The sequence below is a fragment of the Bacillus sp. GW821-FHT11D08 genome, assembly GCF_058808515.1.
This window is the reverse complement of sequence record NZ_JBXARS010000011.1, coordinates 1-55,089: the sequence shown is the minus strand read 5'-3', so window position 1 is coordinate 55,089 and position 55,089 is coordinate 1. Positions and strand designations below refer to the sequence as shown.

The window sequence follows — 55,089 nt, the reverse complement described above, 5'->3', positions numbered from 1 at the left end:
GCACATCGCTGTGCGATTTATTTAAAACTTTGAATTAACAGGTACGTTTTGTCTTGTTTAGTTTTCAAAGATCATTTTGTCTTTCGTTCAAGCGACTTTATTATTATATCTTATCAATCTCTTGAAGTCAACAACTTTTTAAATTTCTTTTTTCGTCAGCGCCTTGTTTAGCGGCAACGAATAATAATATACCACCTCACAAATAATAGTGCAATAGTTTTTTAAAAGAAAATCAAAAAAGTTTTACGAGCGGCTTGTTTCTAAAAAAGCGCCGTACTGCGATAAGCAGAAACGGCGCCTTCCCTTTTATTAGCGTTGTCTCATTTGAGGGAATAATAAAACGTCTCTGATAGACGGAGCATTTGTTAACAGCATGACAAGGCGGTCGATACCGATACCCAATCCCCCGGTCGGCGGCATGCCGTATTCAAGAGCTTCAACGAAGTCTTCATCCATCATATGCGCTTCATCGTTTCCTTCTTCTCTTTCTTTTAACTGCGCTTCAAAGCGTTCCCTCTGGTCAATAGGGTCATTCAGCTCCGTAAACGCATTAGCGTGCTCACGGCCGACGATAAACAGTTCAAAACGGTCTGTAAAGCGAGGGTCCTCCGGATTTTTCTTAGCAAGAGGAGAAATCTCTACAGGGTGGCCGTAAATAAATGTAGGCTGAATGAGTGTTTCTTCAATTTTTTGTTCGAAGAATTCATTGATGATATGACCCACCGTCATTGAGTTTGTGATCTCGACACCATGCTCTTTTGCATGACCGCGCGCTTCTTCAACAGTCATCTCATTCCAGAAATCTACACCTGTCGCTTCTTTGACCGCATCTACCATGTGGAGTCGTTTCCACTCAGGTTTCAAATCAATCTGCTCTTCGCCGTACTGGATTGTGGTGCTTCCAAGCACTTCCTGCGCAATATGTGCTACGAGGTTTTCCGTAAGACTCATAATATCTTTATAATCGGCGTACGCTTCATACAGCTCGATCATCGTGAATTCAGGGTTGTGGCGTGTAGAAACACCTTCGTTACGGAACACGCGGCCGATTTCGTAGACTTTTTCCAATCCGCCGACAATCAGGCGTTTCAGGTGCAGTTCAATCGCAATACGCATATAAAGAGGCATGTCGAGTGCGTTATGGTGCGTGATGAACGGGCGTGCAGACGCTCCTCCCGGTATGCTGTGCATCGTAGGTGTTTCAACTTCTAAGTATCCATGGTCATCTAAGTATCTTCTCATCGCTTGGATGATTTTGCTGCGTGTGATAAACGTTTGTTTGCTGTCAGGGTTTACGATGAGATCGAGATAGCGCTGGCGGTAACGCTGTTCAACGTCTTTTAACCCATGATATTTATCAGGAAGAGGACGCAGTGCTTTTGTCAGCAGTTCGAAAGATGTCGCTTTGACAGAAAGCTCGCCTACGTTTGTTTTGAAAACTTTCCCCGTGATGCCGATAACGTCTCCGAGGTCTGAAGATTTAAAGATTTCATATTGTTCTTCGCCGACACTGTCTTTTCTTACGTAAATTTGAATTTGACCTTCTAAGTCCTGCAGATGCGCAAAGCCGGCTTTCCCTTTTCCGCGCTTTGTCATCATACGGCCTGCAATGGTCACTTCGACCGCTTTTTCTTCCAGTTCTTCTTTAGAAAGCTCCTGGTAGGCGTCAATGATCTGTTGAGATTGATGCGTTCTCTCGAAACGTTCGCCGAAAGGGTCAATGCCGTTTTCTCTCAGCTGGTTCATTTTATCTCGTCTGACTTGCAGCTGGTCGTTCAATTCCTCATGATTTTGCTCTTCTTGACTCATTGGTATCACTCCGTTACATTTTGATTTCACGAAAAAGCAGAAAAACTGCCAGCGGTAAGCTGGCAGTGAGCAGCAATAGAGGGTGTATATTAACCTACTTTTGCATCTTGAAGCTCTTTTGCCTCTGCTTCGGCGGTAAATGCATCTAAAAGCTGCACAACTTCTTCACGCGTCTCACATTGGTTAATTTCGTTGCGTACATTCGCATTGCCTCTGACACCTTTCAGATACCAGGCAGCGTGTTTTCTCATTTCTCTGACTGCCACATTTTCGCCTTTTAACTTAATCAGGCGGTCTAAGTGCAGTTTGCATACCGACATTTTTTCACGGACTTTCGGTTCGTCTTTTAACTCGCCGGTTTCAAGGTAGTGCACCGTACGGTAAATCATCCACGGGTTGCCGAGTGCGGCCCGGCCGATCATGACGCCGTCAACTCCTGTTTCCTCAAGCATGCGTTTCGCGTCCTGAGGCGTTTTGACATCACCGTTTCCGATGACGGGAATGGAGACGGATTGCTTCACTTCTTTAATGATATCCCAGTTCGCAGTGCCTTCATACATTTGCACTCTTGTGCGGCCGTGCAGGGCAACGGCTTTTCCGCCGGCACGTTCAACGGCTTGGGCATTTTTCACCGCATAAATGTGCTCTTCATCCCAACCCATTCTCATCTTCACTGTAACCGGCTTATCAACAGCATCTACTACTGCGGATACCATTTCATAAATCTTATCGGGATCGAGAAGCCATTTGGCGCCCGCATCACATTTTGTAATCTTGGGTACGGGACATCCCATGTTAATATCAATAATATCAGCAGTCGTGTTTTGATCTACAAACTTCGCCGCTTCCACAAGGGTTTCCTTTTTTCCTCCAAAAATCTGAAGGCTGAGCGGTTTTTCACGTTCATCAATGTAAAGCATCCCCATTGTTCTGGCGTTATTGTAAAGAATCGCTTTGTCACTGACCATTTCAGCGCATACCAATCCGGCTCCGAATTCCTTTACAGTCAATCTGAACGCTGAGTTGCAGACACCGGCCATAGGGGCAAGCACAACCCGGTTTTTCAATTGAATATCACCGATTTTAAACATTTTTCCCCTCCTTTCATTTGTCTATTTTTCAGGCGGGGCCAATTCGTCCGCACTTATATTTAAAACATCTGCCGCATCTTGAATGATGGCATCTGACGGCAATCGGTTTCCGCGTTCAATTTCACCGACAATAGAAACTGATATACCTAATGCTTTTGCAAATCCTTCTTGAGTATAACCTTTCAGCTTTCTGAATGCACGAATTCGCCTACCCCAGATTTCTGCTTCCATACTCTTACACCTTCTTGGTTTGTTTCAGCGCTTATCGTGATATGATCCGCCTGCGAACATATTTCTTTTAACGGCGCAAGGACAAATAAGCGCTCATACATTCTCGGATGCGGAACAATCAGCCGCTCCGTTTCAATATTTTCACGATTATACAGCAAAATGTCAAGGTCTGCCGTCCGCGGTCCCCAGCGAATCTCTCTCGTTCTGCCTAATTCAGCTTCAATGCTCTGCGTTACATCAAGAAGTTCAAAAGGAGATAACGACGTTTTCACTTCAACCGCCATATTAAGAAACTGATCTTGATCCTCATAGCCGACGGGATCTGTTTCATATATGGAGGACACCTTTGACACCGTCACGCCATGATGCCGGGTGAGCATGGCCACTGCCTGGCGCAAATAATGTTCACGGTCGCCCATATTGGAACCGAGGCCGATATATGCCGTATTGTTCATGATTTCTTTCTCGTCATTTCTATGGCTACTGATTTATAATGGCCGGGAATCGGCGGGTCAGGCTTAACAACTTTTACCGTACATTGCTGCACCGGCTCAAATTTCTCAAGGACGGTGTCTGCGATCCGTTCCGCAAGCGTCTCGACCAAATTGACGGGTTCGCCCTCAACGATGCCGCGGCAGACACTGTACAATTCCGCATAGTTAATGGTATAAGAAAGGTCATCCGTTTTTCCCGCTTTGCTCAAATCCAGTTCGGCAGTCAGGTCTACTTTGAAGCGCTGGCCGAGTTTGTTTTCTTCTTCGAACACGCCGTGATATCCGTAAAACTCCATACCTTCCACATATACTTTATCCATAATGTACGCCTCCTTTGTTCAACATAGCATCCATCATCTTCGTCATTCTTGCGATCTCTTTGACATCGTGCACCCTCACAATGTCGCAGCCTTTTTGGACGCCAAGGCATACTGTCGCTCCCGTTCCCTCGGCACGTTCTTCAGGGGGAAGGTCAAGCACACGGCCGATGAACCTTTTTCTCGATGTCGCCAGAAGCAGCGGATAACCTAACCCGCTGAACACCTCCAGCTTGTTCATGACAGCCAGATTGTCCTCATAGTTTTTCGCAAAGCCGATCCCCGGATCCAGAATCATATTTTCATCTGTGACGCCGGCTTCCGCGGCAATTTTTACGCTTTCCATCAAGTCTGCAAGCATATCAGGAATAAGATCGTTGTAGTTTCTTTCCATGCGGTTATGCATTAAGATAATCGGAACCCCGTGTGCGGCGGCTACTGACGCCATGTCAGGATCACCTTTCGCCCCCCAGATGTCATTAAGGATAGAGGCTCCCGCTTTGACCGCTTCGTCTGCCACGGACGCTTTGTACGTATCGATTGAAAGCGGAATGTCCAGCTCGCTTGTGATCCGCTCTATGACAGGGATGACTCGTGACATTTCCTCATCAGCCGACACGAGTGATGCGCCGGGTCTTGTCGATTCACCGCCGATATCTATGATATGCGCCCCTTCTTCAGCCATCTTCGCCGCATGCAGAAGCGCCCTTTCCGTACTGTCGTATTTGCCGCCGTCAGAGAAGGAGTCTGGCGTTACATTTAATATCCCCATAACGAGCGTCTTCTCTTTATAGGAAAGAGTGCCTTTTTTTGTATGAATCAGTTTAGGATGTTCAATTGTTTGCTGCGCCATTTTGTTCCTCCTCCTGTACATTCATTTTGTTTATTTCCTGCTGATACTGCTTACGGAGCAATTGCACCGTTTTTCCGCTCACTCCGGGCAGCGGCACTTCCTCTATTTTAGAAAACGGGATGATTTCAAGCACGGAGTTTGTCAACCATGCTTCATCCGCTTCAAGCATTGATTGAAAACGGAATCGACCTTCGGTGACTTCTGTCCCCTGCCGTTTCAATTCATCAATAACAAACTGTCTCGTTACGCCGTCGAGAATGCCTGTATCCAAGGATGGTGTAAAGACCTTGTCTCCTTTTCGCCAAAACACGTTGGAGACAATGCCTTCCGCGACATCTCCTTCACCGGTCAGGAAAATGCCTTCAAGATTGGGATCATTCCCGATCTCCCGTTTAGCATACATGTTGTTTAAATAGTGATGGGATTTTAACCGAAAAGATCCTTCAGGCGTATTTCTCCGGACAGAGAGAAGCCTGCCTTCTTTTTGAACAGGCAGAGTTTCCGGATTGAGCCGGTTGACGAAACAAAGGACGGTCGGCTTTTCATAAGTCTGCGCGGCAAATCCCTTATCGCTGACGCCTGCCGAGATGTTAAGCCGGACACGTGCGCTGCCGTCCTTGATGTCATTGAGGAGCAACAGTCTTAGAAGCATATCAAGCAGCTCCTGTTTGTTCACCTCATATGCAATCTGCAGATCCCGAAGCGCCCTGTTGAGCCTGGCGACATGCGCATCCGGCAGAAACGGCCGGCCGCTGTAAAGCCTGAACGTCTCGAACGCGCCGATCCCGTACAGATAACCATGGTCAAAAGGAGAAAGCGCCGCTTCTTTCTCCTCTATATATTGACCATTCAAATATATAATCACACCGTCACTTCCTTTTTGCGGTGTGTCTCTATAAAGTTTCTGAGCATCTCTTTGCCGAAGGAGGTCATGATGGATTCCGGATGGAACTGAACACCTTCAACAGGCAGCTCATTATGGCGGATTGCCATAATTTCTCCTTCTTTGGTTTGAGCGGATACCGTAAAACAATCCGGCAGCGTGTCCGCTTTGACAATAAGTGAATGATACCGGGTGGCGACCAGCGGATTTTGCAGGCCTTTAAAAATCGTCTGTCCGTCATGCATAACTTCTGACGTTTTGCCGTGCATGAGCCGCTCCGCTCTGACGACGTCGCCGCCGAATACTTGCGCAATCGACTGATGCCCGAGACATACGCCGAAAATAGGAATACTGCCGGCAAAATGTTTGATGGCTTCGAGGCTGATCCCCGCTTCATCAGGACTGCACGGCCCGGGTGAAATCATTAAGAAGTCCGGACCCAGCTCTTCAATCTGCTCAATCGTAATCTCGTCATTCCGTCTGACGATCAGTTCCTCCCCGAGCTCACCCAAATATTGAACCAAGTTGTACGTAAATGAATCATAATTGTCAATCATTAAAATCATCTCTGCTCACCTCGTCTGATTTTTTGTCTCTTCTTCGCTCAGCTCTAACGCCTTTTTCATCGCAAAAGCTTTTTTGAACGATTCCTTGTATTCATGCTTCGGAACCGAATCAATGACCACTCCTGCTCCGGACTGCATAAAAGCATGTCCGCCGGCTGCATAGATCGTCCGGATCACAATGTTAAACTGCAAATCTCCGTTAAATCCGAACCAGCCTATAGATCCAGTATAAAGCCCCCGTCTTGTCGGCTCAAGCTCTTCTATAATTTCCATCGTTCTCACTTTGGGCGCTCCCGTGATGGTGCCCCCCGGGAACACCGCATGAATAATGTCTGTCGCATCATATCCGTCCTGCAGCTCTCCCTGTACGTTTGACACGATATGCATGACGTGGGAATACTTTTCGATTGCCATAAATTCGTTAACCCGCACGGAGCCGTAGCGCGATACTCGCCCTAAGTCATTGCGCTCAAGATCAACAAGCATGACATGTTCCGCACGTTCTTTTTCGTTGTGAATTAATTCATCAGCCAAAGCCTTGTCTTCAGCATCGTCTTTTCCTCTTGAACGCGTACCCGCGATCGGTCTCGTTTCAAGCTTCCTCCCCTTCTTTGTCACCAATAGCTCCGGCGACCCGCATATCACTTGAAACCCCGGTGTCTCGAGATAGGCCATGTAAGGAGACGGATTGACGTTTCTCAAGTGTTTATACACCTCATACGGATGAACGGATAAGGACTGAGACTGCCTGATGGACAAATTAACCTGGAACACATCGCCGCTCGTGATATATTGTTTAATTTGTTCTACAGCCTGTGAAAATCCTTCCTCAGTGAACGGAGCGGCGTACGATCCGTCCCCATTCCGATTCAGCGGTGAAAAAGGCTCGTCCGCCGTTTGGAGGGAACACCACATGTCCTCTAAGCGGGACAGCTTTTCTTCCGCAAGATCCGCTTCTTCCGCTTCAGTATGGGTAATGAGCCATAACGCCTCTTCCTCATGGTCATAAACGGCCACATCATCAAAAACAAGAAAGTAAATATCAGGTGTTTCCAGATCATCTAACGACAGCATCTTAAAATTCTCAATATATCGGGCGTAGTCGTAACTGATAAAACCAATCGCACCGCCTTGAAAGTCCGGAAACTCAACGTTTGTTTCCGTTCCGAGCGTTCCAAACCATTCATGAAAGGCCCGCAGCGGGTCACCTTCTTTAAACAGTGTTTCCCCCTCATGCTTGATCGTTGTAATTCCGTCTTTCCCTCTGACGGACGCAATCGGATCTAGACCGGCTATACTGAATCTTCCCCCTCTCGCGCTTTCGAGCAGAACATGCCGTTTTCTCGATTTCGAAAGGTTTTCATATCGCTGTAAAAATGCTTGTTTCGTAAAAGGTATTTTTCTTCCTGCCGGTCTGCGTTGTGCCATCATATCAATCCTCTGCTTCGTTTTACTGTAGTTTTATTTTAAAGCAATCACACTGGTGAAAAAAGTGAATTTCACTTCCAACCATAAAATTCGAAACGTTTTTTGGATTTTCGATGCTTCAGGCACAAAAAAAACTCCCGGATACAGCCGGGAGCCGTGTGTATGTCTCTATTCAAACTGATAAAGCGGTGTGCTTAAGTAACGTTCTCCGTTACTAGGGATGATCGCAAGCACTTTCTTGCCTTTCCCCAATTTTTTCGCGATTTCCAGTGCCGCGTAAATGGCCGCTCCGGAAGAAATGCCGCCGAGAATCCCTTCTTCTTTTGCCGTTTTACGGGCATATTCAAATGCATCCTCGTTTTTGACGGTAATGATCTGATCATAGATGTCCGTATTCAATGTTTCAGGGACAAATCCCGCTCCGATACCCTGAATTTTATGCGGGCCCGGTTTTCCGCCGGAAAGAACTGGAGAATCCGCCGGCTCTACCGCATAGATTTTGATGGATGGATATGCTTCTTTCAGCACTTCGCCCGCTCCCGTGATGGTTCCGCCGGTACCGATTCCGGCCACGAACGCATCAAGCTGGTCGTCACCAAACTGTTCTACGATTTCTTTCCCTGTCGTTTGGCGGTGAATTTCCGGGTTTGCCGCATTGTTGAATTGCTGAGGCACAAAGTATCCGTGTTCCTCGGCAAGTTCTTCCGCCTTTTTAATGGCGCCCTTCATTCCTTCTGCGCCGGGAGTCAGCACAAGCTCCGCTCCGTATGCGCGCAGCAGATTGCGTCGCTCCATACTCATCGTATCAGGCATAACGAGAATGGCTCTGAGACCTTTAGCCGCTGCCACCATCGCAAGACCGATTCCTGTATTTCCGCTTGTCGGTTCAATGATTGTGTCGCCGGCTTTTAATTTCCCTTCTTTTTCAGCCGCTTCAATCATCGCCACTCCGATCCGGTCTTTTACGCTGCTGCCCGGATTCATGTATTCAAGCTTCAGATATACATCTGCACTGTTTTCATCCGTCAGGCGATTCAATTTCACAATAGGAGTATTTCCGATTAGTTCAGTAATAGAATTTGCAATACGCACCATGTTGGACACCTCAATTTCCGACTAAATTTATTGGTATTATAAATATAAGTTATCAATTTCAAAATTTTTTGTCAATCATTTAGTTCTTTTTTCCCCGTAGAACCAAGAGACCCCCGCCTCTTTCCACAGCGTTTTGACTGTCGCCTTGTCACCTAATTGATCCATCGCGATCTGGCGTCTGATTTGGCTCTTCACTTCATTGTATGAGAAAGTTCTCGATTTAAGCTTTTCTTTCAGCTGAATGATGGCGTATCCTGAAGAAACTTTAATCGGTTCAGCGGACCATTCATCTTCTTTAAGACTTTTAGCTTCTGTGATATATGCCTGCGGGATATTTTCCTGTTTTTCTGTCACAAAGCCGAGGTCTCCGCCATACTGTGACGTGTATCTGTCCGTGGAACGCTCAGCGGCGACGGCTTCAAAGCTGGAACCGCCTTTCAAATCAGCAAGCACCCTGTCCGCCTCTTCTTTGTTTTTGACGACGATGTGCCGGATTCTGTAGGAATCATCGAAATGGTACAATTCTTTATTTTTATTATAAAATGATTGCATTTCCTTATCCGATATATCGATGTCCTTCGTCAGCAGTTCTTCAAGAAGAATGTTGTAGCGGATCTGGTCTCTCCATTCTTTTTCGGTAATATGGCTGTCTTCATAAAATGAATTATCTACCGCTTTGATTAAAAGAAACTCCCGATCCAATTCGCTGTTTGAAACTGTGAGTTTATTCTTTTTCGCAAGCTCTTCCACTACTTCTGCATTAATCATGTCTTCCAGAGTTGATTTTCCGTACTGGTCTTCCATCTTTTTCATCCAGTCTTGCCGTGTGATATGTTTATCACCGATTGTCGCGATGGATTCTTCAGATGACCCCGCGGCTTGGGATTTTGTTAACTTATACGCCACTGTCACACTGCATACTAACAGCGCCGCTACAATAATCGTCAAAAGTGTTCTCGATTTCAAAATCTACCCCATCCCTTTTATAAAATAGAACAACCCGCTAAAGAGCTAGCGGGTTGTTTCGTCACGAAGCTCTTCCAGTTCTTCTTTTGTAAATAAATATTTCTCATTACAAAAATGGCAAACCGCTTCGGCTTTTCCGTCTTCTTCTATCATATCTTGTATTTCTTTTTTGCCTAGTCCTAAAATGGCCGTTTCGAATCGATCTTTTGAACAAGAACAGTGAAATTTGACCGGCATTGTTTCGAGAACGTCCGGTTTTTGACCTAGAACTTCTTCTAAGATTTCTTCCGGTGTCAGGCCTTTTTGAATCAATTTTGAAATTGGTTCGATTTGAGATAATTGCTTTTCAATTGTTGAAATGGTTTCTTCATCAGTCCCCGGAAGAAGCTGAATGATGAACCCGCCCGCAGCGAGAATGGTGTTATCAGGATTTACTAGAACACCTACCCCGACAGATGAAGGGACTTGTTCAGAAGAAACAAGATAATATGTGAAGTCGTCACCGAGTTCACCCGAGACAATCTCTACTTGTCCCGTAAAATAATCACGTAAGCCCAAATCTTTTACGACACTGAGTGTTCCGTCAGTTCCGACCGCCCGTCTGACATCCAGTTTCCCTTGTTCATTGAGATCAAAATGAACGTGCGGGTTTGATACGTATGCTCTTACCTCACCCTTTGCGTTCGCATCTGCGACAATGGCTCCGATCGGGCCGCCGCCTTCTATTTTGACTGTCAGCTTATCTTCACCCTTAAGCATCGCTCCTAGCATCAGAGAAGCTGTCATCGTCCGGCCGATTGCGGCTGATGCCGTCGGCCACGTGTCATGCCTTCTTTGCGCTTCATTAACCATATCTGTCGTTCTGGCTGCATAAGCCCGCACTTTACCGTCATATGCAATTGCTTTAATTAAATAATCCATCGTTTACCTCCTATACGTGACCCACGCGATTTCGCTCATAAATGATTTCCAACCCTTTCAGAGTGAGAAACGGGTCAACAATATCAATACAGTCTGATTCGTTTGCGATTAATGACGCAAGCCCGCCTGTCGCAATGACTTTCGGTTCCTGTGTTGCCTGCCATTTCATCCGCTTTACAATGCCTTCAACTTGTCCGACATAGCCGAAAAGGATGCCGGACTGCATGGCGCTTACCGTGTTTTTGCCGATGATATTGTCCGGTCGGGCGATTTCAATTCTCGGAAGCTTCGCCGCACGTGAGTACAGCGCTTCCGTTGAAATCGTAATGCCGGGAGCAATCGCGCCGCCCATGTATTGTTTGTTTTCATCAATGTAGCAATACGTCGTCGCCGTTCCGAAATCAACAACAATTAAGGGGCCTCCATACTGCTGGATCGCCGCAACGGCATTGACGATCCTGTCAGCTCCCACTTCTTTCGGATTGTCATACTTTATATTTAAACCTGTTTTCATTCCCGGGCCGACAACTTGCGGCTCGATGTGAAAGTATTTTGTGCACATTCTTTCTAAAGAAAACATAATTGGCGGCACCACGGATGAGATGATAATCCCTTCAATCTGTTCAAACATGAGTCCGGAATGTTCAAATAAGGAGCGGAGCAGCATGCCGAATTCGTCTTCTGTTTTGTGCCTGCTCGTTTCTATGCGCCAATGATATTCTAATTCCCCATCATGATATACACCAATCACGGTGTTGGTGTTCCCCACATCTATAACCAGTAACAACCTCTATCACCACTTTTGAATAGTTTCTAATCATAACATTTTCAACATTCTACAATACCATACACGATCTGCGGCTCTTTTGTAAACAAAACGGAACCAGCAAAAAAACCGCCGGTATATGCCGGCGGTTTTCATATCAGAAAGCGAACTATTCTTTCGGCTCGTCTTTCTTTTCGTCTTCTGTTTTAGACAGGATGTTTACTTTCACATCGTCTTTTTGAAGATGGTCATCTGAGAAATTGCGCTCAGGGAGTTTTCCGTGATCCACGAGATGCTTGATTTGTTCCGCATCTAATGTTTCCACATCAAGCAATGTCTGAGCAATCAATTCAAGCTTATCACGATTTTCAGTCAGGATGGTTTTCGCACGCTCATAACATTCTTTAATGATGCGCTGAATTTCCTGATCGATTTCGTAAGCGATCTGATCACTGTAGTTTTGCTCGTTGTTGAAATCCCGGCCCAGGAATACTTGACCGCCTTGAGATTGACCGAACTGAAGCGGTCCGAGTTTTTCAGACATACCGAACTCTGTCACCATTCTTCTGGCAATGTTCGTTGCCCGCTGGAAGTCATTGTGAGCGCCCGTGCTGACTTCGCCGAAGATAATTTCCTCGGCAACGCGTCCGCCCAGAAGACCGACAATTTTATCGAGAAGTTCAGGTTTTGTCTGGAAGTAACGGTCTTCTCTCGGAAGCATGACCGCGTATCCGCCAGCCTGCCCCCTCGGAACGATCGTTACTTTATGAACCATATCGGCTTCATCCAGCACAAGTCCGATAACGGTGTGACCGCCCTCGTGGTACGCCACGATATTGCGTTCTTTTTTCGAGATGACGCGGCTCTTCTTCGCAGGACCCGCAATGACACGGTCCGTTGCTTCATCAATGTCGCGCATATCAATTTTCTTCTTGTTTTGACGGGCAGCAACGAGTGCCGCTTCGTTAAGAAGGTTTTCTAAATCGGCGCCTGAGAAACCGGGTGTTCTTGAAGCGATTGCTTTTAAGTTCACCGTTTCATCAAGCGGTTTGTTTCTCGCATGCACCTGTAATACGGCTTCACGGCCGATGACATCCGGACGGTCTACCGTAATCTGACGGTCAAAACGTCCCGGACGGAGCAATGCAGGGTCAAGAATGTCCGCGCGGTTTGTCGCAGCGATAATAATGATTCCTTCATTCGCACTGAAACCGTCCATCTCAACAAGCAGCTGGTTCAGCGTCTGTTCGCGTTCATCATGCCCGCCGCCAAGACCTGCGCCGCGCTGACGTCCCACCGCGTCGATCTCATCAATGAAGATCAGACAAGGCGCATTCTTTTTCGCATTTTCGAATAAATCACGCACACGGGAAGCACCGACACCGACAAACATTTCAACGAAGTCAGATCCGCTGATGCTGAAGAAAGGAACGCCCGCTTCACCGGCTGAGGCTCTCGCAAGCAGCGTCTTACCGGTTCCCGGAGGTCCGACCAACAGCACGCCTTTAGGGATTCTGGCGCCAAGCTCGGCGAATTTGCGAGGATCTTTCAGAAACTCAACAACCTCAACAAGCTCCTGCTTCTCCTCATCCGCGCCGGCTACATCTTTAAACTTCACGCGTTTCTTTTCTTCCGTATACAGCTTCGCTTTGCTCTTTCCGAAGTTCATGACACGGCTGCCGCCGCCCTGAGCCTGATTGAGCAGGAAGAAAAACAGAATAAAGATGATGACAAACGGAATGATCGTCGTTAAGAACGTCACCCACCCGCTTGTTTCCTGTGCGGGATCAACTTTTACGTCCGTCTTTTTAATTGCATCAAATATCTGGTCTGCTCCTTTTCCTTCAGGAACATGTGTTAAAAAGTACTGGTCTTTGTCGTATTTTTTCAGCTGTCCTTTTACCTCATAAACACCTCTGACAGGCTGAACCGATACGCTATCAACTTTCCCTTCATCGAGGTTCTTGATAAACGTACTGTACGACATATTTTCTGTCTTCGGGTTTGAAGTCTGGAAGTAACTCACAACCCCGATTACTACTAATAAAATAAGTAAATAAAAAATGGTATTACGGAAGACCCGATTCATTCCTTACCTCCTCCCACAGTAAGCACAACTATGTTCAATAGTACCATAGAAAATCATTCCAATACAACCGATAACCATCTCGGAAGCAGGCAGCCGATCAGCTTTCATAAATCGCCGGTTTTAATACTCCGATGTAAGGCAGATTGCGATAGCGTTCGGCATAATCAAGTCCGTAACCCACAACAAACGCGTCAGGAACTTCAAAGCCTACGAAGTCTGCTTTAATGTCCGCTTTTCTTCCGCTTGGTTTATCCAACAGGGTAACAATCTTAATTGATTTCGCTTTACGATATCGGAAGAGTTCTACGAGATAGCTCAAGGTTAACCCACTGTCGATAATATCTTCAATGATTAAGATGTCCCGGCCTTCTACAGATGTATCCAAATCTTTGATGATTTTGACTTCTCCGGAAGAAACCGTGGAATTTCCGTAGCTTGATACATCCATGAAGTCCATTTCCAAATATGTATCAATATGCTTTATAAGATCAGCCATAAAAGGAAGCGCTCCCTTTAACACACCGATTGCCAACGGAAACGTGTCGCTGTACTCGCTTGTTAATTGTTCTCCAAGCTGTTTTACTTTCTGCTGGATCTCATCTTCTGAGATCAGCACTTTTTCGATATCCTGTTTCATGTTAATGCTTGCCCCCTACACTTTTCATGCTGTCTATATTGTAATACAATGCGGTCACTGTTTGAAATCACAAGATCGTCAAAGATGGATTTTTTCAAGCCAGGCAGCCAGATAATTTCACCGCTCGCATCCGTTACAATCGGCCATTCGTCCCGATCCCGCAGAGGCAGTTTATGATCAATAAATATATCTTTCACCTTTTTCGAGCCATTCATCCCTTTAAGTTTGATCCGGTCGCCGATTTTTCTCGTCCGGATTGTTAAAGGAAATTGCACCTTGTTTCTGCTTGTCATAAAAACAGCATTCCCATTTTTGATATGAGGGTCAGCCTGATCGGCCACCTCTATCATAAAGCCGTTGGGGAGAACAGCAGTCTCGCCTTCCGCTCCTTGCAGCTGCAGCTCAAAGGGAACTTTTTCACATTGCCATTGTTCAAATGTAAACAAACATGTCTGATATGATTTGACCACCTTCAGCCCTTTCGGAAAATCAAGCACTCCCGAGGCGCTTCCATTTTCCGCCCATTCGAGAAACTGCTGTATGTGGCGGGCGGAAAACGACGATGGAACGTTTTCATAAAGATAGTTTAATATTAGTTGAACTCCTCTTCTTTGTAAAGGTATCGGAAGGGCAAGCAATTGAGAGAAATTGACTTCAACCGATGTGTCAGACTTGCTTGTAATAACCTTATTCATTCGTTCTTTCGTTAATGACTGCAGGTATTGTTCGTCTTCTGTCAGTGCTTCACTCACCTTTTGAAACATTTTATGAACGTCAGGTGATTCATGTTTTAAAAAAGGAAGCACGGTCTTTCTGAATCTGTTTCTTGTATAATCGTCTTTTGCATTGCTCTCATCCGTTCTGTAGCTGAGCCCTTCTTGACGGCAGTATTCAAGGATTTCATCCTTTGCCGCATAGAGGAAAGGCCTGATCAGCCAGCCGGATGCAAATTCGCGGACGGGCTGCATTCCCGCAAGCCCTGCCCCGAGCGTACCTTTCGCAAGCCTCATGAGCATTGTCTCAACCTGGTCATCGCCGTGATGAGCCAGCGCCAAAAACTTCGCTTGGTGTTTTGTCATCAGATCTTCGAAAAACTGATATCTGCAATCACGCGCGGCAGCCTGCTTGTTCAGCTTATTCTTCTTTGCGTATGCAGAAACATCAATCTGTACCGTTTCGCAGAGGATATGTTCCGCTTCGCAATATGACTGCACAAACTTCATATCTTCTTCAGATTCAGGACCCCTGAACTGATGGTCGACATGCGCCGCTATGATAACGGAGGAATGCCCGAAGTGCTTATTCAGCATACTGAGAAGCGCCATTGAATCAGGGCCTCCGGAGACCCCGGCAATAATCGTTTCTCCCTCCGCCTGAAGATGATATGTTTTGAAAAAATCTTCCACGCTTTTCACAATGTCCCCCTCACAATGAGCAGGTTTTTTAAAGATATACATATCCTATCACTTTCATTCCCTCCAAGCAAAGAAGAAGCATGAGCGCAGGCGTCCGGCCGGCTTTAGATGAGAAAAAAGACGATGTAAGCGAAATAAAGGGCGAGAACGCTGATTAAAATAAGTGTTGTTTCAAACAAACCATTGTGCTTTGCGGGTTTTTGTTTAGGTTTATACCGCGTTTGAGATACAGTGCCCTGCCGCGGTTTTGATTGCGGCGGCTTAGGCTTGGCGGCGGCTTTCTTTTTGCTCCCGGCACTCTGCCCCGCCGTCAGGATGTCATGCTTCATGGCTTCCGCAGACGGATATTGCCCGTTTAAAGCAGAAAACAGAACCTTCTTATACTTATTCAGAAACGGGTGGCCTTCAATGATAGAACGAAGCTGTTCTTTCGGCTGTCCTGACTTTTTGCACTCTTTCTTCTGGACACAGTGGATCATGATCATTGCGACAGCAAACAGGTCATAGGATGGATCTGCTTTTCTTGTTCCATACCCCCAATAACCCCTGTCGTAAAACTCCGTATACTCTTTAATCGCGCGGCCCTGTTTTGTCGTTCCCCCTACATCAATGCAGCGAATGGCAGCCGGTGGTCCGGTTACAATGAGATTGTCCGGTTTGAGGTCGCCAAAAACCCACCCTTGCTGATGAAGGACTGACAGGCTGGAAAGAAGCTGCACCATCAGCACCGGAATCCACTCCGCTCCCTTACTGCTGATATATTGCGGAAGAAGCGGCCCTTCTATGTACTCCATCACGTAAAAAGAGACATTTTTATTCAGCTGCGGAATAAACGCGTCGTCCGCATCAAAAAAAGAAGGCCCCATCGTTTGCGACCGGGCCTTTGAAAAGGATTTTAAGACATTCACTTCAGAGGTAACAGACATGCTGTCGCTGCTTATTTTCAAAGCGACCTGTCCGCCTGATGCTTCTGCCAGATATACAATACCGTTAGCCCCTTTTCCAAGCTGTTTGAGCAATCTGTAGGATTTGCCGTTCCATTTGCCCTGAATTGCCGTCCCCGGTGCCAGACTACATGCCAAACTCGTTAAAGCGTCGTTCATCATCTGCCAACATGCTCCTTCTTGAGCGGATTCTCTCAAACTGCTGCGTCGCTTCCCGGATTGCGGGGCCCGTAGGGGTGATACCGCCGGTCGACAGCTTCGCAAAGAGTGCAGAAAGGGATTCAAGCTTCGGCGTCCAATTCAGCACAAGCTCAACTTCCTGGCTTTTCCCGGGAAATATACACATTGCAAATTCATTTTGCCCGGCCCGGGAATTTAAACTGATGGAAAGATCGATCAGCGCTTCTTTCACCGTCGGCAGTTTCGGTGCCATACTGGCACTCGTATCAACCAGTACAAGCACTTGCAGATGAACCGTTTCGCCGAGTTCATCAACCACTTCCATCACTTCTCCGCGTTTTTCAGGAGAAAGCTCTTCCATTTCAACGTTTTTCCCTAAGATTTGTTTAAGCTCTTGATTGACGACACCTTGCAGCGTCTGGGTCATTGCTTTTTTCGTCACCATTTGAACCGTCTGAGACAATTGTGACGCATACACAACTTGATGGACGCCGCCTCCGGCCATGGCGATGCCTTCAACTTCCTTCATTGCCTCTTGGTCAATCGCGTTTTCTTCCATAATTCCTATAACATTCACCGTAATCCCCTGCTCCTTGGCGAAAGCCGCCATTGCGATCGGGTCTTCACCATGATTGGAGCAGCCATCTGTAATCAGCAGAACTTGATTTAAATGTCCCTTATTCACATACATTCCTCCCGGTGATACGATTAGTCCCATCTTCGCCAGAAGGAAAGTGATTTATACGAAATGATTAAGAAATCTCCTTTTTATTTTGGAAAACCGCCGGCACAGGTATGGAAGCCCATTTCGGCGTGTTGTGGTCAATCCGGACAACAACCACCGTCATATCGTCTTCGATTTGGCCGGAACGCGTTCTGATGACCTCTTCCATTAATATATCAGCGATTTCCTGCGGATCTTCGGTTTTCAGCCCTTTCATTTTCCGTTTCATCCACAGGTCGTGGTTTTCAACGTGCTTCGGTCCTTCAAAAATACCGTCACTCATCATGACGAGCAGATCTCCCGCTTTTAACTGTTCGCTTACAACCTCCACATCAAATTCATTGATGATGCCGATCGGCAGATTACTGGCCTGCACTTTCATGACTTGATCTCCCCGCTTGATAAAACTCGGCGTTGAACCGACCTTCAAGAATTTGCAGCTTGCATCCTGAAGATCAATGATAGAAAGATCGAGAGTTGAGTAAATTTCGTCTGTCGTCCGTAAAGACAGAATACTGTTGATCGTTTTGATCGCTATTTTTTCATCAATACCTGATTCGAGAATTTTTTCGAGCAGCTTAATCGTTTCGTTGCTCTCATAATGGGCCCTCGCCCCATTGCCCATGCCGTCACTGATCGCGGCCGCATACTTTCTCGCCCCCAGTTCCATCATGCTGTAGCTGTCGCCGGAGACAAGGCCGCCGCCTTTTGCCGCATGAGCCGCGCCTGTCGATACCCGGTACGACTTGGTCGAACCGAACGCGACATGGCTGTAGCCATTCGGATGAGTCGAGTGCTGTTCGCTTTTGACAAGTATCTGCTCCTCAAGAATGTCAGACAGCATCGGGGCGATAATTTTCTCACTCTCGCCGTGTCCTCCGCTGAACGGGATTGTCATTTCGATATCAATATTGCCCTGCTCCAAGCTGTATATCTCGACATGCTGAATCTCGATTCCGAAATGCTGAAGCGCCTCTATCATTTGTTCTTCCTGAATAAAATGCTGCTCCCTCTCCCGTTTTATTTCCCGAGAAAAGTCCGCCATGACCTCAGAAACCCCCAACAGCTGCTCGGCAACAAGCCTTCTGCTGTCCTGAACTTTTCTCTTCAGTGTCAGATGGGCGTGATGGTGGGCAAGTTCGTCCTCAATCAGCTCTTCCACCTGTCTGGATTTGGAACAGTGCTGTTGAAACTCCTTTTTTAATCTGCGGTTTGAGGCATACTGTTTTTCTTCTGTTTCATGCATAACTTGTTTCATTAAGTCATATGTTTTATCAAAGTTTTGAACCCAGCATTTGCTTTTCTTATAGCAGGATTGGCACGAATGCTCCGTGATTTTGCTTAAAAAGAGATCCACTTCCCCTTCTTCCGCCTGCTCATCGGAAGACGTCTGATGAAAGGTGGCGAAGCTCTCCGACAAGGCATGAAACACATTGGAGAACTGGTCTACTTTCTGGGCGGTGACATCTCTGATTTTCCTCGCGTACTGCTGCTGTTCCTGACTGTGCTCAGCAGTGCCCGGTATGTATCGCGCCACCTTTTTCGTAATCGATTGAGGCGTAATCAAAAACAAAACAACGGCAATCAAAGATTCATAAAGAGTGGTCATTAATCCGGCAGACCCTTCTCCATATAATGAAATCAGCAGTGAGCCGATCACTAATCCGACTGCGGCTCCGGCTTTCTTTCCTTCTTTCAGCAGCCCGCCAAGAAGCCCGGAAAACGCAAGCAGACTCATTTGATAGAGGTTCCCGATATTCGCAAGCCCGAGGATCAGTCCGGTCACAACACCGACCGTACAGCCGATGCTTGCCCCGCCGACAAAGGAAAAACTCAGCACGACATAGCGGGCCAGGATATGTTCAGCCTGCATTCCCTGAAATGAAACACCGGCAAGCCCGGTTAAAACGGATGCGATCAAGATCATAAAACAGATGATTTCTTCTATTTTTAACGATTGCTTCACTTTTTTGATCGTGAAGATCGGCAGGCTTTGCAAAAAGATCAGCGTCAAAATAAAGGCCAGGCCCGCCTCGACAACAGCCATCACATAATCATAGGTGGTAAAAGCGCCGCTTTCAAAATAAACAAATCCGATTCTCGCGGCAGCCATAGAGAAAAACACCACGATCGGCAGCATCTTCACCCGGTCCTGCACGATATATGTACCGATTTTTGAAAATAGAGTGAAGACGGCCAAAGCTGTGAGAATCAATAAAGAGTGTTTCGGCGAAATGGTTAAAGCGCCCGCAAGTAAAGACAGACAAGCATAGAAGGCTTTATCTCTTCTGATCAAAAGCATCGCTCCGAAAAACGGCAGCGCAAACGGAAGAACCTCAGATAATATGAAAGCCCGTCCAAGTAAAAAACCGATCACGACATAAATGAAACCCTTATAGAAAAAAAGTGAATGCGCTTGATGGACTGTAAGCTTTGCCGCCTTTTCAAAAAACGATTGCAGTTTTTCCAGAGCTTGTCCCGCCATCGGCCCGTTCACTCTTCTTTCCGCTTTTTCCATTGCTCTCATCCCCCACCTGTTTTATTCGTTGCTTGTCATTATAAATGAAAGCCCAGATAGGATTTTGTCAAAAGAAGGTAACAATTCCAAAGAACTCTTCGACGCTTTCTCCCTTGTTCCCCTTTCCTTTCGTATTTCCTCCGACATTTCTCAAAAAGTTGTCTAAATATGAAAAAATCGGCTTCTGCAACAGAAGCCGATTCGCTTGATGACCCGTACGGGATTCGAACCCGTGTTACCGCCGTGAAAGGGCGGTGTCTTAACCGCTTGACCAACGGGCCATATATATGGTAGCGGCGGAGGGGATCGAACCCCCGACCTCACGGGTATGAACCGTACGCTCTAGCCAGCTGAGCTACACCGCCATATAGGTGCTTATAAGCACAAGTTATATAATACAAAGGTTTCTTCATTCCGTCAACAGAAACTTTAAAGTTTTAATTTTCTGACTATATGGGTGAATACAAAAAAAGCACCCGCTGGGATAGACGGATGCTCCATGTATTTATAGAAAGCAGCAAGTTATCCTCTTCTTGCTCCGCGCCCTCCACGTTTTGATTCCGTGTTTCGTTTTAAAGATGATAAGCGGTCTTCGCTATCTTTAAGAAACTTGTTCATTTTCTGTTCAAAAGATTCTTTCGGACGGAAATCATTTCTAGGTCTGGCTTGCGGACGGTCTTTAGCTTTTTTAATTGATAAACCAATTTTCCCGTCTTTTTCAACGTTGATGACTTTCACTTCAACTTGATCGCCGACTTTTAAATGCTCGTTAATGTCTTTAACATAATTATCGGCTACCTCACTGATATGAACGAGACCGGTTGAGCCTCCAGGCAATTCAACAAATGCTCCGAAATTTGTAATACCTGTTATTTTCCCTTGCAACTTGCTGCCAACTTCAATCGACATAAAAAAAGTGCTCCTCCTTAGGCTTATAAAAAGATCGTTTGTTTAATTATACCTAAATAAAAATTTAAGTGTCAACAAGGCTACTTGCTCTTCTTTTCTACATTGAAGAGAATCTCACCATTTCCTGACATAAACAAGTCTCTTCTGGCAAGCTCTGTGACGTAATCCTCATCCTTTAATTTGGAAATTTCATCTTTTAAATCAGCCTGTTTCGCGTTCAATTCTTTCACTTGTTTTTCCAGCTGAGCTTTCTTTTCTTCGTTTGCGCTAAGGGAAGAGGTCTGTGACCACAGAGAACCCGCTAAGACAATAGCCGTCAACAACACAAGGGCGCCGAATACGATCAACCGTCTGAAAAGCCCTTTCCGCCTTCTTTTCATAAGCTGGGATTGCCGTTCAACCTGCTCTTTATAGTCGTTTTGGATTTCAGTTATTGTACGTTCTCTAGATAGATTCAAACCAGACGGTCCTCCTTTCACCTTTTCAAAATACGTATCATGGTCGATCTGATTGTTATGATTAGTTTCTTGCTCTTTTGTAAAAATCCTGCACTTTTTTGAAAATATCGTTTGAAAGTAAGACGCCACTTTTCAGGAAGAAGTTTCAATAATTGTTTCAACAGGAAAAACAGCGGATACAGCAAAAACGTTACGATCTTAAAAAGACACTTCGCAAAAAAGGCACTCACCCGATAGGAGTATAAAGAAATAACCGTGATCAGCCCGATGAGCAGCTTAAAGAGCAGAAGCACCGGACGGAACAGCACGTGCTGAATGAGCTTTTTTGCGAATTGGTAAAGAGACACCGCAAGATGAATGGCAAATTTCAGTATTTTTATATACATTCGTTTAAACAGGCTTTGGTACGTCGCAATCCCCAGTAAGACAGCCAAGAAAATGTATACCCTGAGTTCCCCTTCATTCACGTTGAGCAGCACATAGAAAAACAGCAGACCTTGTACAATCCAAAAGAGAATGTCATGAATGAATAACAGCCATCTGGCCGTTTTGGCGCGGCTGACAAACAGCCTGTATGTATCAAGCGACGCTCCGAGCCAGGCGCCCATACCGGTCATTGCCAGCATCGTATAAAATTGGGTGGTCAGCGTCATTTAAACAACTTGCTAAAAAACCCTTTAGCTTTATCCCCTTGCTGCTCGTCTAAATATACAAGGTCAAACACCCTGCCTTTTATAGATACAATCCCTTTTTCCACATCAAGATTTTTCATCTGCAGGTTCTCGCCTCTGACGGAAAGCATTCCCATAACCGTTTCCAGCAAAAACTCTTCGTTGTCAAAACTTTCTACATGCTTGACGCCCGAAATGTCTAAATGCTTTCTCCCTTTCATCGTTACATCATGCTGTTCCGGAACAGAAGAAGAACCTTTTTGCTCATAATATGAATTCATCTATTCAGCCCCCATATCCTCGATACTTTTAGCATTATTACTGCATTGTATGAGACGGGAGCCTTGTTTAGAACAAGCCTATTCGCCGAGTTTTTCTTCCTTGACGATTGTATACATGCCCGCGGCTTCTTCTTTTTTCGTTGTTTCTTTCAATTCGTTTACCTTCACGGTGACAAGCTTCTGGCCGAAGCGGACCGTCAGTTCATCGCCGGCTTTTACGTCTGAGCTGGCTTTCGCCTGATTCCCGTTAACTGTGATTCTCCCTTGATCGGCGACCTCTTTCGCCAATGTGCGGCGTTTAATTAATCTGGATACTTTTAAAAACTTATCAAGTCTCATATCAGAATCTCCTCTCCATTTCTTTTGCTTCATCCCACAATTTGTCCATTTCCTCAAGTGACATTGCGGTCAATTCAAGTCCCTTTGCTGCCGCTTCTTTCTCAATATAAGCAAAGCGTCTGCGGAATTTGTCATTTGTCATGGCGAGCGCTTCCTCAGGCTCAATTTTATAGTATCGGCCGATATTGACCAATGCAAATAAAACATCGCCGAATTCAGCTTTTAAGCTGATTTCATCTGCTGATTCGGCGGAAGCCTCTGCAGAAAATTCCTTCAGCTCTTCATTTACTTTATCCCATATATCCTGAACGTCATCCCAGTCAAAGCCGGTTTTTGAGGCTTTTTTCTGAAGCTTGGCCGCTTTTGCAAGAGAAGGCAGTGTTTTCGGCACGGCATCCAGCAATGAAGTGGATGTTGTTTGCTTTTCCGCCTTTTTGATTTCTTCCCAGTTGGCGACGACATCATGTTCATCCTGAACCTTAACATCCTTAAACACATGCGGGTGCCGTCTGACCATCTTCGCACTGATGTCTCTGATGACATCATCAATTGAGAAATACCCCTCGTCTTCTCCGATCTGGGCGTGCAGCATAACCTGAAGCATGACGTCCCCGAGTTCTTCTATCATGTGATCCGTGTCCTCTTCGTCAATGGCCTCAAGCAGTTCGTAGCATTCCTCAATCATATATTTCTTTAATGACTGGTGTGTCTGCTTTTGATCCCACGGACAGCCGTTCGGCCCGCGAAGCTCGCGAATAATACTTCGGAATGCAGAAAATTCCTGGTAAAGGAGTTCTTCTTTTTTAATCGGCGGAACATACACGCTTGTTAAGTTATTTATTTCTACATTGCGGTCAAGCTCAAACAAAGGCACCTTGGTCATCTTTTCTCCCTTGCTTCCGGCTGCCGTGACGATGACCACTTCATAGTCGTCAGGCAATTTCTCCATAAGCGTCAGCTTCACCTCAGAGGCCGTCATTTGGTCATAAACCTGGCAAATGATCAGGTGATGGCGGAGTTCGAGCTCATCCGGCGTCATTGTTTGCGCATCCGTAAATTGAAACCCTTCAATCGGATCAATTCGCAATGCATTAAAAGTGGCATCCAAAAAGCTTTGCCCTCCGGCAGTATGAACAGCTACCTGTTGTTCTTCCCGGCGTTCAAATAACAGCTGAACGGTTTTCTCAGCGACAAACGGATGCCCGGGCACAGCGTAGACGACATCCTCTTGCTTCGCTTTTTCAAACAGAATGTCCGCGATCTCTTCATAGACCGCTTCAAACTGATCATGTTTTTCATAAATATCATCAAAATACCGGATGTCCGCTTCCGTCTCTTGCTCTAATTCCGGAATCAAAGGGTGGTCTTTCGTTCTTATATATAAATGCTTCGCCTGAGTCAGCAGCTTATGTACGCCCACTGTCAACTGATCCATGTCTCCGGCGCCGAGGCCGACGACCGTAATGTTACCTGCCATGTTTTTCTCTCCTCTTTTTCAATTTGCTTAAAGCACTGCCGAAAGGAAGGCCGCTCAGCTCTTCGTCCGTGAAAATCTTCATTCTTATCATACAATAAATAAACAATAGCCCTCCGATGACTGACGCAGACAGACTCTCACATACAGCTCCGGCCCTGCTGACGGGAACAAATAACTGCCATAGCTTCATATATACGAGCAGAAAGAAGACCATCAGCAGGCTGCACCAGCACAGACGGGCAATCACGCCGCCGATATTCGTCAGCCAGCCCTTCGACCAAATTCTCCGGAGATTCAGGCACGCAACTGCGGCAAATGCCAAGACGGTCGCCAGTGCCGCTCCTGTAATACCCCAGCCGGGGACCAGCCAAACATTCAGCACCCATTTCAGCGCCCCTCCCGCCAAAACGGATACGGCGGGGAAAACGGTATGTCCCGCTCCTTGCAGAATCGCGGCTGCCGTAAGCGCAATCGAGGCAAAAAAGATAGATAAGCTGAATATTTGTAAGGTCTGCGTCCCCTCACTGTTTTGGAAAAGCATGATATTCACCGGCTCTAAAATGCAAAAAAGCCCGGCTGATGCACCGATCCCTACCGCAAGGCAGAGCTTGACGGCTGATGTCGCTTTCTCTTTTATGATAAACGGCTTATTCTCATGCACCGCTTTTGAAATTGAAGGAACCAATGACGCGGCGATACTGACGGCAAACACGGCTCCCAGCTGAAGGAGCGGCTGTCCGCGGTCATATATGCCTTTCAGCTGTTTCGCGGCATGGCTCTCCGTCCCGTCTGAAAGCAGTGAATATAAGTTTAAGGCGTCTACAAGCTGAATCAAAAGCATGAGTACACTGCTGATACAGATGGTGACTGAATAAAGCAGCAGCTTTTTTACAATGACGGCCGTTTCGATATGTCCGCCGTCTTTCTTGGTTTCTTCCCGCTTATACCAGAAAACAGCCAATACACAAAGGGCTGCCAAGCTTCCGGCAATTGATCCCGAGGCCGCCCCCGCACCAGCCGCGTATAATGAACGGCCGCTTTTCAAAAGCCAGAAGGATAAACCGAGAAGCACCGCCACGCGAAGAAGCTGTTCCGTAATCTGGGATAAGGCTGACGGCATCATATCATGCACGCCTTGGAAATACCCCCGGAAAACCGCCGTAAACGGAAACAGTATGAAAGCGAACGCCGCGACCCTTATCAGCATCACAAGGCGGTCGTCACCCATAAAACCGGCCAACGGCGCCGCGCCGGCATACATGAGCGCAAACAGAACAAGTCCGGCCGCCGTGACATAAAGGGCGGAAATTTTCATTATTTTTTGTTTATGATCGCTATAATCGTTCATTAATTTTGAGATGATTACCGGAAAACCGGATGTTGACAGCATGACCGCGATCCCTAAAAACGGATACACCTGCTGATAAATGTAAAATCCGACGTCACCGACAATATTCTGAAAAGGAACCCTGTACACGGCGCTTAATATCTTCGTTACGATACCCGCAACGACGAGCACAAAAGCACCTTTCCATGCCGATTGCCGCTTGGCGCCAACTGAATCGTTCATCCAAAAGCTCCTTCCAGCCGCTAGAAAATTACGTCTATAAAACGAGCTTATTATATCACAATCCTAACGGCCGAACCGATAGAGAGCACATATGAATATGAAAAAGAACAGCACTTGTATAAGAGCTGCTCTTTCTCCGTTTTCTTATTTCAATAATGGTAATAAGACCTACTGCTCCATTTGTCTCGCCAAAAAACTGGCTGCCGTTTCTACCGCTTTATGTTCTACTTCTCCAAGTGCCTGTTCCTTGGAAAAGATGACCACGGCACCGATAGGATCGCCATTTGCCACGATCGGAGCTATTGTATAGGAGCTCATATCTTCATCAATGTCATTAACAAGCTGCGCGGACTTCACGTCGTTTTCTACCACTGAGCTGCGCTGATCCATCGTTTTTTCGAGCAAATCGCTGATGGCTTTGTTCAGAAATTCTTTTTTCGAACTGCCTGAAACGGCAATATACGCGTCACGGTCGCAAATCAAGACGGAATGGCCGAGACTGTCATACAAAGCATCTGCATATTCCTTCGCAAAATCGCCAAGCTCACTGATAGGAGAATACTTTTTCAATATAACTTCTCCGTCGCGGTCAACGAATATTTCAAGCGGGTCTCCTTCCCTGATTCGCAGTGTTCTCCGAATTTCTTTAGGAATGACGACCCGTCCTAGATCATCAATACGACGTACGATACCTGTAGCTTTCATCTCTCTGGTGCCTCTCTTTCATGTGATGATATTTAAGGGAAAGTACTAAAGCTCTTTACTTTATGTAGCTTCCGCCACTCGCTTGAAATTAGTATCCGTCACATCAAATGTAATATACACCAGAGAGTAACAATTTTTATGAAGACGCGATTGTTTCTTTCTTCACATCCTGAAGGCCTTTCAGCATGCCGAGCACGGTCTCCAGCCACTCTTCCGTTTTGCGGCCTTTCGTCTGTACTGAGATTTTCAGCTTTTTCCCTTCCATTCCCAGTCCGATCTGCCGGCCGTATTTATTGCCGAGTTCGAACAATTTCTGACCGTCAATCTGTGCGCTGGCCTCTTCAGAAATGGTAAATCTGATCGCGTCTTTATCCTGCTTGATGAGTTCGACGCGTTCATATTTTCCGTATACCTTCATCTCAGCAACCGTAAACAGCCATTCAACCTCTTTAGGATAGCTGCCGAACCTGTCGATGATTTCATCTTGAAGCTCATTTTTCTCCTCAATTGTGGCGATTGACCTGAAGCGTTTGTACATGTCGATTTTTTGCTTGCCGTCTTGTATATAGTTTTCAGGAATATACGCGTCAAGCTCGATATCAATTTCTGTCTCAAACTGTTCGCTTTTCGGAATATCGCCTTTCCGCTCTTCAATCGCTTCCTTGAGCATTTGCGAGTACAGGTCAAAACCGACTGAGTCGATAAAGCCGTGCTGCTGGGCGCCGAGAAGGTTCCCCGCTCCCCTGATCGTCAAGTCACGCATGGCGATTTTAAAGCCTGATCCCAGCTCGGTAAATTCTTTAATCGCCTGCAGCCGTTTTTCCGCCACCTCAGTGAGCACTTTGTCTCTGCGGTACGTAAAATACGCATAAGCGACGCGGTTGGAACGGCCGACCCGTCCTCTCAGCTGATACAGCTGAGACAGCCCCATTTTGTCTCCGTCGAACACAATCAAGGTATTGACATTTGGTATATCTACGCCTGTCTCAATAATAGTCGTGCTGACAAGGACGTCTGATTCCCCTTCCAGAAAATTGAGCATGACGCTTTCCAATTCATTTTCGGTCATTTTTCCGTGGGCATATGCCACTTTCGCATCGGGAACAAGCATGGAAATTTCATCAGCCTTCCGCTCGATGTCATCCACGCGGTTGTACAAGAAATATACCTGTCCTCCGCGCGCCAGTTCTCTTTCGATGGCTTCCCGCACAAGCGCGCCGTTGTATTCCACGACATATGTCTGAACAGGGAAACGGTTTTCCGGCGGCGTTTCAATAACAGATAAGTCCCGCACACCGAGCATGGACATATGAAGCGTGCGCGGTATCGGCGTCGCTGTAAGAGTCAGCACATCGACATTGGCTTTGATCTGTTTGATTTTTTCCTTATGCGTTACGCCAAAGCGCTGCTCTTCATCAATGATGAGCAAGCCGAGATCTTTATAGACGACGTCTTTAGATAAGAGCCTGTGGGTTCCGATTACGATGTCTACCGTTCCGTTTTTCAGGCCTTTAATCGTTTCATTGGATTCTTTTCTCGTTCTGAATCGGCTGAGAAGACCGATGTTAATCGGATAGTCCTGGAAACGCTCCATAATGGTTTCATAATGCTGCTGCGCGAGTATTGTCGTCGGCACAAGAAGCGCGACCTGCTTTCCGTCTGCGATCGCTTTAAAGGCCGCCCGGATGGCTACCTCCGTCTTCCCGTAACCCACATCACCGCAAAGCAAACGGTCCATCGGGCGCTCTCTTTCCATATCCTTTTTAATCTCCTGAATGGAACGGAGCTGGTCCTCTGTTTCCTGATAAGGGAAAGCAGATTCGAACTGCCGCTGCATTTCATGATCCGGCGAGAACGCATAGCCCTTGCTTGCTTCCCGTTCCGCATAAAGCTTAATCAGATCATCGGCAATATCCTGAACGGAGTTTTCAACTTTTTTCTTCACCCGTTTCCATTCACTGCCGCCCAGTTTATAAAGCTTCGGTTCTTTTCCTTCAGAGCCGACGTACTTCTGCACCTGGTCGATTTGTTCTACAGGGACGTACAGCTTATCGCTGCCCTGATAATGAATGTTGAGGTAATCTTTATGAATGCCTTTGATTTCTAGTGTTTCGATCCCCAAATACTTACCGATCCCGTGGTTGACGTGGACGACATAGTCACCGACCTGAAGCTCGGAATAGCTTTTGATCCGTTCGGCATTTGTCAGCTTCTGCTTTCTCGGCTTTTTCTTGATTCGGTTTTTGAACAGCTCTTCCTCCGTAATGACGGCCAGCTTCATCAGCGGCAGTTCAAAACCGGATTGCAGCTCGCCTTCCATGACATAGACCTGTCCTTGCACAAGCGCTTTGGAGCTGTCCGTTTTTGCGGCTTCAATTTCGTAATCAGCCAGCACGGATGCCAATCTGTCGGTTCTGTCCTTATTTGCGCCTAAAAAGACAACGGTGAAGTTTGATTTCTTAAAGCGCTCCATTTCACCTGCGAGCACATTCATCTGCCCGTGAAAACTCTGCATCTGCCGGCTTGTCACATTCACGATATTCTGAGGGCTTGTATGCTGGACATGACGCAAAAATAATGAATAATAAATAGCCGGGCGCCGCTTTTCGCTCATAAGCTCCTGAAAGCTGAAGGATAAATGAATGTCATGCAGAATTTTCCCTTCCTCGAGCAGACTTGTCATAAATTCGGCCTCTTCTTTTTGCAGCTGATCCTCCATTTCATGAATGCGGCTGACCTCGTCTAACAGTAACAACGTGTCTGCCGGTGTATAATCTAGCAAACTAGCAGGTTTTTCGTAAAAGTACGAGAGATACTTCACAAGTTCCTGATCAGTCTGTCCCGTTGATAACCGTTCTTTATCATGTGAGATATTGATATGAAGCATTTCCTTTTGTTTGTCCTGCTTCAGCTTTTTCAGACTGTCGGCAAGCCCTTTATCGAGCCTTTCCATCGCCCGGGCTTTTTCTTCCGCCCTGATGATCAATTCCTTCGCCGGTCCGATCGCCACATGTTTGAGCGTCTCAATTGATCTCTGGTCATCAGAATTGAAGCTTCTGATGGAATCGACCTCCGTATCAAACAGTTCAATTCGCACCGGATGCTCCGACGTCAGCGGATAAATGTCGATAATTCCGCCGCGAATACTGAATTCACCGGGTGCAGAAACCATATCGGAACGCTCATACCCCACCTCTACAAGGCGCGCGGACAGCTGATCCGGTTCTATTTCGTCTCCGAGTGAAATGACGAGCTGGCTGCTTTTCCACAGCTCCTTCGGCGGAAGCATTCTTCTCACTGCCGCAACGGGCGCCACAACGACCGGCGCTTCTCCGTTTGTTAATCTATTAATGACATCAAGCCGCTGAGCGCGCAGTTCAGGGCTCGCTACCGCAATTTCTGAAGAAATCAATTCATTCACGGGGTATAAAAAAACAGATTGATCCCCGAGAAGCGCCGTCAGATCTTCCGTCACTTTTTGGGCCTGATATAAATTATGGGTGATAAAGAAAATCGGCCTTTTCGTTTCCTGTGCAAGGGCGGAGGTAAAAACAGAACGCGCGGAACCTGACAGACCCGCAAGCAGCTGTTCCTTCAGCCCCTCATGTAAACCGTTGACAATGGATTTAAAATCATCGCTTTCTTTAATAAAGGTTTGAATGTTGTCCATATGGGCCCTCCTCTCTATTTTCTGCAAGAACAGAAAAACGCTTTGGTCTAGAATCTACACCAAAGCTTCTTATTGAATAAATGTGTTGTGTTCATGGTAGTGCGGATTGCGCTCCAGCGCCTCTTGGCAGTCTTCACAAATTGTAAGAACATGGACATCTCCATTGTCTTTATATGAAATCATATCGTTTCTTTCCTCATTTGTTAAGTGCTGAAATCCAAGTGACTGTGTCGGCACCGTCGAATATTCCAGGCTCCCTACCTTAAAGCCGCAGTGGCGGCAGAAATAATGCAAAGCCATACGTTGGACCTCCTGATGTGAAAAAATCATTTTTCCCTAGTATGGTCTCCCATTATTTATCTTATACATTTGCATTAAATTCGTTCATGACTTCTAAAAATGGTTTCGTTAAGGAAGCTTCGCAGGCCTTTACGGTTTTTGAGACGGCATCATTGATATGCGGCGCTTCTTCCTTCGTAAAAGCTCCCAGTACATAGTCAACGACTTTCATTCCGTTGACGGGGCGGCCGATTCCGATTCTGACCCGGTCAAATTCAGGGGTTCCGAGGTGCTGTATAAGCGATTTAATTCCGTTATGTCCGCCTGCGCTCCCCTTCGTCCGGAGCCTGATTTTCCCCGTCGGAAGATCAAGGTCATCGTATATGACTTTCAGATCTTCATGATCGGCATCATAATAATCCAGTAGCGGCCGCAAACATTCCCCTGATAAATTCATATATGTAAGCGGTTTAACAAGTAGAACTTTTTTTCCGGAAACAAACCCCATTCCGTAAAGTCCGTTGAATTTCGTTTTATTCAATTCAATATTCCATTCTTTAGAAAGCTCGTCAATGGCCATAAAGCCGACATTATGTCTCGTGTTCTCGTAGGTTTTCCCGGGGTTACCGAGACCGGCAATCACAAGCATCGTAAATCCTCCCTCAACATCGCTGTAATTCTTCTCATTCTAGCACAAAAGACGTAACCTCGGGCGGGTTACGTCTTAAAGCGCTTATTGATTTTCTCCTTCGGGCTCTTCCCCAGGAGACGGTTCTGCATCTTCTTCGAATGCTTCCTGCTTAGGAGGAAGGATGGAAGCCACGACTTCTTCCGGATCGTTTGTAAATGTATAATTGCCGTCAGCAGTCAGATCTGCGATGGTCAGCACATCATTCATCTCAAGTCCTGAAATATCAACATTGATTGTCTGAGGGATGTCCTTCGGTCTGGCCTTAATCGAAAGCTCATGCAGCGGCTGCTGGATGACGCCTCCGTCTTTGACTCCCTTCGCCTCTCCCGTCAGCTGAATCGGCACCTCGGCCTCCAGCTCCTCACTCATATTCACGACTTGAAAATCGGCGTGCGTCAATTCGTTTTTGAGCGGGTCTGTCTGAAGATCAGTCACCATAACCGATTGCTGATTTCCGTTGACATCAATTGTGATAATCGTGTTTTTTCCTTCGTCCCGCAATGTTTTAAGCAATTCGACACTGTCTAAAGAGACAGGCGTATTCGTTGTTTCTTTACCGTATATAATCCCTGGAACATGTCCTGAATGACGGATTTTCCGAAGCGTCGAACGTTTAAAATCGGTTCTTTCATTTGCTTTTAAAGTTGCCATATTCAGCACCATCCTAATTATCGTTTTATCGTCCTATTAGAACAATACCCACAATAACTGGGATTTAAACCTTAAAGTTTCGGTTTAGCTGAATAAATAGCTGACAGATTGTTTCTCGTGAACGCGGATAATCGCTTCAGCCAGAAGCGGTCCGACAGAAAGCTGCTTAAAGCGTTCGATTTTTTTCTCATCAGGAAGCTTAATGCTGTTCGTTACGACAAGCTCCTTGATTTTAGAGTTATTGATCCGCTCAACGGCAGGGCCTGACAGTACAGGGTGCGTACAGCATGCATACACTTCTGCAGCTCCGTTTTCAACCAGCGCGTTAGCGGCAAGTGTGATTGTGCCGGCCGTATCAATAATATCATCGATCAGAATCGCTGTTTTACCTTCCACGTTACCGACGATGTTCATCACTTCTACCTCATTCGGTCTAGGACGGCGTTTGTCGATAATCGCGATCGGCGCTTTCAGACGGTCCGCAAGTTTGCGGGCGCGCGTCACACCGCCGTGGTCAGGAGAAACAATAACGATATCTTTCAAGTCTTTACCTTCAAAGTAATGGCCTAAAATCGGAACACCCATTAAGTGGTCAATCGGAATATCAAAGAAACCTTGAATTTGCGGCGCGTGTAAATCAAGCGCGATCACGCGTGTCGCACCCGCTGTTTCAAGCAGGTTTGCAAAAAGTTTTGCCGTAATCGGTTCACGTGATCTTGCTTTTCTGTCCTGGCGCGCATAACCGTAGTACGGAATGACAATGTTGATTGTTTTCGCGGAAGCGCGCTTTAAAGCGTCAACCATAATCAGCAATTCCATGATGTGCTCGTTGACCGGCGCACTTGTAGACTGAATGATATAGCAATCACAGCCGCGAATACTTTCTTCTATGTTGATCTGGACCTCTCCGTCACTGAATCTTGTAACAGAGCACTTTCCTAATTGAACCCCTACATTATCCGCGATTTCTTTTGCAAGTTCTGGATTTGAATTCAAAGAAAAAATCTTTAAATTCTTATCTCCGTATTCGTTAGACATGGTAAACCTCCGATTTTAGGATTATTTTTTATGAATGTTTTTCACATAATCTTCTTTATTTACTTGTCTTGCTCTGGCAATGGCAAGCGCTTCGCCCGGCACATCTTCAGTTACGGTTGAACCCGCAGCGACGTACGCGCCTTCTCCCACTGTAACAGGAGCGACCAGATTGGAGTTGCAGCCAATAAAGGCGCCGTCTTCAATTTTGGTTAAATACTTTTTCTTCCCATCATAATTGACCGTGATGGAGCCGCAGCCCAGATTCACATCCGTGCCCACTTCGGCATCACCGATATAGCTTAGATGAGATGCTTTGCTTCGGTCGCCGAATTGTGTTTTCTTGATTTCAACAAAGTTTCCGATCTTCACTTCATTGCCGATTGCGGAATCGGGTCTGATGTGAGCAAAAGGACCGATATTTACATCATTCCCAACTTTGCTGCGATTGACAACGGATTGTTTAATCACAGTGCGGCTGCCGATTGAGCTGTCCTCTATCTCAGTGTGGGGGCCGATGACGCATTCATCGCCGATTTCAGCTTGTCCCTTTAACACAGTTCCGGGATAAATAACTGTATCTTGTCCGATACGTGCGTCAGGTGAGATGTACGTATTCATCGGATCGATTAAAGTGACTCCGTTCTGCATATGCCGTTTGTTAATACGCTCTTTCATATACATTTCAGCCTGAGAAAGAGCGACTCTATCATTCACTCCGAGCGTCTCTTGGAAGTTACCAGTCTGGTAAGCGGCAACAGTTTCGCCTTCGTCTTTGAGGATTTCGATCACATCCGGCAGATAATACTCGCCTTGGGCATTTTCATTCGAAACCTGTTCGATGACACGAAAAAGAGCCTCGTTATCAAAACAGTACGTTCCCGTGTTAATTTCTTTCACAAGACGTTCTTGCTCCGAAGCATCCTTGTGCTCCACGATTTTTTGAACGGCGCCGTCTTCACTGCGGATGATTCTTCCGTATCCGGCGGGATCGTCGGCAACGGCCGTTAACACCGTGGCTTTTGCACCTTTGTCTGTATGTTCATTCAGCATGGCTTCCATCGTCTCCGCCGTCAGAAGCGGTGTATCGCCGCAAATAACGATCGTGACACCCTTTTCTCCGTGAAGAAATGGTTTTGCCTGTTTGACCGCGTGAGCCGTACCGAGCTGTTCTGCTTGGAGAGCGTAATCGCTTTTCTGTCCGAGCTGCTTCTTCACATCTTCGGCGCCGTGTCCTACGATGGTGACAAGCTTCGCTAAAGATAATTTCAGAGCTTCGTCTGCGACGTGCTCTACCATAGGCTTTCCGCATACCGGATGAAGGACCTTGTAAAGCTTCGATTTCATTCTCGTTCCTTTTCCGGCAGCTAAAATCACTGCAAACCGCTTATCCATTTAATGGCCTCCAATATCCCTTTTATCCATAGAAAAATATATCCTAAATAGCTGTTGATTTCAAGAAGACATCAAAAAGTGCAAGAATTTTCTATGTAATCGCTTTATTACTGAAAAATCAGATTTAAAAAAGGACTGCCGGAAAAGGCCTTGTGTCAGCCTTTATCAGCAGTCCTTACATTTTGTTATGTTTAAGAAGCCCCGGCTTCTTCATATTCTAATGCTTCAGAATCACCCAAACGATGATACTCATTTAAAACAGCATCCTGGATCTTGCCCCGCGTGCTGGAATTAATAGGATGAGCAATATCGCGGAATTCTCCATCAGGGGTGCGTTTACTCGGCATCGCAACGAAAAGACCATTGTTTCCATCAATCACACGAATATCATGTACGACAAATTCGTGATCCAGCGTGATGGATGCAATCGCTCTCATGCGACCATCGGTATTCACGCGGCGTAATCTTACGTCAGTAACTTCCACAGTAGTTCACCACCTTTTCCCTATATAAAAGCATTAGTCTAACAATTCCACGATTCTTTTTAAATTCCTGCACGTTTCAAAAAGTTTTTTTGAAAATATAGGATATACATACACAATTAGGTGATAAACCATATTTGGGGATCATATACTGCATAAAAAAAGTGATCCCGGAGACCGGAACCACTTTTCTGAGATTTAAGATTTCACCAGCGCAATGACTTCAATTTCCACGAGAGCGTCTTTCGGCAGTCTCGCCACTTCCACACAAGACCTTGCCGGCTTATGTACATCAAAGTATTGTCCGTACACTTCATTCACTTCCGCAAACTGCTCCATATCAGCAATAAACACCGTTGCTTTGACAACCGTCTCGAGAGAAGCGCCCGCTTCTTTCAGCACAGCTTTTAAATTGCTGAACACCTGATGCGTTTGTTCTGTGATATCACCGTTTACCATTTCTCCTTCAGCAGTAAGAGGAATCTGGCCTGAGCTGTAAAACATGTTGTTTACGATGATTCCCTGTGAATATGGCCCGATCGCTGCCGGCGCGTGTTTTGTATGGATTGCTTTTGTCATTTTTCTGTCTCCCCATTCTTTAAATGCTGTTCTTTAAAAAATCGCAGAAAATTGCCGTTTTGAATCTCAATCGTTTTGTCTTTCATATTGATGGTTGAAAGCGTGAGCAGTGACATGTATTCATCGACAAGCCGTTCGTTCACTCCCTCGGCTTCAACCAAGACGCCTATTCCCGCAACGTTTGCATTAAACTCATCAAGCAGGCTGATCATGCCGTTAATGGTGCCGCCGGCTTTCATAAAATCGTCAATAATCAAAACGTTCGAACCCGTAGCCAAACTTCTTTTCGCAAGCGACATCGTTTGAATGCGGTTAGATGACCCTGATACATAATTGATGCTCACCGTGGAGCCTTCCGTCACTTTATTGTCTTTTCGCACGATGACAACCGGAACGTTCAGATAACTGGCCGCTGCGTAAGCAAGAGGGATTCCTTTTGTCGCAACGGTCATCACCACATCAATCTCCCGCTCCGCAAAAACGGAAGCAAAAAGCCTGCCTACATGAGAGAGGACAGATGGTTTTCCTAAGATATCCGTTAAATATACATAACCGCCCGGAAGGATACGCTCAGGATTTACTAAAGACTGTCCCAGCTCCTGTATAAATGCTTCTGCTTCAGCCTGTTTCACTTTCGGAATGTATTTGACGCCTCCGGCAGCTCCCGGCACTGTAAGCAGCGTCCCAATGCCTTGCTGTTCAAAGGTCTGTTTAATAATCGTTAAATCTTCACTGATTGATGACTTTGCTGATTGATACCGTTCTGAGAAAAACGTTAACGGTATTAATTCATGCGGATGGGTTAACAAATAATTTGTTAAGTCCACCAATCTGCCGCTGCGACGAAACTTCATGAACTTACCCCCAAAATCCGAATAATTTAAAAATAATATAACTTAACATACGGATTTAATCAAGAGCATTCTGTTCGCCGATCATCCGCACCGCGTACACTTGATCACAGAAACCTCTTAACCCGTTATAAATCCGCTGCACCTTCGATTCGTATTGAACCAAACCGAATACAGTCGGTCCGCTTCCGCTCATTAACACCGCATCAGCGCCGAAGCGTTTCATTTGATTTTTAATCATCGCCACCTCGGGATGGAGGCTGAGCGTAACCGACTCCAATACGTTTCCTAATTGTCCGCATACCTTTTGGAAGCTTTTTTCTTCAATCGCGTCAATCATCGCCTGCACATCAGGATGCCGAACCTGCTTTAAGTTCAGCCGGCGGTACACTTCGGCAGTCGACACCCCGATCGTCGGTTTGGCGAGCACGACCCAGCAATGAGGCGGAGCACTGATGTGCCTGATCTTCTCACCGCGTCCGGTTGCCAGGGCAGTGCCTCCGTATACACAGAAGGACACGTCTGAACCGATTTCAGCTCCAAGCTCTGCAAGCTCTTCGACAGAAAGCTTTAAATCCCAAAGCCTGTTCAGCCCTCTGAGCGTGGCTGCCGCATCACTGCTTCCGCCGGCAAGCCCTGCCGCTACAGGGATCACTTTTGTAATCATAATGGAAACGCCTTTTTTAACTTGAAACCGTTCTTTAAGCAGTTTGGCTGCCTGATAAGCCAGATTCCTTTGATCATCCGGAACAAAGCGATTATGCGACGCCACTCTGATAACGTTTTCGGGCAGTTCTGTCAGTTCAATCCGATCTGCCAAATCAATTGTCGTCATGATCATCTCCACTTCGTGATAACCATCCGGGCGTTTACTCGTCACATCGAGGGACAGATTGATTTTGGCCGGCGCTTTTTCTAAAATACGCATAGCTTTCACCTACTTCTCCATCTAAACATAAGTATGAACATTGTATCACATTTGGAGACCCGGAGGTACTTATCCGAAATTGACGCCGGTTTTGACAGCCGATAGAAAAAACCGGGGAACGGATTGTCCCCCGGGCCACTGCATTATCGGTTATTTTGGTTCTGAGCCGCCATCTGCTGTTCGGCAATCTCAATCGCGCGTTTTACCATATTCCCGGCGTCACGCGCCCGAATGCCTCCCCAGCCCTCGTTTTTCACCGTATCGTAAAAACCAAGGTCCTTCGCCAGCTCATATTTGAACTCATCTGACATAACTCCACGACGTCTGCCCAAACGAAACAACCCCTTTTATAGAATTGATCACCATTCGTGCACGCCACGATAAAACATGTGACACTTATAGCTTCCGTTTAATCGGCTGAAACTTTCGAGGGAATAATTAGAAGAGCTTTAGAAGGCAAAACAAAAAGCAGTAAACAAAAGGTTCACTGCCCATTAAAATGCTACTGAGCTTGCCGCATCGTCATTGAATGTCAATTCAACAGTCTCAGTCAGAATATCAGCATAACTGTATGAAACTCTTTCAAACGAATTCTCGTCTTGATCTAGTTGTATCACAAAAACAGAAGGGTACGTCTCAGCTAAAATGCCCGAACGCTCAATCGTTTTTCGGCGGCCGCCGTTTGCTTTTAACGTAAGCCGTTTACCTAAATTCCCATCAAGCGATCTTTTTATATCGGACAACGTCTTCGCCATTGCATCCACCTCACTACATTTATTGTACAACAAGAGCCCAATTTTGTCAAATAAAATTTAAATTATATCAACGTTAATAAGTCATTGTCAACAAAATTATTTTGACAAAATTCTATTGATTTCTGCGTTATTTTTCACAAGTTCCGGAAATTTATGTATCAATTTGTAAAATAATTAACCCGCATAGCGAAATATATGCGGGTTTTATCACTCATCCATTTGATTTATACGGCATACCGACACGCAGCACACCCTTCGTTTCAATTCCTCCCAGCCCTTTCTCTCTCGTCAGCGTATTTCTCAGGACATCCCATACATTGATCCGCTCCATAAACGGAGTGAAGCTGATTTTCGCGACAATATATACCGGGTCAAGCGCGTGGATATTGACGCGTGACGGAGAACTTGCGAAATTCGCGCCCGCTCTGATTAAAGACTCGAAATGAGATTGGCAGGCACCCGCGAATATGACCAGCTGATCCAAATGAGGGACTTTACGCCTCGCTCTTTGAACGGTTTCGACAAAGTGTTTGGAATGCCTGTAGGCGCTTAAATCGTTCACGCCTCCCTTATGCTTGGAATATGCATCATGGCCGGTGATGACTAAAATATCCGGCCTGTATTTATCAAGCAGCTCGTCAATTGATGCCGGCATTTTTTTCTCATGGCAATGAATTCCGTATACCGGCACACCGATTTTTTCATAAAAGTTCAGGCACTTTTTCAAATAGGCCTCATCGCCGTCCAGATGCAATACCTTTCCGGGCATATGAAAGTAGTGCTCCTGATGCTGATATTGATTTGTCGCATAATATTCCTGTTTTTCCCGAAGCAGCTTATAATCCTGGCGGAGCAGCTCGAGAGATTCATTCATCCTGCTTTCATCTCTTTTCTTTCTCATGGCCTGTTCGTCTTTTCTGACAGGCTCCAAATCAGAAAAATCAGCATCCGCAATCAATCTGACTTCGTCACCATGCAGGATGGCAATTGAATTTCCGTTGCTTGTTTGTTCTATACCGATAATGCGAAATAAAACATCCATTTGATAGGATTTCCTGGCTACCATATCTCCTATTTGAAATTGCACGTTACCCACTCCACAAATAGACTAAGCCTCATCATGAAAGAAGTCTTGGCAAATACACCTCTTTCCGCTGCGGCGCTTGATGTTTCAAGCTTTTCTTGCAGTTGAATGAATAAGGTTCTCCTCTAGCCTATGTAGCGGCAGTCCAAGTGGTGACGCAAAACAAAAAGCCCTCTTAGAAAAGGGCTTTATGCAATCCGTTGGACAGGAGCGCGAATTCTTCTATGGACAGGGATTCACCGCGCCGCTTTCCGTCAATATTCGTTTCTTGAAGAACTTCTTCAATTTGAGCTTTTTTCTCTTTTCCGCCCGGAAGATTGTTCACAAGGTTGTTAAGCAAGGTTTTCCGGCGCTGTGCGAAGCTTGCTTTAATCAGCTGGAAGAAAAACGGTTCATTATCGACGTCAACCGCCGGGCCGTCACGAAGCAAGAGACGGATGACGGCAGAATCGACATTAGGCTGAGGCACAAACACCGTTTTCGGGACGGTCATGACGGTTTTGGCCTCCGTATAGAACTGAACCGCAATGGAAAGCGATCCGTACTCCTTAGAGGAAGGATCAGCGGCCATTCGCTCAGCGACCTCTTTTTGCAGCATCACGACAATTCCTTTTAACGGAAGATGTTCTTCCAAAAGCTTCATGATGATCGGCGTCGTCACATAATATGGGAGATTCGCCGTCACCATAATTTCATCACAATCCTGAAACTGCTCTTCAATGACAGATTTGACGTCTGCTTTCAGCACATCTTGATGAATGATCGTTACATTGTCATACGGAGACAGCGTATCATTGAGAATGGGCAGCAGGCGCTGATCAATTTCAAACGCGACGACCTTTTTTGCCCGTTTGGCAAGCTGCTCTGTCAGCGCGCCGATTCCGGGCCCGATTTCAATGACTCCGGTCCGATCCGTAATTTCCGCATGGTCCACAATTCTGTCCAATATATTTGTATCAATTAAGAAATTCTGCCCCAGACTCTTTTTAAAAGAGAAACCGTACTTTTTCAGAATTTCCTTCGTTCTGATAGGTGTCGCGATATCTTTATTGTTCATCCTGTTCCTCCTGCCTCATAGCATCGAGCGCATCAATAAAATCACTTCTTTTGATTTGAAACATTTGCAGCCGTTTTTGAAGCTGCTTGCCGTTTGTATAGCCGATCTTCAGCAGGCCGCCCAATCGTTCGCGGCGTCTTTTGGCAGCCGGTCCGCCGATCAGACCGGCCTGTATGACATCTTCAGCTGAAATCTCACTCGGCTTTGCCTCCATCTCTTCATGCACATTTTCCAGACATGCTCTGATGCTTTCAATGGATGCGTGCTCAACGCCAATGCCGCGCTTGTTTTTCGGTTTGGCAAGATGTTTGGGCAGAAATGCGTGTTTACAGCCGGGTACTGCTTCAGAAATGGTTTTCCGGATCTTTTCCCCCGGAAAATCCGGGTCCGTCAGTACGATGACCCCTCTCGTTTCCTGCGCCAGCCGAATCTGTCTGATGACTTCGTCTCCGATTGCGGAACCGTTTGTCTCGATCGTATCCGCATCAACGGCAAGTTTTATGCGCGCAGTGTCATCGCGTCCCTCGACTACAATAATTTCTTTAATTTTCATTACTTCCTCCAAAAAAACTTTTTATATCCAAAACGAAACCTTTGCTTACATGTCACGTCTAATATACTGAAAATACACTTTACCTATTATAACGAAAAAAACAGAGGGCGCAAAACCCTCTGAGTGAATCGGAATTAATTTAAGATTTTTATTTTGACCTGTTTCTTTCCCCAGCGGTAAGCTGAAGATTTTTCAGGGAAAAAGACATCAATCCGTCTTCCTTTAATGGCTGAGCCTGTATCAGCGGCCACGGCATCCCCGTATCCGTCTACGTGGACTCTTGTGCCGAGCGGAATGACGCTTGGGTCTACCGCAATGACTTTAGCATTCGGATTGCTTGTCAGGTTAACGCCTGTAGCCGTATGGCCGGAACAGCCGCTGCAGCTTGCGGTATAAGCCGTGGAAGACACGGTAATCACTTTACCGGAAGATCCGGTTTCGCCAGAAGATGCCTTCACAGGTGCACTGAGCTGCTCAATCTTGGGACTGTGCCGCTTTGTGCCGACCGCAATGATTTGATCTTTGCTTTTTTCAGATGTTTCTTCTTTAACAAGCTTTCTTGAAACTTCTTTTCCATTTTCTTTGACAACATGAAAATGCTTTTTAAGTTTGCCTTCTTTTCCTTTTTGAACGATCTTTTCTTTCCCGCTGTCGAGAGACGCATCTTCTTTTTCTTTCACTTGATACGCTATTTTTTCCTCAACTACATCGGTGACTTTTTCGATACGAGTGATTTGTATGCCGGCCTGATTTTTTGTGAGCTTTTCGTGTAATGCCGGTTTTACTTTATCTTCGTCTTTCATGTCCATCTTATGCTGCGTTAAAAAGTCAGCGACCGTAGTCGAAGTCGTCCATATTTTCTTTTTCTTTCCCGCATCATTTACAGTGACCCGAAAAGCCGGGTCGACCGTGACTTTCATGCCGTTTGTCACTTTCGTATCTGCTGCTGGATCTATTTTATCGTGCTGATTCACAGGTGTATGCTGTTCATTCAGAAATGCGCCGACTGTTTTTGCCGTTGACCATAAAGTCTTTTCTTCTCCGCCTCTTGTCACACGGATCTGCTTTGCAGCTTCATACACGACATTCATGTTGTCTGCCAATGCTGTCTGCTTAGACGGGGTAATCCGGTCTTCATTTCTCGTCTCTATATGTAAATCTTCCAGAAGTTCCCCAACCGTTTTTGCATGAGTGCGTATTTGCTTTTTCTTGCCGTTGATGGAAACAGAAACTGATTGTTTTGAGAGCTCATGTGCCCCGTATGCAGTCCCGGTTCCGCCCAGCAGAATAATAGCTGCAATAAGAATAACCTTGCTTTTACCAAGCTTTACGGAAAACAGTTTTTTCATTTTTTGTGTGATGAAAAACGCCTCCTTCTCCTCGGAGAGATTATATAGAGTATCTAAAATGCTGTCAACCCTCCCATCTCGAAGATGAAAAACCTTCAGCGTATCCCTCATTATGCAAAAACAAAGCAAAAAAAGGAAGAGAGACATATCGACAACCTATCTTATGAGGAGAAGGAAGCTTGTAGAACCGTTTTACATATCCACTGAATCGGACAAGCCTTTACACGTTACGACAGCGCATTCTGTCAGTTCATGCGGAAAAGTCTTTTTGCGTTTTCGGTTGTAATTGAGGCAATTTCTTCATATGTCAGCCCTTTTAATTCAGCGAGCTGTTCAGCAACATATTTTACGTAGCTTGGCTCATTTCGTTTACCGCGGAAAGGATGCGGTGTCAGGAAAGGACAGTCCGTTTCAATCAGCAAACGGTCATTCGGAATTTCCTTTGCTACTTCTTTTGGTTTCTTCGCATTTTTGAAGGTAACCGGTCCGCCGAATGAAATATAAAAATTCATATCCATACACTGCCGCGCAACCTCCGCGCTCCCTGTAAAGCAGTGCATAATACCGCCGACTTCTTCCGCCCCCTCTTCTTTCAAAATCGTGACAACATCTTCCGTTGCATCACGATTATGAATGATAATTGGAAGGTTCACTTCTTTGGCGAGAGCGATTTGTTTCCGGAATACTTCTTTCTGAACGTCTTTTGGTGATTTATCCCAGTGATAATCAAGGCCCATCTCTCCGATTGCCACGACTTTTTCGTGAGAGGACAGTTCCTTAATCCATGATAAATCTTCCTCTGTCATGTCAATTGCGTCTACCGGATGCCAGCCGATCGCAGCGTATATAAAGTCATATTCCTCAATCAGCTCCATCGCACGCGTGATAGTGGGTTTGTCGAATCCGACAACGACGATCCGTTCCACTTTTTCAGCCTTTGCACGCGCAATGACTTCTTCTAAGTCTGTGTCAAATTGCTCGGCATTTAAGTGCGCATGTGTATCAAAAAGCATCATAAAAACTCCTTTCTTGTTGAAAAACAAAAGGTGTTCGACGGAATGTTACACGTGAAACACCTTTTGCATCTATTATTTAATTCGAGTGCCTTTCGGTAATGACTGGTCGACAGCTACAACTTTAAGTACGCCGTCCGATTCTCCTGCCAGTATCATTCCTTGAGAAAGCTCGCCTCTCAGTTTTACCGGTTTTAGATTCGTTACACAAATGATCTTCATTCCCACAAGCTGATCCGGTGTGTAATGCTTTGCGATACCTGATACAACTTGGCGCTGTTCAAAGCCCAGATCAATTTGCAATTTCAGCAGCCGATCTGCTTTTTTCACCGGCTCTGCGGACAAGACCTCTGCGACGCGAAGTTCTGTATCCATAAATTGATCAAACGTAATTTCAGGAAGACGCTCTGCTTCTTGCGGCTCTTCCGCCTTTTCTTCTTTAGCAGGAGCAGTTCCTTGCATTTTTTGCTTGATGTAAGCTACTTCTTCTTCAGCTTCAAGACGAGGGAAAAGCGGTTCCCCTTTTTTCACTTTCGCGTTCTTCAATTGGCCGAATGTCTGAATGCTGTCCCATGCTTTAAGAGACTGATCCTCAACTCCGAGCTGGGCAAACATTTTTTCAGGCGTTTGTGTCAAGAAAGGCTGGAGCAATACGGCTGAGATACGTAAAGATTCAGCTAAATGATACATGACGGAACGTAATTCTTTTTCTTTTTCCTGATCTTTAGCAAGCACCCACGGAGCAGTTTCATCAATATATTTGTTCGTACGGCTGATTAATTGCCATAGCGTTGATAAAGCGACTGAAAACTCCATGTTTTCCATTGCCTTTTCATAAGCTTTAACCGTTTCACCGGCTACAGAAGAAAGCTCTGAATCAAAATCGGTCACATTTCCTTCATATGAACCAATCTCACCGTCAAAATATTTTTGGATCATCGCGACTGTACGATTCAGAAGGTTTCCTAAGTCGTTCGCCAAGTCATAATTAATCCGTTCTACGAAACCTTCCGGCGTAAAGACACCGTCTGAACCGAACGGTACTTCGCGAAGCAGGTAATAGCGAAGCTCATCCAAGCCGTAGCGTTCAATTAACGTTACCGGATCAACGACATTTCCTTTTGATTTCGACATTTTTCCGTCTTTCATCAATAACCAGCCATGCGCGAATACTTGCTTAGGCAGCGGGAGATCAAGCGCCATCAGCATAATCGGCCAGTAAATGGTATGAAAACGGACAATTTCTTTACCGACAAGGTGGACGTCAGCCGGCCAGTACTTTTTGTAAAGCTCATCATTTTCCGTATCGTAACCGAGCGCTGTAATATAGTTGAACAGTGCGTCAATCCATACATACACGACATGCTTCGGATTTCCCGGCACTTTTACGCCCCAGTCGAACGTCGTTCTGGAAACGGCCAAGTCTTCAAGCCCCGGTTTAATGAAGTTGTTAATCATTTCATTTTTGCGTGATTCAGGCTGGATGAAAGAAGGATTTTCCTCATAAAACTTCAGCAGGCGGTCTGCGTATTTGCTCATGCGGAAGAAGTATGACTCCTCTTTGATTAATTCGACCGGATGGCCGCTGTCCGGGCTTTTTCCGCCGACAACCTCACCCTTCTCATTTCTTTCTATATCCACCAGCTGTGTTTCCGTATAGAATGTTTCATCAGGGATGCTGTACCAGCCCTCATACTCATCCAGGTAAATGTCACCATTATCAAGAAGTTTTTGAAACACTTTCTCGATAATTTCTTTGTGCCGGCTTTCCGTCGTCCGGATGAAATCATCGTGAGAAATGTCGAGCTGCTTCCATAGTTTTTGGATTTCAGCAACTGCACGATCCACATAAGCTTGAGGCGTGATATTCTCTTCCTCCGCTTTCTGCTGGATTTTCTGTCCGTGCTCATCCGTTCCGGTTAAGTAGCGTACGTCAAATCCTTTTAATCTTTTGTAACGCGCCATCGCATCGCCGGCCACGGTAGTATAAGCATGGCCGATATGTAATTTTCCGCTCGGATAATATATCGGGGTTGTAATATAAAAAGTATTATTGTCTTGCGGCATGTTGCAACCTCCCATTCAGAATGTCGAAAAGCTCACGCCCAAAGGACGAGAGCGGTTTTTATTTGATATACAATATTGATATTTGTCCTCTATCTATGATACCATCTTAGCCTTTAAGATCAAGGATATATACGTACTGCGCGTAAAAGAGTAAATAAAATTAAAAATTTTTATTGAAATTAAAAAAAGTCTTAACATGTCGAAATTTGTCGTATATAATCTACTAATATAAAACATCTTGGTTCGAAAGTCTTGATTTAAAAGGATTTTCAGTAGGATAATAGGTTCGAAAAAGCAGTCAAAAAGCCTGTTATTTCAGGATTTCCAAGGCTTTACTTACTATAAGAACTAATTCTTACAATCAATAGTAAACAAAAAGATTGACGATTATTGGAAACCTTGTTATGCTAGGAATGTAAGGAATTTTGTCGAATAATGACGAAGAAAAATATAAACTACAAAATAATTATCTCTCGGGAGGAGACTGTTAATGAAATCTACTGGTATCGTACGTAAAGTTGATGAACTTGGACGCGTCGTTATCCCTATCGAACTTCGCCGTACACTGGGCATCGCAGAAAAAGACGCTCTTGAAATTTATGTTGATGATGAAAAAATCATCCTTAAAAAATATAAACCAAACATGACTTGCCAAGTAACTGGTGAAGTTTCTGATGATAACCTTAAACTTGCCGGCGGCAAATTGGTACTCAGCAAAGAAGGCGCTGAGCAAATCATCTCTGAAATTCAAAACCAGCTTCAAAACCAAAAATAAGCTATTTCATACAAAAACCGTTCTTGTTACGATACAAGAACGGTTTTTTTTATGATTGAATGTGATAAGCGTCATAAATCTCGCGTTTCGGTACGCCCCGATCTACCGCTGTTTGTTTTATGGCCTGTTTGGAAGATGCTCCTTCGTTTATGTAATGCTCCACATGCTCTTTCTCAGAAAGCTCCGTCCACCAAGGCTTTTCCTCTTCATCCGGTTCAGCGCCTTGATTTCCTTCGACAACGAGACAGAACTCACCGCGGATTTGATCTTCATTTGCCCATTCCATCACCTCGGCGATGGTTCCTCTGATGAATTCCTCGTACTTTTTCGTTAATTCTCTCGTGACGGCGATGGTTCGATTACCCAAAACGTCATGCATTGCTGTTAATGTTTCTTTTAATCTGTGCGGCGCTTCGTAAAATATCATCGTTTCCTGTCGTTTTTTCAGGATTTCGAGTTCTTTCTTCTTTTCTTTTTTCTGTCTGTTTAAAAATCCGTAGAAGAAAAACGGCTGCGGGGTGATGCCTGATGCGGTCAGCGCGGTTAATGCCGCATTTGCACCCGGAAGCGGGACGACATATCCGCCGATTTGGGTGAAATCTCTCACAATCTCAGCCCCCGGGTCGGAAATTGTCGGCATGCCGGCATCACTGACCAATGCCACATTCTTTCCGCTTTTCAGCCATTCAATGATTTTATGGCCGCTGCTTTCTTTATTATGTTCATGATAGCTGATGAGAGATGTTTCTATGTCATAAACATGGCACAGCTTTTTCGTCTGTCTCGTATCTTCGGCAGCTATGACATCGGCCGATTTCAGCGTCTCTACTGCACGAAAGGTCATGTCCTCCAAATTGCCGATCGGTGTAGGAACAAGGTACAGAGTTCCCATTTCAGATTTTCCGTTAAAACTCATCTGGCGTCTTAACATATACAGCCTCCTTGCTGCGTCGTTTTTCTTCTATATATTGCTCTTTTTTCTTTCGGGTCAGCTGCTTAAAACGGTATTCCGCCTGCATCGCTTCCCGTTTTGTTTCAAATGATTCCGCATGGCATAACGAAACCGGCATACGCGCCCTTGTGTACTTCGCGCCCTTTCCCTCATTGTGGGTTTTCAGCCGTTTTTGCAGATCATTTGTATAACCGGCATACAGACTGTTGTCATTGCACAGCAGCACATAAAAGAAATGACTATTTGTCTCCATATAAAATCGTGCGGATCTCTTTCGTATATTCATTTTGTTCATTGTATACGAACAGCGGGGGAAGAATTTTGAGATCAGGGCGGCCGCCTTTAATTCCTTCAACCAAAATGGTATTCGCTTCTTTACCTTGTTTCGGATAAATAAACTGAACCCGTTTCGGTTCTATTCGGTACGCTTTCATTAATTCAAAGATTTCCAAAAGCCTCCCCGGCCGATGAACGATAGCCGCTTTTCCGCCTTGCTTCAGCAGTTTGCTGCTGACGGAAATCACATCTTCAAGCGTGCAAAGGATTTCGTGCCTTGCGATTCTGAGATGCTCGTTCAGGTTCTGCTCCGCCTCTTTCGGTGTCTTAAAATAAGGCGGATTGCAGGTGACAACATCATATTTATTATGTCCGAGTCTTTCCGGCATATTTTTCAGATCATCATGAATGAGACTGATCTGACCGCCCAGCCCGTTGTATTCCACGCTTCGGAGCGCCATGTCATACAAGCGTTCCTGAATTTCAACCCCGGTGATATCGGCTTTTGACCTTGTGCTGAGCAAAAGCGGCACAATGCCGTTCCCCGTGCATAAATCAACGATGTTCCCCTTTTGAATCGGAACGTATGCAAACTTAGACAGCAGCACGGCATCTAATGAAAAAGCGAAAACCGTCGGACTCTGTACTATTTTCATATCCTCTGCTAATAAGTAATCCAATCTTTCATCATCACGTAATGAAACCATAATCTTATTCCTTTCGGCACTCTTTGAAAAAGGCTTCCGACATCAGCGGAAGCCTTTTCCTTATTTTTTATTTAAGAAGGACAGACAAAAAAGGCAATCTCCCTTGCGGACGCTCCCATAATGGACGTTGCAAATATGAAAGCCTTCTTGATACAGCCGGGCCAGATTGTCGTACCCTTCTCCTATATCACTCTGCTCTGCCTTCTGTGTTTTTGTTTCTTTCTGATCGGCTTTGAATTTCTCAATTTGCTCTGTCGTATCATCAAGCCGCTTACGCAAATGCTTATTTTCAAGCTGAAGATGGTGATTCTCTTCAATCATTTCGCCGATATGCTGCTTTAAGTCACCCAGCTGACGGTACAGCGAACCGATTTGTTCCTCCAGGTTTATGACAGTATCAAATAACTCTTTTTTATCCAAGGTTCCACACCTCGTTAATCTGTGGTTTGTGCGGATACGACGCCCTCTTCCAAGAGCTCTTCCCAAGTATATTCTATCACTTTTTCACGATTCTTCAGTTCCACCTGAAGCACCCGTTCCAGAATATTAAGACCGACAACCTTTGCGGGGCCGTTTGCCGTCGTAATCATTTCGCCTAAATCCGGCAGCTGTTCTTTTGCCGTCTCATACTCATCATTTTCGTACTTCAAACAGCACATCAAACGGCCGCACAGACCGGAAATCTTCGTTGGATTCAACGATAAATTTTGATCCTTCGCCATTTTAATGGACACCGGTTCAAAATCACCGAGGAACGTGGAGCAGCAAAGCATTCTCCCGCATGGTCCGATACCGCCGAGCATTTTCGCCTCGTCCCTCACCCCGATTTGGCGCAATTCGATTCTCGTTTTAAAGATAGAAGCCAAGTCTTTGACCAATTCCCTGAAATCAACCCGTCCGTCTGCTGTAAAGTAAAAAATGACTTTATTGCGGTCAAATGTAAACTCAACATCAACCAGCTTCATATCTAAGCCGTGGTCAGCCACTTTTTTCTGACAGACTTCAAAAGCGGACAGGGCCTCCTGTTTGTTTTCTTCTACAATGAGAAGATCGCGTTCATCAGCAACGCGTATGACCTTTCGAAGCGGAAGCACAACATCATGCTCGTCCACTTGTTTATTTGCGATGACAACCTGCCCGTATTCGACACCTCTTACGGTTTCAACAATGACGCAGCTGTCTTGTTCTATATCAAATCCGTTCGGATCAAAATAATAAATTTTCCCCGCTTTTTTAAAGCGGACGCCTATTACGTTGTACAAGCTTATCCCTCCTGCAACGTTAACACCAAGTGCTCCATTAATCCCTGCACATTCACATTGGAATGAAGCCGTTTTTTTGCTTCTAAAACAGCGAGAATTTGGTTCGTAACGCTTTGTTGTGTAAATTGCAGCGCATGCTGTTTTATTGATTGGAATAAGTCTTGATAAATCAGTTTATCTTCATTTCCAATTTGGATGGATAATACATCACGGTATATCAATAAGAGCATATCAAGACCCATTTCTTGATGGGTTTTTTCTTTGAAAAAGGGCACCCACTGATCCTGAATGAAGAAAAAGGCATGTCCTTTCCGCTGATGTAAGACTTCATACAATTTTATCACTTTCGCTCTGGACTCTGCAAACTCATCATTTCGACTTAATTCGACTGCTTCCGCAATATTATTTGTCATATTTGCTAAGAGCCGGGCCATGTGAGGGCTCACTTCCTGTTCAATCAGTCTTTCTTCTATGGCTTTCGGCTGAAGCGGCTGGAACGGGAGAACCTGACATCTCGAAACGATGGTATCCAGTATTCGGTGGAGCTGCTCAGTAATAAGAATTGCGATGGTGTCTTGACTCGGCTCCTCTAAAAATTTCAGCAGACTGTTTGCTGCATTTGTCGTCATTTGATCCGCATGGGATATAATGTACAGCTTTTTATGCGATTCCAGTCCTGTTTTAGAAAACTCTTCCTGAAGCGATTGGATCTGAGCCTTTTTAATGGATAATCCGTCGGGCTGAACCACATGGAGGTCGGGATGGTTTCCGGATTCAATACGCTTACAGTTCCGGCACTCCCCGCAAGGCTCAGTCCCGTCTTCAAGGCAAAAAAAGCTTTTTGCGAGAAGCAGTGCGGCATCCAATTTGCCCGTTCCTTTTTTGCCTTCAAACAGATATGCGTGAGAAAGCCTTTTCTTTTCAATGCTGTTATGCAAAAGCCGCATCACTCTGGGCTGCTGCCCGGTCATTTCCTTCCATGATATTGCCATTGTATCACTCTCTATGTGTAAAGGTTAATCAATAAACCTTTTATTTCTCCGATTCGATCCAGCAAATCAATTGCCGGTTTTTCCTGATCTAACATTTCTTCCGTCAGCTGAAGCAGTTTTTCATCTATTTCTTTCACAAGCCCCAGAGTCCGGCTGCTTCCGTACAGGTCAAAGCTTTTCTCCGTCTCATGCGATAACCCGCTGTCTACGGCCTCTTTTACAAAACGTTTTACCAATCCTTTGAATTTCGCTAAGTCTTTGAAGTTTCTCGACTTCGTCAGCCTTTTCCCGAACGTTTCTATATCCGTTAAGAACCTGCTCAGCTGATCAAATTTCAGCTTGCTGCTTTGGCTGTCCATTGAACTTTTAAATGTTCCGGAAAGCTCTGCCGCTTTATAAGCAGGCTGCTGCTTTTTCTCAATAAATGTACGTAAGTCAGAATTTATTTTCACGTCGTCAAATCCTTAAAATTGATGAAATTCATCGACCGGGAGGACAAAGACCGTCGCTCCGCCGACTTCCACTTCGACGGGATATGGAACGTAGGAATCCGCATTCCCGCCCATCGGGGATACCGGGGCAATCATCTGATCACGTTTACAGCCATTCTCTTTAATGAGGCTGAGCGCTTTATCGACACGGATATCTTCCACCCCGATCATAAACGTCGTATTGCCTGATTTAAGGAATCCGCCTGTTGTCGCAAGCTTCGTCACCCTGAAGTTGTGGTCGGTTAATACTTTCAAAAGCCTGTTGCTGTCCTGATCCTGCACCACTGCCACTATTAGTTTCATTCTCTAGGCCCCCTTTAGGTTGGAAAGAACATTATCGTTACATTCATTATAGCAACTTATGAGAAACAGGTCACAACTGAATTTTTTTCAATGCTTCATTTATCACTTGAAGTGCGTCCTGAATGACGAGTTCCTTCTTTTTCGATGCGTCGATTGTATGGAATCTTTCCGGAAAACGCTGCATTACCTTTTGGTATCCTTCCCGTACTTTCGTATGAAAGTGCAGGGCCTCAAGATCGAGACGATTCTTCTCTCTTGAATCATTCGACGTAATCCGTTTCAACCCTTCTTCCGGCTCAATAGAAAAATAGATGGTGACATCAGGCATCGTATCGCCGATTGCAAACTGGTTGATAGAAAGGACTTCATCAATGCCGAGCCCTCTCGCATAGCCTTGGTAAGCCAGCGAACTGTCGATGAAACGATCGCACAGCACAATGCGGCCTTCTTTCAATGCAGGCTGCACCTTTTCGACTAAATGCTGTCTTCTCGCCGCAGCGTAAAGCAGCGCCTCCGTTTTGGCATCCATCAGTGTATTGTTTTTATTTAAGATCACTTCTCTGATCTGTTCCGCAATGTCGATGCCGCCCGGTTCTCTTGTCGCTGTCACCGGGAGCCCCTCTGCCGACAGAATCTCTTTCATTTCCTGAAGCACAGTCGTTTTCCCTGCACCTTCAGGACCTTCAAATGTTATAAATAAACCGCTCATGATTTCTCCTCTTCTATATAGACAAGTAATTGTTCCCCGTTTAACAAGCCTTGAATATGCGCGTCCATGCCGATTAAACGGGAAAGCTTTTGTAGAATCTCTTCTGTTATCCGTTCTCCGTCCATGATCAGCGGAATTCCCGGCGGATAAGGAATAATGTTCCCCGCATGCAAGCGCCCGGCAGCCTTATTTATATCTGTAAGCTCTTTTTTAAACTTCCGCATCTCATTTTGCGGATATTCAATTGTCGAAATGGACGGAAATGTCCAATTCACGGCATCCGGCAATTTATCGGGCGGTGTATTCTCCAGTTTCTGCTGTATGTTTCTTACGGTTGCCTGTTCTATCATCCGCCGGCCGCCTATCGGCAGTACGAGCAATACTTGGTACTCGTCAGCCAGCTCGGCAATAATGTCTTCACTCTCCAAAATCCGTTGTAATGAATAGCCGGAATGTCCGAGCTTTGACCGAAGAATTAATTTTAACGGGTCCGCCCGCAGCCCATATCCGGAAGGCTCGATTATTTCAATAGAAGAAATTGATGCGAACCTTCGTTTGATTTTCTCAATGCGCTCCATATGAACGGGAAGTGTCCCTTTTTCAGCAATATCCTGCACATAAGCGCGCGCCGTATCTAAAGATGCCATAATCGGGTATGACGGGCTGCTGCTTTGCAAACTGCTTACATAATAAGTTAATCGATCTCTGTCAATTCTGGTGCTGTTCAAATGAAAGTAAGACCCCATCGTCATAGCCGGAAGCGTTTTGTGAGCCGATTGAACAACGGCGTCTGCCCCCATAGCCAATGATGAAGGCGGGAAAGGCTGGCCTAACACAAAGTGAGCCCCATGAGCCTCATCCACCAGTACAGGAACGCCGTATGAATGGGCTTTGTTAACTGCCGCAGTCAAATCGGCAGCATGCCCGTAGTAAGTCGGATTGGTCAGAACAAGTCCTTTCGCGTTCGGATATGACGCCAGCGCTTTTTCGATGACTGAAAGGGATACATGTGCCGGCACATGCATGTTTTCATCGATTTCCGGCGCCAAATAAACCGGCTTGGCTCCGGCCAATGCCGCCGCATGGAAAACAGACTTGTGACAATTACGCTGGATCAGAATGGGTTCACCCGGTTCACAAACAGCTAAAATCATCGCCAGATTGCCGGCGGTCGTTCCATTGACGAGAAAGAAACTTTCCTGAGAGCCGTAAAATCTGCTCACCAAATCCTGCGCTTCCTTAATGACCCCCGTCGGGTGATGCAAGTCATCAAGACCCGTGATCTCAGTCATATCAATAGATAAAAGAGATTGATATACAGATTTGGCTTCATCAAAAAAGACATCTCCATTGTGATGTCCCGGAACATGAAAAGAATACGTATTTCGGTGCGCATGCTTCATCAGCGCTGTATATAAAGGTGTGTCCATTTTTAAACAAATCCTTTTCCTGTCTTTCTTATTATATCGTGCCTGCGAGCCAACTTAAAGCTAAGACTTTTTGCCATCTAGCCGTTATCCCGGCCGGACCTCATATCAAGCAGCTTCTTTTTTAAATCGCCTTCCATGATAACAAGCTCCTCCTCGGCACGCCTGCGTTTCACCCTGCCTTCTTCTTGGATAGACATGATTTCTTCAAGTGTGCTGACTAAGCTTTCCTGCACTTTTTTGAGGGTGTCCGCCTCAACAAGTCCGCGCTCATTGGCTTTCGCGGTCTCGACTGTACTTGTTTTCAGAAGTTCAGCGTTTTTCAGTAGCAATTGATTTGTCGTATCCGCCGCCTTCTGCTGCACATCTGCCGCACTCCGCTGCCTCATAAGCGTCAGCGCGATGGCGACTTGATTCTTCCATAAAGGAATAGCCGTAACAACGGAGGACTGAATTTTCTCTGCCAGTGCCTGATTCGTGTTTTGAATCAGGCGGATTTGCGGCGCACTCTGAAGCGTAATCTGCCTGCTCAGCAGCAGATCATGCACCCTCTTATCCAGACGGTCGGCAAACTGGCGAAGATCGTTCACTTCCTGCGCGGCCATTTGATTGTGTTCTTGTAATTCGGCTTTTCTTGCCGCTTCAGGTATCAGCTTTGTTTTCAGCTCATCTGATTTTAATTCCCCCGCTGCTATATACATAGTTAAATCAGAAAAGTATTGTTTATTTTGGGTGTACAGCTGATCTAACAATTTATTGTCACTCAACAGCACATTTTTAGAATGTTCCAGCCTTCTGCTGATACGGTCAATCTGCACACTTGTCTTTTGATATTTCGAAAGCACTTCCTGCACAGAACCGGACACCCTTTTAAACAGCCGGGCGAAAAACCCTTTGTTCTTCATCTGCAGATCATCAGGGTTTACCTGGTCAAGCTTCATCATCAGATCAGCCAATATTTGTCCCATCTCTCCTGCATCTTTTCTTTGCACGTGCTCTATCATCGTATGGGAAAATTCCAGAAGATTCGCCTGCGCCTGTGAACCAAACAGAACAATGCTTTGCATGTTCTCAGGGTCCAGTTTTTCAGCGAGCTGAAGTGCCGCTTCTCTTTTTTCTTCCGGCAGCGTATCTGCAAGCTTTAGAGGGGTCTGGTCATTTTGGGCGCCCATGCTGTCGTCGGAACGGTCTTTGGCCATTTCCTTCTTCCTTTCTTATTTTCTCAGTGAATGCTTTGCCATATCTAATTCAAAGTGCAGGTCGTCGATGTCCTCCTTCATCAGTTCATGAAGATCCTCTTCCAGCCTTCTGGAAAGCTCTGCCAGAGTCATCCTCGTCTCACTCAAGGACGTTGATAAATCTTTATTTTTTCGCGGCTGTGAGGAGAGCAGAGCATACTTTTCCGTCAGTTCTACAACAGAATCAAGCGTTTGATAATAGAAACGCTCTGCCTGATAAAAACGCTTCGGCTCCTGCTTTGTGAGTAGATATATTCGTCGGGTTATCCGCAGTATCTCTGCATTCTGCTTCAGCATTTGTATACTTTTAGAGCGAAAAAGCGCCCTGCGTAATCGGATGATTTTACCCTTTGCTTCCTCAAGATTTTCCTTGATATAAGCATATTCTTTTCTTGTCAGCCGGTGTTTTTTTAAAAAGAGACGCTTCGCATTCCACAGACCGGCCGCACTGGCTGCGGCTCCGCTGGCTGCCCCGTATAAAAGCGAATACAGAAAAGGCTGATGCCCTATCGTAAAGAAGGTTATCCCCGCTAATACAAAAACTGTGCTGCCGCAAAACGTCCATTTCATATATTGAATAAACGGTTTCATACTTGATCGACTCCTATTTATTCACTTTTATCAGTATTATCTATTACATTCCATGTCTAAACAAGTTCCTCTTCTTATCGTATCAGTTCTTTTATAAAAAGTGTAAAAACTCCTCTGATTTCAGGCAAAAAAAAGACCCTTTTCAGGGTTAAGAATATAACGTCGGTGTATGAAGGCTTTTCAGTTTACGAACGAAAAATTCATAATTTGGATCAGAGGTCGGAGTGGAAACTACTTTCTTCTCACACTCTAAACATATAAATTTCGTATAAATATGGATTCCCCTGCTTTTTTTGGTTTCACACACAATACATGTCTCTTCATGGCTGGACGTTTCATTCATTTTGCCCACCTCCGTATGAATAGCCTTCCCTTAAGCTGTTGATTGTATACACAATTTGGACCTTTTTGAAGTTTGCAATTAGTATATGGGCGTTTCCGTATTTCGGTGTTTGTTTTGTTTTTATTCAAAAACAAACAAGGCAGCTCATGATGAGCTGCCTTTATCATAATATAGCTTGGCGGCGTCCTACTCTCACAGGGGGAAACCCCCGACTACCATCGGCGCTGAAGAGCTTAACTTCCGTGTT

At 45.5% G+C, this 55,089-nt stretch carries 59 protein-coding genes, 2 tRNA genes and 1 rRNA gene; 1 reads left to right on the top strand and 61 read right to left on the bottom strand.

Translation table 11 applies throughout. The features are described 5' to 3' along the window. Positions 1-309 precede the first annotated feature (309 nt). The 47 genes from lysS to metG form a co-directional block, all read right to left on the bottom strand. On the bottom strand, positions 310-1,809 hold the full coding sequence (gene lysS, locus AC1RRX_RS18375; protein ID WP_039062453.1) for a lysine--tRNA ligase: 1,500 nt from the start codon (positions 1,807-1,809) through the stop codon (positions 310-312). A gap of 89 nt (positions 1,810-1,898) precedes the next feature. After that, complete coding sequence (gene dusB, locus AC1RRX_RS18370; protein ID WP_007409948.1) at positions 1,899-2,900, bottom strand: tRNA dihydrouridine synthase DusB; 1,002 nt, start codon at positions 2,898-2,900, stop codon at positions 1,899-1,901. 21 nt (positions 2,901-2,921) lie between these two features. Then, entirely contained in the window at positions 2,922-3,131 is a 210-nt protein-coding gene (locus AC1RRX_RS18365) for a helix-turn-helix domain-containing protein (protein ID WP_003150668.1), read from the bottom strand. After that, entirely contained in the window at positions 3,083-3,586 is a 504-nt protein-coding gene (gene folK / locus AC1RRX_RS18360) for a 2-amino-4-hydroxy-6-hydroxymethyldihydropteridine diphosphokinase (RefSeq protein WP_042635687.1), read from the bottom strand. The genes AC1RRX_RS18365 and folK overlap by 49 nt, the downstream gene beginning before the upstream one ends. After that, a complete protein-coding gene (gene folB, locus AC1RRX_RS18355) occupies positions 3,583-3,945 on the bottom strand; it encodes a dihydroneopterin aldolase (RefSeq protein ID WP_003150671.1) in 363 nt (120 codons plus the stop codon). The genes folK and folB overlap by 4 nt, the downstream gene beginning before the upstream one ends. Next, complete coding sequence (folP, locus tag AC1RRX_RS18350; RefSeq protein WP_042635686.1) at positions 3,938-4,795, bottom strand: dihydropteroate synthase; 858 nt, start codon at positions 4,793-4,795, stop codon at positions 3,938-3,940. Before folP ends, folB begins: the two co-directional genes overlap by 8 nt. Continuing rightward, complete coding sequence (gene pabC / locus AC1RRX_RS18345; protein WP_039062450.1) at positions 4,776-5,660, bottom strand: aminodeoxychorismate lyase; 885 nt, start codon at positions 5,658-5,660, stop codon at positions 4,776-4,778. The genes folP and pabC overlap by 20 nt, the downstream gene beginning before the upstream one ends. Continuing rightward, positions 5,657-6,244, bottom strand: a complete 588-nt coding sequence (pabA, locus tag AC1RRX_RS18340; RefSeq protein WP_007409944.1) for an aminodeoxychorismate/anthranilate synthase component II — start codon at positions 6,242-6,244, stop codon at positions 5,657-5,659. Before pabA ends, pabC begins: the two co-directional genes overlap by 4 nt. A gap of 6 nt (positions 6,245-6,250) precedes the next feature. Continuing rightward, positions 6,251-7,672 (bottom strand): aminodeoxychorismate synthase, component I, encoded by a 1,422-nt coding sequence (gene pabB, locus AC1RRX_RS18335; RefSeq protein ID WP_144464964.1) that lies wholly within the window; start codon positions 7,670-7,672, stop codon positions 6,251-6,253. A 168-nt stretch (positions 7,673-7,840) separates the two neighbouring features. Beyond that, positions 7,841-8,767, bottom strand: a complete 927-nt coding sequence (gene cysK / locus AC1RRX_RS18330; RefSeq protein ID WP_144464962.1) for a cysteine synthase A — start codon at positions 8,765-8,767, stop codon at positions 7,841-7,843. A gap of 75 nt (positions 8,768-8,842) precedes the next feature. After that, the gene (locus tag AC1RRX_RS18325; protein WP_144464960.1) at positions 8,843-9,733 is read right to left on the bottom strand and encodes a peptidyl-prolyl cis-trans isomerase; all 891 of its coding nucleotides are present in this window, start codon (positions 9,731-9,733) and stop codon (positions 8,843-8,845) included. Positions 9,734-9,778: 45 nt separating this feature from the next. Further along, complete coding sequence (gene hslO / locus AC1RRX_RS18320) at positions 9,779-10,654, bottom strand: Hsp33 family molecular chaperone HslO (RefSeq protein WP_004264606.1); 876 nt, start codon at positions 10,652-10,654, stop codon at positions 9,779-9,781. A 10-nt stretch (positions 10,655-10,664) separates the two neighbouring features. Beyond that, entirely contained in the window at positions 10,665-11,441 is a 777-nt protein-coding gene (locus AC1RRX_RS18315; RefSeq protein ID WP_007409940.1) for a type III pantothenate kinase, read from the bottom strand. A gap of 148 nt (positions 11,442-11,589) precedes the next feature. After that, entirely contained in the window at positions 11,590-13,509 is a 1,920-nt protein-coding gene (gene ftsH, locus AC1RRX_RS18310) for an ATP-dependent zinc metalloprotease FtsH (protein ID WP_004264608.1), read from the bottom strand. A gap of 97 nt (positions 13,510-13,606) precedes the next feature. Next, positions 13,607-14,146 carry a hypoxanthine phosphoribosyltransferase gene (gene hpt, locus AC1RRX_RS18305; RefSeq protein ID WP_004264611.1) on the bottom strand — a complete coding sequence of 180 codons (540 nt, stop codon included), beginning with the start codon at positions 14,144-14,146 and terminating at the stop codon, positions 13,607-13,609. After that, positions 14,143-15,561 carry a tRNA lysidine(34) synthetase TilS gene (tilS, locus tag AC1RRX_RS18300; RefSeq protein WP_144464958.1) on the bottom strand — a complete coding sequence of 473 codons (1,419 nt, stop codon included), beginning with the start codon at positions 15,559-15,561 and terminating at the stop codon, positions 14,143-14,145. Before tilS ends, hpt begins: the two co-directional genes overlap by 4 nt. Before the next feature lie 104 nt (positions 15,562-15,665). Beyond that, on the bottom strand, positions 15,666-16,667 hold the full coding sequence (gene prkT / locus AC1RRX_RS18295) for a serine/threonine protein kinase PrkT (protein ID WP_144464956.1): 1,002 nt from the start codon (positions 16,665-16,667) through the stop codon (positions 15,666-15,668). Beyond that, positions 16,633-17,370, bottom strand: a complete 738-nt coding sequence (locus tag AC1RRX_RS18290; protein WP_004264624.1) for a vWA domain-containing protein — start codon at positions 17,368-17,370, stop codon at positions 16,633-16,635. Before AC1RRX_RS18290 ends, prkT begins: the two co-directional genes overlap by 35 nt. Before the next feature lie 67 nt (positions 17,371-17,437). Then, positions 17,438-19,927, bottom strand: coding sequence for a stage II sporulation protein E (gene spoIIE / locus AC1RRX_RS18285; RefSeq protein WP_007409936.1), 2,490 nt, complete (start codon positions 19,925-19,927; stop codon positions 17,438-17,440). 209 nt (positions 19,928-20,136) lie between these two features. Next, a tRNA-Glu gene (locus AC1RRX_RS18280) sits at positions 20,137-20,208 on the bottom strand. 7 nt (positions 20,209-20,215) lie between these two features. Beyond that, positions 20,216-20,292: transfer RNA gene (locus tag AC1RRX_RS18275), tRNA-Met, on the bottom strand. A 157-nt stretch (positions 20,293-20,449) separates the two neighbouring features. Beyond that, on the bottom strand, positions 20,450-20,836 hold the full coding sequence (locus AC1RRX_RS18270) for a S1 domain-containing RNA-binding protein (RefSeq protein WP_004264630.1): 387 nt from the start codon (positions 20,834-20,836) through the stop codon (positions 20,450-20,452). An 80-nt stretch (positions 20,837-20,916) separates the two neighbouring features. Beyond that, positions 20,917-21,294, bottom strand: coding sequence for a cell division protein DivIC (gene divIC, locus AC1RRX_RS18265; protein WP_004264632.1), 378 nt, complete (start codon positions 21,292-21,294; stop codon positions 20,917-20,919). 17 nt (positions 21,295-21,311) lie between these two features. Continuing rightward, positions 21,312-21,947: a spore cortex biosynthesis protein YabQ gene (yabQ, locus tag AC1RRX_RS18260; RefSeq protein WP_007409935.1), complete on the bottom strand. Its 636-nt coding sequence runs from the start codon at positions 21,945-21,947 to the stop codon at positions 21,312-21,314. After that, positions 21,944-22,246, bottom strand: coding sequence for a sporulation protein YabP (yabP, locus tag AC1RRX_RS18255; protein WP_004264638.1), 303 nt, complete (start codon positions 22,244-22,246; stop codon positions 21,944-21,946). The genes yabQ and yabP overlap by 4 nt, the downstream gene beginning before the upstream one ends. A 78-nt stretch (positions 22,247-22,324) precedes the next feature. Next, on the bottom strand, positions 22,325-22,585 hold the full coding sequence (locus tag AC1RRX_RS18250) for an RNA-binding S4 domain-containing protein (protein WP_007409934.1): 261 nt from the start codon (positions 22,583-22,585) through the stop codon (positions 22,325-22,327). A gap of 1 nt (position 22,586) precedes the next feature. Then, positions 22,587-24,062, bottom strand: a complete 1,476-nt coding sequence (gene yabN, locus AC1RRX_RS18245; RefSeq protein WP_144464954.1) for a bifunctional methyltransferase/pyrophosphohydrolase YabN — start codon at positions 24,060-24,062, stop codon at positions 22,587-22,589. After that, on the bottom strand, positions 24,052-25,632 hold the full coding sequence (locus AC1RRX_RS18240; RefSeq protein WP_144464952.1) for a putative polysaccharide biosynthesis protein: 1,581 nt from the start codon (positions 25,630-25,632) through the stop codon (positions 24,052-24,054). Before AC1RRX_RS18240 ends, yabN begins: the two co-directional genes overlap by 11 nt. Before the next feature lie 168 nt (positions 25,633-25,800). Next, the gene (gene spoVT, locus AC1RRX_RS18235) at positions 25,801-26,337 is read right to left on the bottom strand and encodes a stage V sporulation protein T (protein ID WP_004264646.1); all 537 of its coding nucleotides are present in this window, start codon (positions 26,335-26,337) and stop codon (positions 25,801-25,803) included. A gap of 136 nt (positions 26,338-26,473) precedes the next feature. Next, positions 26,474-30,007 carry a transcription-repair coupling factor gene (mfd, locus tag AC1RRX_RS18230; protein WP_007409931.1) on the bottom strand — a complete coding sequence of 1,178 codons (3,534 nt, stop codon included), beginning with the start codon at positions 30,005-30,007 and terminating at the stop codon, positions 26,474-26,476. A gap of 69 nt (positions 30,008-30,076) precedes the next feature. Beyond that, positions 30,077-30,307, bottom strand: a complete 231-nt coding sequence (fin, locus tag AC1RRX_RS18225; RefSeq protein WP_004264650.1) for an anti-sigma-F factor Fin — start codon at positions 30,305-30,307, stop codon at positions 30,077-30,079. A gap of 61 nt (positions 30,308-30,368) precedes the next feature. Then, positions 30,369-30,935, bottom strand: a complete 567-nt coding sequence (pth, locus tag AC1RRX_RS18220; protein ID WP_004264652.1) for an aminoacyl-tRNA hydrolase — start codon at positions 30,933-30,935, stop codon at positions 30,369-30,371. Between the two features lie 84 nt (positions 30,936-31,019). Next, positions 31,020-31,628, bottom strand: a complete 609-nt coding sequence (locus tag AC1RRX_RS18215; protein ID WP_014416724.1) for a 50S ribosomal protein L25/general stress protein Ctc — start codon at positions 31,626-31,628, stop codon at positions 31,020-31,022. An 84-nt stretch (positions 31,629-31,712) separates the two neighbouring features. Beyond that, positions 31,713-32,666 (bottom strand): ribose-phosphate diphosphokinase, encoded by a 954-nt coding sequence (locus tag AC1RRX_RS18210; protein WP_007409928.1) that lies wholly within the window; start codon positions 32,664-32,666, stop codon positions 31,713-31,715. A 21-nt stretch (positions 32,667-32,687) separates the two neighbouring features. Beyond that, a complete protein-coding gene (glmU, locus tag AC1RRX_RS18205; RefSeq protein WP_004264658.1) occupies positions 32,688-34,058 on the bottom strand; it encodes a bifunctional UDP-N-acetylglucosamine diphosphorylase/glucosamine-1-phosphate N-acetyltransferase GlmU in 1,371 nt (456 codons plus the stop codon). Positions 34,059-34,249: 191 nt separating this feature from the next. After that, a complete protein-coding gene (spoVG, locus tag AC1RRX_RS18200; RefSeq protein ID WP_004264660.1) occupies positions 34,250-34,543 on the bottom strand; it encodes a septation regulator SpoVG in 294 nt (97 codons plus the stop codon). A 195-nt stretch (positions 34,544-34,738) separates the two neighbouring features. Next, positions 34,739-35,119, bottom strand: coding sequence for a 2-iminobutanoate/2-iminopropanoate deaminase (gene ridA / locus AC1RRX_RS18195; protein WP_004264663.1), 381 nt, complete (start codon positions 35,117-35,119; stop codon positions 34,739-34,741). Beyond that, entirely contained in the window at positions 35,116-35,973 is an 858-nt protein-coding gene (purR, locus tag AC1RRX_RS18190; RefSeq protein WP_004264666.1) for a pur operon repressor, read from the bottom strand. Before purR ends, ridA begins: the two co-directional genes overlap by 4 nt. Before the next feature lie 55 nt (positions 35,974-36,028). Continuing rightward, the gene (gene ispE, locus AC1RRX_RS18185) at positions 36,029-36,898 is read right to left on the bottom strand and encodes a 4-(cytidine 5'-diphospho)-2-C-methyl-D-erythritol kinase (protein WP_144464966.1); all 870 of its coding nucleotides are present in this window, start codon (positions 36,896-36,898) and stop codon (positions 36,029-36,031) included. A gap of 143 nt (positions 36,899-37,041) precedes the next feature. Next, the gene (locus tag AC1RRX_RS18180; protein ID WP_011996172.1) at positions 37,042-37,230 is read right to left on the bottom strand and encodes a small, acid-soluble spore protein, alpha/beta type; all 189 of its coding nucleotides are present in this window, start codon (positions 37,228-37,230) and stop codon (positions 37,042-37,044) included. A 162-nt stretch (positions 37,231-37,392) separates the two neighbouring features. Then, a complete protein-coding gene (gene veg / locus AC1RRX_RS18175; protein WP_003218330.1) occupies positions 37,393-37,653 on the bottom strand; it encodes a biofilm formation stimulator Veg in 261 nt (86 codons plus the stop codon). 211 nt (positions 37,654-37,864) lie between these two features. Then, a complete protein-coding gene (gene yabG / locus AC1RRX_RS18170) occupies positions 37,865-38,740 on the bottom strand; it encodes a sporulation peptidase YabG (RefSeq protein WP_004264691.1) in 876 nt (291 codons plus the stop codon). A 172-nt stretch (positions 38,741-38,912) separates the two neighbouring features. Further along, positions 38,913-39,794 (bottom strand): 16S rRNA (adenine(1518)-N(6)/adenine(1519)-N(6))-dimethyltransferase RsmA, encoded by an 882-nt coding sequence (rsmA, locus tag AC1RRX_RS18165; RefSeq protein ID WP_004264694.1) that lies wholly within the window; start codon positions 39,792-39,794, stop codon positions 38,913-38,915. Further along, on the bottom strand, positions 39,784-40,347 hold the full coding sequence (rnmV, locus tag AC1RRX_RS18160; protein ID WP_094032133.1) for a ribonuclease M5: 564 nt from the start codon (positions 40,345-40,347) through the stop codon (positions 39,784-39,786). Before rnmV ends, rsmA begins: the two co-directional genes overlap by 11 nt. 134 nt (positions 40,348-40,481) lie before the next feature. Then, positions 40,482-41,807, bottom strand: coding sequence for a resuscitation-promoting factor (locus tag AC1RRX_RS18155; protein WP_099686894.1), 1,326 nt, complete (start codon positions 41,805-41,807; stop codon positions 40,482-40,484). Positions 41,808-41,941: 134 nt separating this feature from the next. Further along, positions 41,942-42,709: a TatD family hydrolase gene (locus AC1RRX_RS18150; RefSeq protein ID WP_017419495.1), complete on the bottom strand. Its 768-nt coding sequence runs from the start codon at positions 42,707-42,709 to the stop codon at positions 41,942-41,944. A gap of 75 nt (positions 42,710-42,784) precedes the next feature. Continuing rightward, positions 42,785-44,776 carry a methionine--tRNA ligase gene (gene metG, locus AC1RRX_RS18145; protein WP_094032132.1) on the bottom strand — a complete coding sequence of 664 codons (1,992 nt, stop codon included), beginning with the start codon at positions 44,774-44,776 and terminating at the stop codon, positions 42,785-42,787. 484 nt (positions 44,777-45,260) lie between these two features. Between metG and abrB the strand changes: the two genes are divergently transcribed. Next, the gene (abrB, locus tag AC1RRX_RS18140) at positions 45,261-45,551 is read left to right on the top strand and encodes a transition state genes transcriptional regulator AbrB (protein ID WP_169510469.1); all 291 of its coding nucleotides are present in this window, start codon (positions 45,261-45,263) and stop codon (positions 45,549-45,551) included. Positions 45,552-45,600: 49 nt separating this feature from the next. Here abrB and rsmI read toward each other — a convergent pair whose 3' ends face one another. The 14 genes from rsmI to rrf all read right to left on the bottom strand — a co-directional run. After that, positions 45,601-46,482, bottom strand: coding sequence for a 16S rRNA (cytidine(1402)-2'-O)-methyltransferase (gene rsmI / locus AC1RRX_RS18135; protein ID WP_061890392.1), 882 nt, complete (start codon positions 46,480-46,482; stop codon positions 45,601-45,603). Continuing rightward, positions 46,457-46,756, bottom strand: a complete 300-nt coding sequence (locus AC1RRX_RS18130; RefSeq protein WP_015239019.1) for a GIY-YIG nuclease family protein — start codon at positions 46,754-46,756, stop codon at positions 46,457-46,459. Before AC1RRX_RS18130 ends, rsmI begins: the two co-directional genes overlap by 26 nt. Next, entirely contained in the window at positions 46,743-47,486 is a 744-nt protein-coding gene (locus AC1RRX_RS18125) for a tRNA1(Val) (adenine(37)-N6)-methyltransferase (protein ID WP_015239018.1), read from the bottom strand. Before AC1RRX_RS18125 ends, AC1RRX_RS18130 begins: the two co-directional genes overlap by 14 nt. Before the next feature lie 60 nt (positions 47,487-47,546). Further along, complete coding sequence (gene yabA, locus AC1RRX_RS18120; protein ID WP_004264720.1) at positions 47,547-47,906, bottom strand: DNA replication initiation control protein YabA; 360 nt, start codon at positions 47,904-47,906, stop codon at positions 47,547-47,549. Positions 47,907-47,920: 14 nt separating this feature from the next. Beyond that, positions 47,921-48,748 carry a competence/sporulation regulator complex protein RicT gene (gene ricT, locus AC1RRX_RS18115; RefSeq protein WP_004264723.1) on the bottom strand — a complete coding sequence of 276 codons (828 nt, stop codon included), beginning with the start codon at positions 48,746-48,748 and terminating at the stop codon, positions 47,921-47,923. A 2-nt stretch (positions 48,749-48,750) separates the two neighbouring features. After that, on the bottom strand, positions 48,751-49,740 hold the full coding sequence (holB, locus tag AC1RRX_RS18110; RefSeq protein WP_007409919.1) for a DNA polymerase III subunit delta': 990 nt from the start codon (positions 49,738-49,740) through the stop codon (positions 48,751-48,753). Between the two features lie 11 nt (positions 49,741-49,751). After that, on the bottom strand, positions 49,752-50,192 hold the full coding sequence (locus AC1RRX_RS18105; RefSeq protein WP_004264730.1) for a YaaR family protein: 441 nt from the start codon (positions 50,190-50,192) through the stop codon (positions 49,752-49,754). Positions 50,193-50,204: 12 nt separating this feature from the next. Next, positions 50,205-50,534, bottom strand: coding sequence for a cyclic di-AMP receptor DarA (gene darA, locus AC1RRX_RS18100; RefSeq protein ID WP_004264734.1), 330 nt, complete (start codon positions 50,532-50,534; stop codon positions 50,205-50,207). 70 nt (positions 50,535-50,604) lie between these two features. Then, positions 50,605-51,243, bottom strand: a complete 639-nt coding sequence (gene tmk, locus AC1RRX_RS18095; protein ID WP_007409918.1) for a dTMP kinase — start codon at positions 51,241-51,243, stop codon at positions 50,605-50,607. Further along, positions 51,240-52,673, bottom strand: a complete 1,434-nt coding sequence (locus AC1RRX_RS18090; protein ID WP_144464950.1) for an aminotransferase class I/II-fold pyridoxal phosphate-dependent enzyme — start codon at positions 52,671-52,673, stop codon at positions 51,240-51,242. Before AC1RRX_RS18090 ends, tmk begins: the two co-directional genes overlap by 4 nt. A 77-nt stretch (positions 52,674-52,750) precedes the next feature. Next, the gene (locus AC1RRX_RS18085; protein WP_144464948.1) at positions 52,751-53,869 is read right to left on the bottom strand and encodes a toxic anion resistance protein; all 1,119 of its coding nucleotides are present in this window, start codon (positions 53,867-53,869) and stop codon (positions 52,751-52,753) included. A gap of 15 nt (positions 53,870-53,884) precedes the next feature. Beyond that, on the bottom strand, positions 53,885-54,499 hold the full coding sequence (locus AC1RRX_RS18080; RefSeq protein WP_144464946.1) for a 5-bromo-4-chloroindolyl phosphate hydrolysis family protein: 615 nt from the start codon (positions 54,497-54,499) through the stop codon (positions 53,885-53,887). 148 nt (positions 54,500-54,647) lie between these two features. After that, positions 54,648-54,842 (bottom strand): sigma factor G inhibitor Gin, encoded by a 195-nt coding sequence (locus AC1RRX_RS18075; RefSeq protein WP_007409914.1) that lies wholly within the window; start codon positions 54,840-54,842, stop codon positions 54,648-54,650. Between the two features lie 173 nt (positions 54,843-55,015). After that, a 5S ribosomal RNA gene (gene rrf, locus AC1RRX_RS18070) occupies positions 55,016-55,089 on the bottom strand; the annotation flags it as partial.

Coding starts and splice junctions, on each gene's coding strand:
- ispE (WP_144464966.1), bottom strand. CDS start 36,898: ATGCGTATTTTAGAAAAAGCGCCGGCCAAAATCAATCTGTCCCTCGAT.
- pth (WP_004264652.1), bottom strand. CDS start 30,935: ATGCTTGTGATTGCCGGTCTCGGTAACCCCGGGAAAACCTACGAGAAC.
- pabA (WP_007409944.1), bottom strand. CDS start 6,244: ATGATTTTAATGATTGACAATTATGATTCATTTACGTACAACTTGGTT.
- folB (WP_003150671.1), bottom strand. CDS start 3,945: ATGGATAAAGTATATGTGGAAGGTATGGAGTTTTACGGATATCACGGC.
- folP (WP_042635686.1), bottom strand. CDS start 4,795: ATGGCGCAGCAAACAATTGAACATCCTAAACTGATTCATACAAAAAAA.
- yabN (WP_144464954.1), bottom strand. CDS start 24,062: ATGGCAGGTAACATTACGGTCGTCGGCCTCGGCGCCGGAGACATGGAT.
- AC1RRX_RS18085 (WP_144464948.1), bottom strand. CDS start 53,869: ATGGCCAAAGACCGTTCCGACGACAGCATGGGCGCCCAAAATGACCAG.
- yabP (WP_004264638.1), bottom strand. CDS start 22,246: ATGAATTCATATTATGAGCAAAAAGGTTCTTCTTCTGTTCCGGAACAG.
- hpt (WP_004264611.1), bottom strand. CDS start 14,146: ATGAAACAGGATATCGAAAAAGTGCTGATCTCAGAAGATGAGATCCAG.
- pabB (WP_144464964.1), bottom strand. CDS start 7,672: ATGGCACAACGCAGACCGGCAGGAAGAAAAATACCTTTTACGAAACAA.
- AC1RRX_RS18150 (WP_017419495.1), bottom strand. CDS start 42,709: ATGCTTTTTGATACACATGCGCACTTAAATGCCGAGCAATTTGACACA.
- mfd (WP_007409931.1), bottom strand. CDS start 30,007: ATGGACAACATTCAAACCTTTATTAAAGAAAGCGATGATTTTAAATCC.
- AC1RRX_RS18075 (WP_007409914.1), bottom strand. CDS start 54,842: ATGAATGAAACGTCCAGCCATGAAGAGACATGTATTGTGTGTGAAACC.
- rsmA (WP_004264694.1), bottom strand. CDS start 39,794: ATGAACAATAAAGATATCGCGACACCTATCAGAACGAAGGAAATTCTG.
- cysK (WP_144464962.1), bottom strand. CDS start 8,767: ATGGTGCGTATTGCAAATTCTATTACTGAACTAATCGGAAATACTCCT.
- folK (WP_042635687.1), bottom strand. CDS start 3,586: ATGAACAATACGGCATATATCGGCCTCGGTTCCAATATGGGCGACCGT.
- AC1RRX_RS18125 (WP_015239018.1), bottom strand. CDS start 47,486: ATGGTTTCATTACGTGATGATGAAAGATTGGATTACTTATTAGCAGAG.
- AC1RRX_RS18365 (WP_003150668.1), bottom strand. CDS start 3,131: ATGGAAGCAGAAATCTGGGGTAGGCGAATTCGTGCATTCAGAAAGCTG.
- rsmI (WP_061890392.1), bottom strand. CDS start 46,482: ATGTTAAGACGCCAGATGAGTTTTAACGGAAAATCTGAAATGGGAACT.
- AC1RRX_RS18250 (WP_007409934.1), bottom strand. CDS start 22,585: ATGAGACTTGATAAGTTTTTAAAAGTATCCAGATTAATTAAACGCCGC.
- AC1RRX_RS18155 (WP_099686894.1), bottom strand. CDS start 41,807: ATGAGGGATACGCTGAAGGTTTTTCATCTTCGAGATGGGAGGGTTGAC.
- AC1RRX_RS18215 (WP_014416724.1), bottom strand. CDS start 31,628: ATGGCAACTTTAAAAGCAAATGAAAGAACCGATTTTAAACGTTCGACG.
- ridA (WP_004264663.1), bottom strand. CDS start 35,119: ATGACAAAAGCAATCCATACAAAACACGCGCCGGCAGCGATCGGGCCA.
- AC1RRX_RS18080 (WP_144464946.1), bottom strand. CDS start 54,499: ATGAAACCGTTTATTCAATATATGAAATGGACGTTTTGCGGCAGCACA.
- lysS (WP_039062453.1), bottom strand. CDS start 1,809: ATGAGTCAAGAAGAGCAAAATCATGAGGAATTGAACGACCAGCTGCAA.
- spoVT (WP_004264646.1), bottom strand. CDS start 26,337: ATGAAAGCTACAGGTATCGTACGTCGTATTGATGATCTAGGACGGGTC.
- AC1RRX_RS18210 (WP_007409928.1), bottom strand. CDS start 32,666: ATGTCTAACGAATACGGAGATAAGAATTTAAAGATTTTTTCTTTGAAT.
- purR (WP_004264666.1), bottom strand. CDS start 35,973: ATGAAGTTTCGTCGCAGCGGCAGATTGGTGGACTTAACAAATTATTTG.
- metG (WP_094032132.1), bottom strand. CDS start 44,776: ATGCCGCAAGACAATAATACTTTTTATATTACAACCCCGATATATTAT.
- holB (WP_007409919.1), bottom strand. CDS start 49,740: ATGGCAATATCATGGAAGGAAATGACCGGGCAGCAGCCCAGAGTGATG.
- AC1RRX_RS18240 (WP_144464952.1), bottom strand. CDS start 25,632: ATGAACGATTCAGTTGGCGCCAAGCGGCAATCGGCATGGAAAGGTGCT.
- hslO (WP_004264606.1), bottom strand. CDS start 10,654: ATGGATTATTTAATTAAAGCAATTGCATATGACGGTAAAGTGCGGGCT.
- prkT (WP_144464956.1), bottom strand. CDS start 16,667: ATGATGAACGACGCTTTAACGAGTTTGGCATGTAGTCTGGCACCGGGG.
- AC1RRX_RS18090 (WP_144464950.1), bottom strand. CDS start 52,673: ATGGACACACCTTTATATACAGCGCTGATGAAGCATGCGCACCGAAAT.
- yabQ (WP_007409935.1), bottom strand. CDS start 21,947: ATGACGCTGACCACCCAATTTTATACGATGCTGGCAATGACCGGTATG.
- veg (WP_003218330.1), bottom strand. CDS start 37,653: ATGGCGAAGACGTTGTCCGATATAAAAAGATCGCTTGATGGGAATTTA.
- AC1RRX_RS18130 (WP_015239019.1), bottom strand. CDS start 46,756: ATGGAGACAAATAGTCATTTCTTTTATGTGCTGCTGTGCAATGACAAC.
- glmU (WP_004264658.1), bottom strand. CDS start 34,058: ATGGATAAGCGGTTTGCAGTGATTTTAGCTGCCGGAAAAGGAACGAGA.
- dusB (WP_007409948.1), bottom strand. CDS start 2,900: ATGTTTAAAATCGGTGATATTCAATTGAAAAACCGGGTTGTGCTTGCC.
- spoIIE (WP_007409936.1), bottom strand. CDS start 19,927: ATGGAAAAAGCGGAAAGAAGAGTGAACGGGCCGATGGCGGGACAAGCT.
- rnmV (WP_094032133.1), bottom strand. CDS start 40,347: ATGAAAATTAAAGAAATTATTGTAGTCGAGGGACGCGATGACACTGCG.
- fin (WP_004264650.1), bottom strand. CDS start 30,307: ATGGCTTTGCATTATTTCTGCCGCCACTGCGGCTTTAAGGTAGGGAGC.
- darA (WP_004264734.1), bottom strand. CDS start 50,534: ATGAAACTAATAGTGGCAGTGGTGCAGGATCAGGACAGCAACAGGCTT.
- AC1RRX_RS18270 (WP_004264630.1), bottom strand. CDS start 20,836: ATGTCGATTGAAGTTGGCAGCAAGTTGCAAGGGAAAATAACAGGTATT.
- tmk (WP_007409918.1), bottom strand. CDS start 51,243: ATGAGCGGTTTATTTATAACATTTGAAGGTCCTGAAGGTGCAGGGAAA.
- ftsH (WP_004264608.1), bottom strand. CDS start 13,509: ATGAATCGGGTCTTCCGTAATACCATTTTTTATTTACTTATTTTATTA.